This is a genomic window from Streptomyces sp. NBC_00490 (assembly GCF_036013645.1).
Taxonomy (GTDB): Bacteria; Actinomycetota; Actinomycetes; order Streptomycetales; family Streptomycetaceae; genus Streptomyces; species Streptomyces canus_F.
Map to the genome: position 1 here is coordinate 7623378 of NZ_CP107869.1, position 57671 is coordinate 7681048.

Sequence of the window (57671 nt, forward strand, 5' to 3'; positions counted from 1 at the left end):
AGGGCGCCCCGGATCGCCGTCAGTTCCCCCTCCAGCTCGCTCGGCTCGGGGAAGTTCTCGTCCCGTTCCAGCAGGACCCCCGGCGGGGAGACGCGGGAGGCGAGGTCGGTGAGGATGTCGAGGACCGGGCGGGGGACGGGGTGGGCGTGGCTGTCGTGCCAGACGCCGTCGCGTTCGAAGCCGCCCGCCACGTGGACGTAGGCGATGGCCTCCAGGGGGAGGTCGGCGAGGGCCTCGGCGGGGTCCTCGCCGCGGTTGACGTGGTTGGTGTGGAGGTTCGCGACGTCGATCAGCAGCCGTACGCCTGTGCGGTCGGCCAGCTCGTACAGGAACTGCCCCTCCGTCATCTCCTCGCCCGGCCAGGAGATCAGCGCGGCGATGTTCTCGACGGCGAGCGGCACCGGCAGCGCTGCCTGAACGATACGGACGTTCTCGCACAGCACGTCGAGCGCGTCGCGGGTGCGGGGCACCGGCAGCAGGTGGCCCGCCTCCAGGCGCGGTGAGGCCGTCAGGGGTCCGCCCGCCCGGACGAACGCGATGTGCTCGGTGACCAGCGGTGAGCCAAGGGCCGTGGCACGCTCGGCGAGGGCCGTCAGCCGGTCCTCGTCGGGCCGGTCCGCGCCGCCGAGCCCGAGGGAGACGCCGTGCGGGACGACGGTCACCCCGCGCTCACGCAGCCGCAGCAGCGATTCGGGGAGGTGCCCGGGGCAGACGTTCTCCGCCACGGCCTCGACCCAGTCGATCCCCGGCATGCGCTCCACGGCGTCCGCGATCTCCGGCCGCCATCCGATTCCCGTACCCAGTCGCTCCATCGTCCCCGTCCCCTCCTCCGGCCGACTCTCCGCTCCACCTGGATCCGCTGTGTCGTCCCCTTCGACGGCTCGTTGTTTCCGGCGTGACGGGGGTATGGCCCCGGTGTCCGGCCCCGAATCCCCTCACCCGGTCGTTCAGAGGAACATTTGAGGTTCCGGCCACCCGTGCCAGGAGGTACGCAACGCGGCGGCGGCCCGTTCAAACGGGCGGCCCGCTCACCCACTCCGGTGACCGCCCCAGCAACCGGAGCGTCTCCTCCAGCGGCCCGGCGCCCGGCGGCACGTCCAGCGTCGCGGCGAACGCGAACCCCGGACCCCGCCCCTCCGGATCGGCCGGGACGAACCGGGCCACGGCCAGGGCCGCCGTCAGGACCTCGTCGGGCAGCTCGAGACCGACACCCAGCGTGGCGGCCACATCCCAGGCGTGCACCACGTAGTCGATGAAGTGGAAGCCGATCGCGAGCCGCCCGGGGAACGTCCCGCCCAGCTCGGGAAGAGTGAACTCCCGCTCCACGGCGCCCGGTTCGGCGAACGCCCCGAGGAGATCCGTCGCGGCAGCCCGGTGCACCTTGGCCGGCTCGCGCATGTCCGCCGGCTCCGTCCAGTACGCCGGATCGCCGCCCGCACCCCGCGCGGCGGCCGCGAACCCGCGGTGCTGCGCGGCCATGTGTGCCACCAGCCGCCGCAGCGTCCACCCGGCGCAGGGACTGTCCCGCTCCCAGTCCCCGTCCTGCGCGAGCTCCACCACCCGCAGGGCCTCGTGCACGGCGATCCGGTCGAGTTCCACGACGTCCATCGATGCTCCTCGGTGGTCAGGTCCGGGGCGTAGGCCCGCAGGGGGCCAACAGTAAAAGTAACCGAACGATCGTGCTACTTGTTTTCGATGGGTCGATGCCGAGTGGCGTGTAACCAACGCCCCCTGCCCTCAGCCCGCTTGGGGTACCCAAGCGACGTCCACCGCCACCGCCCGCAGCCGCGCCGCGATTCCCACCCGCGCCCGTCGGTAGGCGACGTTCTCCCCGTGCAGCACGGACAGCGCGTTCGCCGACTCCATGAGGGCGATCAGCTCGAAGGCGAGCTGCCCGGCATCGGTGTCGGCACGCAGCTCGCCCGCCGCCCGAGCCTCCTCGACGCGGCCCTCCACATGAGCGCCCCAGTCCCGCTGGGCCCGGACCAGGGCATCGTGCACGGCCCCCTCCCGGGCGTCGAACTCGGCCATCACGCCGTAGAAGAAGCAGCCGCCGGGAAAGACCCGCCCCTCCGAGTACTCCAGCCACGCCTCGCACAGCCGCCACACCCGCCCGATCCCCGCCGGGGCCTTCGCAGCGGGCTCCACGACCTCCGCGACGAACACCCGCGAGGCCTCCCGCACCGTGGCCAGCTGCAGCTCCTGCTTGGAGCCGAACAGGGCGAACACCCCGCTCTTGCTCAACTGCAGATCGGTCGCGAGCCGTCCCACCGACAGCGCCTCGAGACCCTCCACGGAGGCGATGTCGACGGTGCGGCGCAGCACCGACTGCCGGGTGCGGTTGCCCCGTTCGACCCTGCCGTCGAGCCGCGTCACCGCAGCGCCGGATGGTCGGCGACGACCGTGCACGAGCCCGGGGCGATCTCGGTGAACCCGGCGTCCCGCACCAACGGCAGGCCGCTGTCGACGAGTTCACGCCACCGGTCCCGTCCGGGGGTCCGCACGGCGACCGGGAACCCGGCGTCCCGCCAACCGGCCCGCTCCTCCTCCGACAGCTCCCACCAGGCGAGTTGAGCCCCGTGCCCGGCCTGAGCCATCGCCTTCCCGGCCGACATGTCGACGTCCGGGCTCATCCACAGCACGGGGACACCGGGATCGGCGTCCACCGGCGGCTCGGGGTCGTCGAGGTCGGTGCCGGACACCTGGAGCTTGGCCAACTCCTTGGGCCACCCGTCCAACGGCACCGGCGGAAACACCCGCACCTCCGCGGACTTCCCGGTCACCGTGATCCCGGGCAGCGCCTCGGCCTTCCGCCACTCACCCCCACGGGCCCGCCGCACGACCTTCCGGATACGCGCGTCCTGCCAGTCCCGCATGACTTGGGCCCACTGGCCGTCCCCGAGGGAGCGTTCATCGCTGAGCATGACGAGAACGGCACGTGCGGCGGTCTCGAGGGCGTCGGTACGGGCAGGGGGAGAGGCGCGCTCGATCCGTACCACCAGCGGCAGCACGTACTGCGGCGCCTGATCACGGGCAGTGGCCGAGTGCTGGAAAGGACTATCGCTGGGCGGCGTCGAATCAAGGCTCACACCAGCCAACCTTAAGGGGCGCGGGGCTGTGTCGATTTGCGGCTGCCGCCGCGTGGGCGCGACCAGCCACAAACAACCCTTGGCCGCCACACGACATCATGACCACCATGGAACGCGATCTACAGCTGGACAACGTGGGCCGCCGCTACGGCCTTCGCGGCCCCTGGGTCTTACGAGGCATCCACCTCACCCTCGCCCCCGGCACCCTCACCCGCATAGAAGGCCCGAACGGTACCGGCAAATCCACGCTCCTCCGCGTACTCGCCCGCCTCGACGCCCCCTCGGAGGGCCGCATCACAGGCCGCCCCCGCACCGCCTACGTCCCCGAACGCTTCCCGTCGGCCCTCCCCTTCACCGCCCTCGGCTACCTGACGCACCTGGCCACGATCCACGGCCTCACCCGAGCCTCGGCGGAGCGAGCCGCGGCCGACACCCTGGAGCGTTTCGGCGCCACCCCCTACGCCCGCACTCCCATGGCCCAGCTCTCCAAGGGCAGCAGCCAGAAGGTCGCCGTCGCCCAGGCCCTCCTCGCCGAACCGGAGTTGCTCGTCCTGGACGAGGCATGGACCGGCCTCGACGCGGACGCCCGGGCGGAACTGGAGCGCGCGGTCGCCGAGCGCACCGCGGCGGGCGGGGCGGTGGTGTTCGTCGACCACGACCCGGGCCGGCTGGCGGGGGTGCCCGACGCGACGTACGCCGTGCACGGGGGCGGCCTCCACCGTCGTACGGCACAAGACACCGCACCCACCGGCCCGCAGGTGACCGTCGTGGCCCAGGGCCCGGCCGGCGGCCGGCTGCCCGCGGACGCGCTCCGGACCGTCGCCACCGCCCAGGAGACGGAACCGGGCACCTACCGGCTCGCCGTCCCCGCGTCCCACTCGGACGTGCTGCTCCGCACCCTGCTGGCGGCCCGACCGCCGTGGCACGTGGTGAGCGTGAGCCACGAGACACAGGAAGGCGGCCGATGACCGCTCTGCTCCGCTACCAGGCCGCCCTGCTCGTACGCTCCCAGCGCTGGCTGCCGCCGTTCATCCTGTACGTCGCGTTCCTGGGCATCGGCGTGCAGAGCGGCCAGCCGATCCTCGACTCGCTCGGGTACGCGGCCGCCGCGCTGCTGCCCGTCGCGGCCTGGCTGGTGCGGATCTGCGTGTCCAACGAGCCGCCCGCGGCCCGCGCCTGTGTGTCCGCGGCGGTCGGACCCGCGCGGGCGCACCTCGCCTCCCTGCTGGTGGCACTCGCCGCCGCGGCGGCGCTCGGGGCGGTGGCGACTCTCGTCGTGACGCTGATCAGCGATCCGGTGAGCGCCGACCACCAGATGCCGGTGCCACGATGGGCTGCCGGTGCGGCCGGGCTGATCGCCGCCCTCGCCTGCGCCCTGCTCGGCACGGCCGTCGGCGCGCTCACCACCTGGCCGCTGCTGCGCTCGCCGGGGCGGGCGGTCCCCACGATGCTGCTCGCGGCCCTGCTGACGATGGTGACGACCGGTTCCCCGGCCCAGGCGGCGGTCCAGGGCCTGGTCACCGGCTCCCGTGAGGGCACGGTCCCACTGCCGCTGCTGCCCCTGGCCGCGGCCGCCCTGCTCACCGCGGGCGCGACCGCCGTGGCCTGCGTGCTGACGTCCCGCCGCTCACCCTGAACAGGCGGTCCGCTGGGCTTCCTGCCACTCGCACACCGGGCACATCGTGATCCCCTTGTACGACTCCGGGTGCTCCGTCGGCTTCCGGCACAGCACGCACTCCGCGTACGGCGGACCGTCGGCGACGGGTGGCTTCGGCGCCGCGCTGATCGTGCAGTAGTCCTCGCTCATACCCCCAGCGTAGGACGGTCAGTGCCGACCGCCGCCCGCCCCGATCAACTCGGACACCTTCACGAACCGGTACCCCTTGGCCCGCAGCTCCGGCACGATCGTCCGGACGGCCCGCTCGGTCGTCGGGGCGGCGCTGCGGGTGCAGTGCATGACGACCACGGAACCGGGCCGGACCCCGTCCAGCACCTGCCGGGCCACGGCGTCCGCGTCCGTCGCGAAGGCGTCCCCGCTGACCACGTCCCACTGCACGACGGTGACACCGGCCGGGGTGAGCGCCTTGAGGGCCTCGCGGTCGTAGCAGCCGCCGGGGAAGCGGAAGTAGGGCCGCGCGTCCGGGACGCCCGCCTTCCGGAAGGCGGTGTACGCGTGCTCGACGTCGGCCCGCATGCGGTCCCGCGGGACCGTCGGCAGCCCGTAGCAGTCGCCGGTGAAGGCGTAGTGGCTGTACGAGTGGTTCGCCACCTCGAAGAGCGGGTCCCGTCCGATCGACCGCGCCTGCGTCGGGTACTCCTCGGCCCACCGCCCCGTCATGAACACGGTGGCCGGCACCTTCAGCGCCCGCAGGGCCGCGATGAGCCGCGGATTGTCGAAGTGCTCGCCGGCCGCGGCCCGGGGCCCCTGGTCCGCGGTCATGTCGGCGTCGAAGGTGAGCGCGACCGTCCTGCCGTGCGTGCGGGGGCCGTTCTTGAAAACGGTCGTGAGCCCGGCGGGGCCCGGGGCGAGGGTCGGGGGCCGGGAGGGCGCGGCGGGGGCGGAGGGGGCCGGACGGGTGGCGCGGGGTGCCTCGGGGGCGGCGGTGCAGGCGGTGAGGGCGGCGCCGAGTGCGCAGACGGCAGCTACTTGTCGTACTCGAATGATCACCGTATGAACATAACGGGATGAATCGGGCACATCCCGGATTGCTGACGCTCACGCGCCGGGAGGCGGGGCCCGCCTCCCGGCACGGGGTCCTACCTGCGCCAGGGCCCCGTCACCGCGAACGTCGTCCCGGGCGTGTAGCAGTTGACGTACATCGTGTCGCCGTCGGGGGAGAAGGTGACCCCCGCGAACTCGCCCCACTCCGGTGCCTCGGGCGTCCCGATGTTCTGGGCGTTGCGGGCCATCGCGTACACCTCGCCCCGGCGCGTGACGCCGTACACGTGCTGTGCGCCGTTGCCGTCCTCGCAGACCATCAGGCCGCCGCTGGGGGCGAGGCAGATGTTGTCGGGGGACTCGCCGGGCAGCTGGACGTCGGTGTCCGGGCCGAAGACGATCACCAGGGTCAGACGGCGCGACGACGGGTCGTAGCGCCAGATCTGGCCGAAGTGGTCCGCGGCCGAGCCCTCCGCGCTGTGGGCGAAGGACGACACGAAGTACACGCACCGGCCGCCCCAGTAGCAGCCCTCCAGCTTCTGCGCGTGCGTGATGCCCTTCGGGCCGAAGTCCTGGAGGCGGATGGGGGTCTGGGTGGCCAGCGGGTCCGGTACGTCGACCCACTCGACGCCCTCGAAGCACGCGCCCGTCTCCTGGATCGAGGACAGGTCCGGTACGCCGGGCACGCGCATCGCCTGGAGCTTTCCGCCCGCGCGCAGCGAACCCAGACCGCCCAGCGGCTTGTTCGGCAGGAAGCGGTAGAAGAGGCCGAACGGCTTGAGGAAGGCGTCCTCGGTCTCGTAGACGATGCCGCGCTGGGGGTCGACGGCGATCGCCTCGTGCTGGAAGCGGCCCATCGCGGTCAGCGGGACCGCTCCGGAGCGGCGCGGGTCGGCGCCGTCGACCTCGAAGATGAAGCCGTGGTCCTTGGTGTAGCCGTTGGTGCCGGCCTTGTCCTCGGTCTCCTCGCAGGTCAGCCAGGTGCCCCAAGGGGTGGGCCCGCCCGCGCAGTTGACGGCGGTGCCGGCGATGGCGACCCGCTCGGACAGGACCTTGTTGCGGCCGTCGAGCGTGAGGGCCGTACAGCCGCCCTTGCCCATCGGGTCGTAGGTGAGGCCGTCGATCGTCGGGACGGGGATTCTGCCGGTGACGCGGTTCTCGTGGTTGCGGACCAGATGGACGCGGCCGTGTCTGCCGGCGAAGGCGGACATGCCGTCGTGGTTGGAGGGGACCTGGCCCTCACCGGAGCGGAGCTGGTCGCCCTCACGGGAGAGGACCCGGTAGCGGAAACCTTCCGGCAGATCGAGCAGGCCGTTCGGGTCGGGGACGAGCGGGCCGTAGCCGGTGTGGCCGAGGTTCTGAGCGGCGGCGGTGCCCGTGAAGAGTTCGGAGAGGGCGCCGGTGAAGGCGATTCCCGCCCCCAAGGCGCCGGAGCGGACGAGCACCTGACGTCGTGTTGCGGACATGGAGCAGCAACCTTCCTGCTGGCGGACAGGATGTGACGCCGCTGTGTCTATCACCTGGCGCGGGCTGCGGGAACCACGCGCGTAGAGGTGTCACCTGTCGGTGGGGTGCTCCTGGGCCCTCTCCAGGAAGCGCAGCAGCTCCACCGGGAAGGGGAGGACCAGGGTGGAGTTCTTCTCGGCGGCCACCGCCACCACCGTCTGGAGCAACCGCAGCTGGAGCGCGGCCGGCTGCTCGGACATCTCCTTCGCGGCCTCGGCGAGTTTCTTCGACGCCTGGAGTTCGGCGTCCGCGTTGATGATCCGGGCGCGGCGCTCGCGGTCGGCCTCCGCCTGCCGGGCCATGGAGCGCTTCATCGCGTCCGGCAGCGACACGTCCTTGATCTCCACGCGGTCGACCTGCACACCCCAGCCGACGGCCGGGCTGTCGATCATCAGTTCCAGGCCCTCGTTGAGCTTCTCGCGGTTGGAGAGCAGGTCGTCCAGTTCGCTCTTGCCGATGATCGAGCGCAGGGACGTCTGCGCCATCTGGGAGACCGCGAACTTGTAGTCCTCGACCTTCACGAGCGCGCTCGCCGCGTCGACCACCCGGAAGTAGACGACCGCGTCCACCCGCACCGTCACGTTGTCCCGGGTGATGCCCTCCTGGGCCGGGACCGGCAGCGTGACGATCTGCATGTTGACCTTGTGCATCCGGTCCACGAACGGGACCACCATCGTGAACCCGGGCGCCCGCACGCCGTCCGCCAGCCGCCCGAGCCGGAAGACCACCCCGCGCTCGTACTGCTTGACGACCCGCGCCCCGGCGGCGACATAGACCACGCCGGCGGAACCGGCTGCCACGGCCACGGTCAGGAGCTCCTGGAGCATGGCGACCCCCTCACTGAGAGGCCTGTTTGTCCGCTCCTGCAACGATATGCCCGGTGCCTGGTCCGAGGCTACGGACCAGGCACCGGGGTGGATCGCGTGCCGCGTCCTACTGCGCGGTGACCCGCACCGGCTCCGTGCCGACCGCGCTGTGCCGCTCGGCCCAGTTCTCCAGGGCCGTACGGCAGGCGTGATCCAGGTGGTGCAGACCGGACAGGTCCAGCTCCACCGGGCGGTCCTGCGGCAGGGACTCCAGGCTGTCGAGGATCTTCGGCAGCCGCAGGAAGGTCGCGTTGCCCGACAGATACGCCTGGACGGGGCCGGCGCCCTTGTCCACGACCTCCAGCTTCAGGTGCGAGGCCTCCCAGGCGGTCTTGGCGACGGCCAGCGCGAGGCCGATGAGGACGCCCTCGAACATGCTGACCGCGACGATCGACACGGCCGTGACCACCAGGATCAGCGCCTCACCGCGGTGCTCGCGCCACAGCGACACGATCTCCCGTACGGGGATCAGCTTGGCTCCGGAGTAGACCAGGATGCCCGCGAGCGCCGGGATCGGGATGTAGGCGAGGGCACCCGGCAACAGCGCCGCGAACAGCAGCAGCCAGACGCCGTGCATCACCCGGGACGCCTTGGTCTTCGCGCCCGCCTGGACGTTCGCCGCACTGCGCACGATCACCGCGGTCATCGGCAGCGCGCCGAGGACACCGCAGAGCGCGTTGCCCGCGCCCTGCGCGACCAGTTCCTTGTCGTACGCGGTGCGCGGCCCGTCGTGCATCCGGTCCACGGCCGCCGCGCTGAACAGCGACTCGGCGGACGCGATCAAGGTGAACGCGACGATCGTGGCGAGCACACCGATGTTCGCGAGCTCACCGAAGGCGGTGAAGGACGGCGGCTGGATGGAGCCCAGCAGCCCCTGCACCTCGACCGTCGCCACCGGCATGGAGAACGCCAGAGCGGCGAGCGTGGCCAGACCGACCGCGGCGAGCGGGCCGGGCACGGTGCGCACCTTCCCCGGCATGCGCTTCCACAGCACGAGCACGGCGATGGTGCCGACACCGAGTCCGAGCGAGGCCAGCGCCCCGGTGTTCCCGACGGCGTCCACGAGCGCGCCGGGCAGCCCGGCTATCTTCCCGAGGCCCGAGGCGGGTGCCTTGGCGTCGGCCATCGCGTACAGCTGTCCGGCGATCAGTACGAGGCCGATGCCGGCGAGCATGCCCTCGACGACGGAGACCGAGATGGCCCGGAACCAGCGGCCCAGCTTCAGGGTGCCCATGAGGATCTGGAGCACGCCCGTGGCCAGCACGATCACGCCGAGCACGGGCAGCCCGAACTCCTGGACCGCCTCGAAGACCAGCACGGTCAGGCCCGCCGCCGGTCCGGAGACCTGGAGGCTGCTGCCGCGCATGAGACCGGTGACGATGCCGCCCACGATGCCGGTGACAAGTCCGAGCTCCGCCGGCACGCCGGAGGCGACGGCGACGCCCACGCACAGCGGGAGCGCGACCAGGAAGACGACCAGGGAGGCGGCGAAGTCCCGCCGCAGGTGGGGGTATTTGGTCATCATCGCGATCACAGCGCTTCGAAGGTGTCGGTGTCCGCGCGGTGTTCCCGCACGGCGCCGGTGTGGACCTCGTAGTACCAGGCACGGAGCGTGAGTTGACGATCCGTCAACTTCTTCTCGATGAACGGGTAGGAGCGCAGCCGCAGCAGCTGCGTCAGGACGTGGCTCTGCACGCCCTCGGCGACGCACGGGTCCTCGGACGCTCCCGAGGGGCGCGGCGCGGCGTGCGCGAGCCAGTCGCGCACGGCGGGTACGGCGGTCAGGTCGTCGCCGCGCACCAGGGCGCCGACGGCGCCGCAGTGCGAGTGGCCGCAGACCACGATGTCGCTGACGCCGAGCACTTCCACGGCGTACTCGATGGTGGCCGCCTCACTGGTGGGGAGCTCGGAGGTGTACGGCGGGACGATGTTGCCGGCGGTGCGCAGCTCGAAGAGCTCGCCGGGGCCGGCGCCCGTGATCAGGGCCGGGACGACCCTGGAGTCGGAGCAGGTGATGAACAGGACCTGAGGGGACTGGCCTTCTGCGAGTCTGGCGAACTCCTCAGGGCGCTGTCCGAACAGACGGGCGTTGTCGATGAGGGGCTGCATGTGGTGACTCCTCCTGGCGCGCCTGCAGCGGCGCGTCGGACGTACATGACAGGTGGGGGGTACTGCCGTTATCTGTGAGGCAGAGCTCTGGTCGAAGCCTCACTGGCTGTGTGCGCGGTCGCGAACGGTGCCGTGATAGCGAAGAGGGTGAGCGGGAGTGGACTCACGGCAGGGGTGGAGATCCCGGTTCGTATCGGTTTGTCCCGCAACATGCGTCCCCCTCCCGGTAATTCACGGCTCACGTGCTTGCCAAGACATGGTCAATGCCTGGTCAAGAAACACGTTAACCCTGCAAAGTTGTTTGCAGGGTTAACTTAACGTTTCGAGCTGAAGAGAGCCTGAAAAGCGTAGGTCCGTGGCGGGAACCTGCCCTTGACCTGCGAGAGTTCGCCGGTTAGGCGGGCGTGACGAGCGCTTTGCCGTCGCGGGCCAGCGCGGTGAGCCGGGAGATGGCCCGGAAGTACTTCTTGCGGTACCCGCCGTTGAGCATCTCCTCGCTGAACAGCTGATCGAACGGCTGTCCGGATGCGAGGACCGGAACCTCACGGTCGTACAGCCGGTCCGCGAGGACGACGAGCCGTAGCGCGGTGGACTGGTCCGGAATCGGCTGTACGTCGGTGAGACACACCGCCTTCAGGCCATCGGTCAGCGCGCCGTACCGGCTGGGGTGGACGCGGGCGAGGTGCTCGAGGAGTTGCGGGAAACTGTCGAGCGAGGAGCCCTCGGTGGCGTACGCCGCCTTGGTGACCTGTTCCTCGGAGTACGGGGCCGGTGCCGCGGGCAGACCGCGGTGGCGGTAGTCCTCGCCGTCGATGCGCAGTGGCCGGAAGTGGGCGCTGAGCCCCTGGATCTCGCGCAGGAAGTCGGCCGCGGCGAAGCGGCCCTCGCCGAGCTTGCCGGGGAGGGTGTTGGAGGTGGCGGCGAGGGCGACACCCGCGTCGACGAGCTTGCCGAGCAGCGTGGAGACGAGGACGGTGTCGCCCGGGTCGTCGAGCTCGAACTCGTCGATGCACAGGAGACGGTGGCCGGAGAGCGTCTGGACCGTCTTCTGGAAGCCCAGGGCGCCCACGAGGTTGGTCAGCTCGACGAAGGTGCCGAACGCCTTGAGCGAGGGCTCCGCCGGGGTGGCGTGCCAGAGGGAGGCGAGCAGATGGGTCTTGCCGACGCCGTAGCCGCCGTCGAGGTAGACGCCGCGGGGGCCGGCCGGCACCTTGGGCGCCTTGGCCTTCCCGAACCCGAAGAGCCCGCGTTTCCCGCCGCCGACGGCATGCGCCCCGCCGAGTCCGCCGGCGAAGCCTTCCAGCACCCGGACGGCCTCGAACTGGCTGGGCTGGTTCGGGTCGGGGATGTACGTGCCGAACCGCACCGAGTCGAACCGCGGCGGCGGCACCATCTCGGCGACGAGCCGGTCCGCGGGGACATGCGGCTCACGGGAGCACAGGGACATCGGGGCCGCGTCTGCTATCGGGCTGATCCCGGAGGCGGCGGTGGAGGACGACACGGTTCCCCATGCTAAGCGCCGTGCCACACTGCACGACATGCGACGCCTGTTCCCTGTGACCGACCAGACAGCGACGAGGGCCTCCGGCGGTGGGCCCGGGGACGTGGGGGCGGGGGGTGCGGTCGAGAGCTCCGGGAGTGATGGAGCCGGTGGGACTGCCGGGACCGACGGTGCTGTGACGGAAGGCTCCGGTGGGGTACCCGGGACAGACGGGTCCGGTGCTGTCGGAGAGGGGGGCGAAGCGGTGCGTGCTCTGGGTGGGACCGGTGCCGGTCTCGTCGACCGGGAATGGAGTCTCGACGAACTGGCCGAGGCCTACGCCTATCCCGAGGCCGTGACCGGCGGGGCGCCGGTGGCCTGGTTGCGGGCGAACATGGTGTCGACGCTCGACGGTGCCGCTCAGCACGACGGGAAGTCGCAGCCCATCTCCACCGCGGCCGACATGCGGATCTTCGGGACGCTCAGGGCGCTGGCGGACGTGGTCGTCGTCGGCGCGGAAACGGTACGCCAGGAAGGTTACCGGCCCGCACGCGCGCGTGCCGAGTTCGCCGAGCGCCGGGAGGCGGCCGGACAGGGACCCGCGCCGGCGATCGCGGTCGTCAGCGCCAGTCTGGAGCTGGACTTCTCCCTTCCGCTGTTCACCTCCCCCCTCGTCCCCACCCTGATCCTGACCGGCGCGGCGGCCGCACCCGACCGGGTCGCGACCGCGGAGAAGGCGGGCGCCCGGGTCGTGATCGCCGGTGACGGCGTCGGCGTGGAGCCCGCCCGTGCCGTACGGGCTCTCGCGGACCTCGGGTTCACCCGGCTGCTGACCGAGGGCGGCCCGCGGCTGCTCGGTCAGTTCGTGGCCGCCGAAGTACTCGACGAGCTCTGTCTGACCGTCTCCCCGATGCTCACCGCCGGTGACGCCCAGCGCATCGCCGGAGGGCCGTCGGTCGCGGTTCCGCATCGGTTCGCACTGGTGTCCCTCCTGGAGGAGGAGGGGTTTCTCTTCGGCCGCTACCAGCGCACTTGATATTCGTTCAGCGGTACCGCCGGTCCCGAAATCGGCGGAATCTACCGTTCCGTTTAGCTTCCGACAGGCACACTGAATCTCGCAGCCCCGTGAGATCACGGGGCAGGATGGTTTCCGCAGAAGGGGCGCTCGGTGTTCACAAGCGTACTGATGATCGAAAAGGCCCTGACCTCCGCCGACGTGGAGTTCGTCACCACCTTGCACGGCGACGAGCAGGTCTCCTTCCACGTACTGCTCCAGCCGCGCGGCGACCAGGCGGACCGCCTGCTGCGGGCCATCGACGACGTCGCGCTCGGCGAACTGGACGACGCGGCGAAGGAACACGAGGTACCCGAGGGCGATGCCGCGAGGCCCTTCGGGGAGCGGGCGCTGGAGGTGTCCCTGCAGGCGCTGCGGGGCTCCGGGAACGCGGCGGAGGGGCGGTTGATCGAGGATCATCCGCTGGACGCGCTGAAGGGGCTGGTGGAGGAGGTCGGGGCGGACGAGGTGATCGTGCTGACCGATCCGCACTACGTGGAGGAGTTCTTCCACCGGGACTGGGCCTCTCGGGCTCGGCACAAGGTGGGGGTGCCGGTGTTGAAGCTGTTCTCGCACAGCAAGGCGTAGTCGTTCTTCGGGTAGCGGGCGAGTGGGGGCTGGTCGCGCAGTTCCCCGCGCCCCTCAGGTGGGACCTGTCGCCGTAGGCAATAGGCTGGGGCGCCTGTACGTCCGCCGTATCTGTATGCACAGGGAGACATCACGTGGCACCCGGCACCCTTCCCACCGCCATGGACCGACCGCACTTCATCGGCATCGGCGGCGCCGGGATGTCGGGGATCGCGAAGATCCTCGCGCAGCGCGGGGCGAAGGTGGCGGGCAGCGATGCCAAGGAGTCGGCGACCGCCGAGGCGCTGCGGGAGCTGGGTGTCACCGTGCACATCGGGCACGCGGCGGAGCATCTCGCGGACGACGCGAGCTGTGTGGTCGTGTCGTCCGCGATCCGCCGGGACAACCCGGAGCTGGCCCGCGCGGCCGAGCTGGGCATCCCGGTGGTGCACCGCTCCGACGCGCTGGCCGCCCTGATGGAGGGCCTGCGCCCGATCGCGGTGGCGGGCACCCACGGCAAGACCACGACCACCTCGATGCTGGCGGTCTCCCTGTCGGAGCTCGGCCTGCGGCCCTCGTACGCGATCGGCGGCGACCTGGACGCCCCCGGCTCCAACGCGCTGCACGGCGACGGCGAGATCTTCGTCGCCGAGGCGGACGAATCGGACCGCAGCTTCCACAAGTACGCCCCCGAGGTCGCGATCGTCCTCAACGTCGAGCTCGACCACCACGCGAACTACGCCTCCATGGACGAGATCTACGAGTCCTTCGAGACGTTCACCGGCAAGATCGTCCCCGGCGGCACGCTGGTGATCTCCTCCGACCACGAGGGCGCGCGCGAGCTGACGCGACGGGTGGCTCCCTCGGTGCGGACGGTGACGTACGGAGAGGCGGAGGACGCCGACGTACGGGTGCTGTCGGTGGTGGCCCAGGGTCTGAAGAGCGAGGTCACGGTCGAACTGGACGGCACGCCGCTCACCTTCACCGTCTCCGTCCCCGGCCGCCACTACGCCCACAACGCGGTCGCCGCCCTCGCGGCGGGCGTCGCGCTCGGCATCCCCGCGACGGACCTCGCCCCCGCCCTGGCCGCGTACACGGGTGTCAAGCGGCGCCTCCAGCTCAAGGGCGAGGTGGCCGGTGTCCAGGTCATCGACTCCTACGCCCACCACCCGACCGAGATGACGGCCGACCTGGAGGCGATGCGCGGGGCCGCCGGCGACGCCCGCATCCTGGTGGTCTTCCAGCCCCACCTCTTCTCCCGCACCCAGGAGCTGGGCAAGGAGATGGGCCAGTCGCTGTCCCTGGCGGACGCCTCGCTGGTCCTGGACATCTACCCGGCCCGCGAGGACCCGATCCCCGGCGTCACCAGCGACCTGATCATCGACGCGGCGCGCGCCGCGGGCGCGGACGTGACCCCGGTCCACGACAAGGCGGACGTCCCCGCGCTGGTCGCGGGAATGGCGAAGCCCGGCGATCTCGTTCTCACCATGGGAGCGGGCGACGTCACGGACCTCGGCCCGCGCATCCTGGACCGTCTCGCGTAGTGGATAGGGGCTGAGCAACATGTCGTACGACGTCGAAAAGCCGGACGAGCAGTGGCGCGCGGAGCTGAACCCGGCCGAGTACGCCGTGCTGCGCCAGGCCGCCACGGAGCCCGCGTTCACCGGTGAGTACACCGACACCAAGACGACGGGCGTCTACTCCTGCCGCGCCTGCGGCGCCGAACTCTTCACCTCCACCACGAAGTTCGAGTCCCACTGCGGCTGGCCCTCCTTCTACGACCCGAAGGACACCGACGCCGTGGAGCTGGTGTCCGACCGGTCGCACGGGATGGTGCGGACCGAGGTGCGGTGTGCTCGGTGCGGGTCGCATCTTGGGCATGTGTTCGAGGGCGAGGGGTATGCCACCCCGACGGATCAGCGGTACTGCATCAACAGCATCTCGTTGCGGTTGACGCCGGACGAGGGCTGAGACGGGGGTCGGCCTTCGGCATCCGCACGAGGCTCAGCTTGACCACGTCAACCGTGGTCGAGCTTGCTGACACTCATGATCTTTGGTCTTTCGGGCTTGACCATGCCGAACCCGGAGCGGTTCATGGTCATGCCTGCCTCAGGTGTTCAGTGAGGCGCTGAAACGCTGTCCAGGCGTGGGGGTCGGTTCCGTCGCCCAGGCGGTAGTGGAGGGCGGGTTCGACAGCGGAGCCGAGCCGGACGGGCGTAGGGCCCTGGGCCGGGTGCTCGGTGCGAGCAGCGCCGATGCGCCCGGCCGCACCGTGGCCGAGCGTGAATGTCACGGGGATCGGCGGACGTTCGAGCGACGCCGGCACGGTGAGGTCGCGGCGGGCCGCGCGGAGGGCCGTGAGCAGAGTGACGAGGCCGTGTTCGGCGGCGAGTTCGGCCGCGGCGTTCTCGATGGCGTCCAGGGGTGGTGCCTCGTCGCGGCTATAGCCCAGGGCAAGGGTGATGTCCTCCTCTACTCCCGCGGGTGTGCGGAGCACGCGCATCGTGGCGAGGGCGGGTCGGCGGGGGTGTCCGACGGCGACCAGCCAGGTGGGGCGGGGGGCGCGGGCCAGGGCGAGGTCGGTCAACTGGCGGGTGCTCCAGGGGAGGTTGACCGGTTCAGCAGTGCTCCAGCCCGCTGGAGCGGCGCCGGTGAGGTGGCGGAAGGCGGATTCGAGGGCGCTGCCGAGGACGAGGCCGGCGTCGGCGGGGTGGCGGGTCCTCAGGGTGAGGATCAGCTGACGGTCCCCGGTGTCGATCGTGGGGGTGAAAGCCTCGGCCACCCGGGTGGCGCCTGTCTCATCCCGCACGGGGGTGAAGGTGCCGTTCTTCCAGTGGAGTACGGCACCGGACAGGCCGTCGTAGTAGCCATGATCGGCATCCTGGACGACCCAGCGGTTGGGCAGCCCGCGCAATGCCGTACGGGTGGGCAGGGTGAGGCGTGTCGTCGGCGGGGTGACGATCTGCAGGGCGCGGTCGGCGGCGGTCGCGGTGCGCAGGGCATCGGACAGCCAGCTGGTCAGGGCGACCACCGGGCGGTCCTGGATGACTACCGCCGTGGCAGGTGTGAGGACGTCAACGGCCGGAGCGCCGGTGGCTGGGACGGGTGTCGCCGAGACATCGGTGGTGAGGGAGACGACGTCGGTAGTGGCGGCCTCCGGCGGCCAGACCGTGCCTCCCAGCACGGCTGCCAGGCGCCCTGCGAAGGAGCCCGCGAGTCGGCCGGCCTCGGGGACGGCGGTGGAGGCGCGGGCCTCGGTCCACCACACCGGCACGTCGGCCGGGTGTTGCAGCAGGCGGGCGGTCTCGCCGGGTACCTGGACGAGGACAGGCGCCTCCACAGAGACCAGAGGACGACCGTCAGGGGCGCAGAGCTGCACGACGGCACCGTCGGCCGTCGTGTTCAGGCCGAGGTCGGGACCGCCGGCGTAGAGCCCCGCCAGCAGGGTGCGCAGGTCCGGCATCTTGGGGGTGAGGGCGATGACGTCCTTGGTCACGGGGTCCCTTGGTCGTTCAGGGCGGTCTGGATCAGCAGGTGCGGGCGGCCGCGGCGGACGAGCGTGCCGCGTCCCGGGGGCTGCTGTGAGGCGTACAGGCCGGGGAAGAGCTGGCCCTCGGTGCGGTCGCCGGTCATGACCAGGGCGGCGGTGCCGGTCTCCCGCAGTGTTGTCAGCACGGGCTCGTAGAGGGCGCGGGAGGCGCCGGCGGTGCGGCGGGCGAGAACGAAGTGCAGGCCGATGTCCCGGGCGGAGGAGAGGTAGGGCAGGAAGGGTGTCAGGGGCTGCTGACCGGCGGTGGTGAGGATGTCGTAGTCGTCGACGAGGATGACGATGCGCGGGCCCTGGAAGGCGGGCCCGGTCTCGGGTGCGTCGGGGTCGGCCGCCTTGGGCAGGCGCTTGTCCAGCTCGGCGGCGATGCCGGTGGCGAGGGCGTTCGCGAGCTTGGGGTTGTGGGCGTAGCCGCCGCGGTAAGGCTCGGGGACGACGCCGCGCAGGCCGCGGCGCGGGTCGAAGACGCCGAAGACAAGCTCCTTGTCGGAGTGCCGCTGGACCAGCTGGGTGGCGATCAGCTTCAGCAGGTTGGTCTTGCCGCTCTCGTTGTCGCCGAGGATCAGCAGGTGCTGGTCGGTGTCGAACAGGTCGAGCAGGACCGGGGCGAGGGTGTCCTGGTCGACGCCGAGGGGGACCTTCGCGGGCTCGGCGGCGGGGGAGGGCAGTCGGTCGGAGGTCAGGCGGGTGGGCAGGACCCGTACGGGCGGGGCGAGTTCACCGTGCCAGGTGGCGCGGACGGTGCGGGTGGCTTCCTCCAGGGCGTCGGCCAGATCGCCCGCCACCGGCCGGTGGTCGATACGGGGCAGTGCGACCTGCGCGAACAGCTTGTCGTCGGTCAGCACCCGGCCGGGGGTGTCGGGGGCCAGGGTCTCGGACAGTTTGCGGTCGATGGAGGAGTCCGCCGGGTCGTTCAGGCGCAGCTCGACGCGGCTGCCGAACATCGACTGAGTGGCGATGCGGACGTCGTTCCAGCGCAGCATGCCCGCCACGACGTGGATGCCGTAGCCGCCACCGCGCTTGAGGAGGTCGGCCACCGGGTCGTCGAGATCGGCGAACTCGTCGCGCAGGGCGCCGAATCCGTCGACGAGCAGTACGACGTCGGTGGCGCCCAGCTCGGGCAGCCGTCCTTGCCCGCGCAAGCGTCGCAACTGCTCGACGGAGTCGATGCCACGCTCGCGGAACAGTTCCTCGCGCTGCGCCAGCATGGCCCGTACCTCGGCGACCGTCCGCGCGGCCCGGTCGCGGTCGGCGCGGCCCGCGATGCCGCCGACGTGCGGCAGCCCGGCCAGCGCCGACAGGCCGCCGCCGGACAGGTCGAGGCCGTAGACGGCGACGTCGTACGGGGTATGGGTGAGGGCCAGGGAGAGCGTGAGTGTCCGGAGCAGTGTCGTCTTGCCGGACTGCGGTCCACCGATGATCGCCGCGTGACCGCCGGCGGTGGTGAGGTCGAGCAGCCAGGGCTGCTGCCACTGCCGGGCGGGGTCGTCGAGGATGCCCAGCGGGACGTGCATGGGGCCGCCCACGGTGGTGAGGCGCAGACCGTCCGGGCCGGCTTGGACGGGTCCGGCGGCCATGTCCAAGCTGGTGGAGTCCGGGAGCGGGGGGAGCCAGATCCGGCGTACCGGCGGGGCCGCCGTGGCGAGTTGGCCGACCATGACGGACAGCACCGTCGGACCGGTCTCCCGTTGCGTGGCAGTCGGAGCCTCCGCGATCACCTCGGTGTGCTGCGGGGTGTTGTACGCCGGGTAGGGCCGGGCGAGCGGCTCGGCGTCGCGTTCCTCGCCTCGTGGGGCCGGGCCGCGGTGGGCGCCGGAGACGTAACCGGCCTTGAAGCGCTCGTAGGTGGAGGTGTCGACCTTGAGGTAGCCGAAGCCCGGCAGCGGCGGCAGATGGAAGGCGTCGGTGGTGTCGAGGACTGTGCGGGACTCGTCGGCTGAGAAGGTGCGCAGGCCCAGCCGGTACGACAGGTAGGTGTCCAGGCCCTTGAGCCTGCCGCTTTCGATGCGCTGGCTGGACAGCAGCAGATGGACACCGATGGAGCGGCCGATGCGGCCGATGGACAGGAACAGGTCGATGAAGTCCGGTTTGGCGGTGATGAGTTCGCCGAACTCGTCGATGACGACGAACAGGTGCGGGAGGGGTTCGAGGTCGGGGCGGGTGGTCGCCCGCAGGGTGGCGTAGTGGCCGATGTCGGCGATGTTCCCGGCGTCTTTCAGTACCTGCTGACGGCGTTTGACCTCGCCGGTCAGGCTGGTGTGGACGCGCTCGACGAGTCCGGCCTGGTTCTCGAGATTGGTGATCACCCCGGCAACGTGCGGGAGTTCGGCGAAGGGGGCGAAGGTGGCGCCGCCCTTGTAGTCGACCAGGACGAGCGCCAGATCCTCGGGGGAGTGGGTGGCGGCGAGCGCGAGCACGAGGGTGCGCAGCAGCTCGCTCTTGCCGGAGCCGGTGGCGCCCACGCACAGTCCGTGCGGGCCCATGCCGAGTTGCGAGGACTCCTTCAGGTCCAGCAGCACCGGTTCATGACGGTCGGTCAGGCCGATGGGGACGCGTAGGAAGTCGCGCTCACCGCGTGGTGCCCACAGCCGGTGCAGGTCGAGGGCGGCCGGGTCGTCGATGTCCACAAGGGCGGGGAAGTCGACGGGCCCGGACACGGGCATGCCCTCGGCGGCCGATTCCGCCGACAGGCGCAGCGGGGCGAGCATACGGGCGATGCCCTCGGCTCCGGCGGTGCTCACCGCATCGACCGTGCCGTGCGCGACGTTCCCGCGTAGGTCGTCCACGACGATTCGGTCGCCGTCGACACTGATGCGCACGCTCACCTGGTCGGGCTCGTGGATCTGCTGCTGCAACAGGTGCAGCACGGTGACGCCCATGTCCGGCAGCCCGATCGCCGAGTCCGGGCGGGGGAGTTCGGCCGCCGGACGGCCGTAGGAGTCGCTGACCATGAGCATGCGGGGCGCCAGGCGCAAGGCGTCCGCGCTCCTGCCGGACAGTCCGCGGCGCACCTCGGCCGCGTATGCGGCGCGCCGGCGCAGGTCGGGCGCGCACAGTCGGGTGAGCTCGGCCAGGTCGGGGGCGATACGGCGGGCGGCGACCGGGCCGTCGTACGTCTGGGAATCGAGGACGTGCGGCAGCCACTTGGCCCAGGCCCATGCCGGCTCGTCGCTGGTGGCGACGGCTACGGCGACGTCGTCCGGCGCGTGCGTCACCGCCGTCTGCACCAGAAGGGCCCGCGCGATCCGGAGGACTCCATCCCGGTCGCCGACGATGCTGATGTTCCCGGCGCGGTCCAGGGGCACGCTGAGCGGGATGTCGGTGGTGGTGCCGAAGCGGGCCTGCAGGGCGCGGGCCTCGTTCAGCATGAAGGGGTCCGGTGGGGTGAGGACCCCGCCAGTGCTGTTGTGCGCGATGGCCGGCTGCGGGGCCGGGACGTCACCGGTGCCGGCCCGCACCGAGAGGAAGTCGGCGTCCGGGCGGCGGCGCTCCCACAACCGGGCCGGATCCCGGACGAGGTCGTACAGGGCCTCGGGCGGCGGATTCAACTCGCGTGCCGCCCGCCGCCGTTCCCGCTCAGCCGCACCGAGTTCCTCGCGCAGCTCCTCCAGGTACTCCAGATACCGCTCCCGCTGCACCCGCCGGGTGCGCTGCGCCTTGCCGCGCTGCGACAGGAACAGCGCCACCGCCCCGAGCAGGGCGACGACCAGCACGAGCGCGCCGATCGCGGCGAACTGGCTGTTGCGGATGACTGTCATGAGCACGACCGAGCTGACCACACCGGCCATGGGCAGCAGCGCGGTGGCCGCGTTGCCGACCTTGCCCTCGGGGAGGTTCGGCGGCGCCTCGATGGTCCGGGGCTCGGTCGCCGGGATGGGACGAGTGGAGCGGGCGGGTCGGTGGACGACGCGCTGCGTCATCGCACCCTCACCGCCCGCTGCATCACCTCGGCGGCCAGGTGGACGGCCGCGTCACGGGTGTTCCGGCCCAGCATGGCGGTGTGGATGGGGCCTCCTTGGGCGAGATGACGGTCGTAGGGGAGCAGAACGACGGGTATGCCGGGCTCGCGCAGGTGAGCGAGGGCGGCCTTCTCGTCGATGGTGGCGTCAGGGGTGTTGGCGCTGAGCGCGACCACCGTGGTGGCCAGGGCGGAGTGCGGCAGCTGCGCCAGCCAGTCGAGGACCTGGCGGGTGCCGTGGATGCCCTCGGCGGTCATCGGGGCGACGACCACCCGGGCATGTGCGGTGTCCATCGCGGTACGGGCCACCTCGCCGGGCAGCGTCTCGCAGTCCACCACCGTGACCGCGAAGTAGCGGCGCAGGGCCAGCGTCACCGTCCGGTAGGTGGCCACGTCCAGCGGGGCGCCGACCCGCCCCTGCCCGGCGGGCAGCAGCCAGCCGCCGTCGGCCACCGGCACCAGGTAGCCGGTGACGTCGGTGAGTTGCATGGATGGGGTCAGGATCCGGCCGAGGTCGGCACAGGACCAGCGCACCGTGTCGGCGCCCATGCGCACCGGGAGGGTGCCCAGGGCCCCGTCGGCCTCCAGGGTGAGCACCGGGTCGTGCCGGTAGTGGTTGAAGGTACGGCCGAGCAGCGCGGAGACGGTGGACTTGCCGACCCCGCCGCGGATCGAGGTGACGGCGATGACCCGGCCGGTGGTGACGGGCTGCTGCAACTCCTGCGCGAAGCGGGTCTGTTGGGCGACCTCCTGCGTGGCGGAGGCGGTGAGCCGGCGAAGGGACGCTCCGGCGCGGTGCGCGATCGAGTCGCCGTGCTGCGGGCTGCCCAGGGCGACGGCGAGCCGGGGGTCGATGGTGGGGAGGGACTCGGGGACGGGCGCGGGGACACGGGGATCACGGATGGGTCGGGGCGTCGGGGCCTGAGGCGGTTCGGCAGAGGCCTGGGCCGGAGGGACGGGCGCGGCAGGGACAACGGGGGCCGGGGTGCTGTCGGCCAGATCCCGCAGCACGTCGCGCTGCCAGTCGGCTCCTTCTGTCATGTCGGCCACCCGGCCCTACGCGAAGGTGTCGAGCAGCCGCCCGTACACCCCGAACACGCCGATCACCAAAGGGAACAGGGCGATCACGGCCACGGACTCCAGCAGGTCACCAGTGCGCCGCAGCCGCACGCGCACATGCTCGGCAGGTTCCACCGCCAGCACCACCAGCGGTACGACGGCGAGCAGGCCCAGCGCGGCGACGGGACCGGCGGCCGTGGTGTGCTCGGCCCACACCGTGACGAGCCGAACCGCAACGGCAGCAGCGGCGACGAGCAGGACGACGACCTCGGCGGCGAGCGGAAACGCCCGTGCCCGCAGCGCGAGCACTACCATCACCACAACGCCCAGCGACATGGTCCACACCGACATGGCCTGTAGGACGAGGACTCCGGCCGTGCCCGCGGAGACAGCGAGGGCCACGGTCGCCTGCACCAGCCCGCGATGCGTGGCCGCCAATGCGGTGCCCACCTGATACCGGCTCACCGACACCCCGCCCGTACGCCGGTCATCCAGCCCGGTCAGCCCCGACGCCATCAAGGCGAGCCGCGGCAGCACACCGAGGGCCACCACCGACACCACGGCGAGCAACGCACCGGCACGGGTCTGCTGGGCAGCGGTCGCGGCACCGTCCTGCAGCCCGAGGGCCGCCTCCCACAGCACCAGACAGCCGGCGATACTCCCGGCACCGATCAGTGCCCCGCGCCCCGACGGTGTGAACCATCCGGCGAGCAACAACGCGAGCGCCACGGCCCCGGCGACGCCTGCCAGGCGCGCAGAACCGTTCCAGCCGTACGCGTCGGCGCAGGTCCAGACGCCAAGGACGGCCAGCACGGCGGCCGTGACGAGCAGGGTGGCGGCAAGGGCGTGCCGCCGGGCCCGCCCGCACAGGACGCCGACGGCGGCACAGGCGACAGCCACCGCGAGCAGCCCCGCACCGACCGCGGCGAGGTCGAACTGGGTCCGGGCCAGCGCTCCGGCGGCCAGCGCCCACAGGACGGTGGCGATCCCGGCCACCACGCGCCGCACCGCAGGCCGCCACCGCCAGGCCCGCACGTCGAGATCGTCGGCCACCTCGTCGGTGACGTCATGGACGACCGGGGCCGAGGGCGCGTCCTCGACCCGCACCAGACGCAGTACGGCCCCGTCGGCCACACCGGCCGACTCCAGGGTGCCGTCGTGCGCGAGCGCCGACCCGTCGGGGGTGATCAGATGCCGCAACTCGGGCCGGTCCCCGACCCGGTCGTCCAACAGCCGCATGATCTCGGGCAGCAGTACTCCGACGGGCTCCCGTGACGGCAGTACGAGGTCCACCCGACGCCGCTCACCGACCAGGGTGACCCGGCTGAGCGCCGTACGACTGCCGGTCGCGGAACGACTCAAGGACCCCGTGGATATCACGCGTTCGAACCTATCACCGAGAAGAAACAGCAGATGGGGAGGGAGTTGTGGGGGAGGGCTGCGCTGAGGGCGTCGTCACGGAGGGCCCGTACGGACTCTTCCCGATGACCCGGTGCGACACGAACGACCACCCCACACACCCGGCACACAGCACCGCCGCGATCACCACCCCGGCGAACACCTTCCCCACCCGCTCGTCCAGCGACCGGCGTTGGCGCTGGGCGCCGAAGAGCAGGGCGTCGCGGAGGCGCCGACGGCGTACGGACACCGACTCCAGGAGTTGACTGTCGTAATCCTGCGCTGTCACGGTTGCCTGCCGTCCGCCCTTCGTTTCTCGGCTGTCAAGACCCGTGCTTTCTGGGCCGACTATGTGTTGTGTCCCGTGACCTCTTCAATGAATGCGACCGCTTCCGCTTCACTGATCTCCGCGTGGTCGACTTCGTTGTGCCCCAACTCGTAGAGCCGCAGGTACTCGGTCGGCTCCCAACGCAGGTTCCTGGTGAACGCCTCGTCATGGGCTGTGCCGTTCACCATGCGACGCCTGACGATGCCTTGAGGGTTGCTGCGCGAGTAGCCCTCACTGAACTTGGCGTAGTAAGTAATGTCACCGGATCGCGGATTGAGAACACGCACCTCCGCGCCGCGGCTGTTCAGCCACCGTTCCAGTTCCAGCCCGCCGATCTCTCGCCGCACGCCGGCCTGGTCGATGACTGCAGGGCCGAAGAGGGTACCGGAGAGCCCTTCTACGACCGTGTGCTCGTCAAGAACCGCCTTCAAAGACGTCTCTCGCACCGACGCGTCGGTGAGATCGGCCCCCTCCAGCCTGACGTCGATCAGGGAAGCGCCGTCGAGCTTCGCCCCCCGGAAGCGAGCCGACCGGGCGTCGACCGCCCAGAGGCTGGAACTTCCCAGGTCTGCAGCGTCCAGAATGGCGCCGCGCAAGGACGCCTCGTCGAGTTCAGCCTTGACCAGTGATGCGTGGGAAAGGTCGGCCTCGTCGAGCACGGCGCCTTCCAGATGGGCCCGATAGAGGTCGGTGCCGATGAGTTTGGCGCTGCGAAGGACTGTCTGTGTCAGGAGTGCCATGGCGAGGTCCGCACCTGACAGGTCGGCCAGGGACAGGTCGAGTGCCGAGACGTCCAGCAGCGAGTCCGCTTGCTCGACCCACTCATGTAGAGCGGCAGCGGCCTCATCATTAGGCGGCATCATCCGGACGATTCGGTTCACGTCACGGATACCAGACAACTCGATCACTCCACCCGTGCTGCTCGACGATCGACCTGACGTCGTCGATCGCCGCTTGGTCGGCATTGCGCATGTCGAGGATAACCATGCGCCCCTTGGTGACGATTTGATCCTCCAGCTTGCGCACCCATCCCTGGTTGTTCGCCGGGTTGTAAGCCCCCTTGAACGGCAGCGACTTGTCGCGGACGTTGTTCAGGGGAGGCCAGTCCGAGTGCACTCCCTTGATGTCGTAGAACTCTCCAGTGCTCGGCGAATAAAGATCGCCCTGGTTGGCGCCGGGGGGTCGTTGGATGTCGGTGGGGACTTTCCCGTTTTCGCGGAGATCCAGCGCGACGCGGGCTTCGTCCATTTCCGACGGCTTCACCTTGCCCTTGTGATCAGGGTCTTGCTTCAGCTGGTCGAAGTCGTCGCTGTACCGCTCTGCAAGAGCATTCAGATGTGTGTCGTGAGCTGTGCGCTGCTCCGGGGTGAGCTCCGGCGGCGGTCCGTTCCCATGCACAGACTCGTCACTGTGCCGTCCCAGGCCAACGTCGGGGCCATCAGCGGGCCCTGCGCCGTGCAGATCATGGTGGAGTCGAATCGAGTCGGCTCCGTGGGGAACTGGAACCCTGTCGAACAGGTCGTTCTGTGCAGCCTGAATGGCGTCGAAATCCTCCCGGGAGATGCCGGGAAGGCGGCCCTTCTCGTAGAGGACATGGGTGTCCATCTTGGCGGCGAAGCTTTCGGGAGTGTGGAACTGCACCTCGAATATCTGACCAGTCGAAGGGTCCCGCCAAGTGGAATTGATGCCCTTGTATCCAGAGCCCTCCCAGGTGTTCTTGAACGTGACATTCTCGAACCCCCGGGCACGCAGTTCGTCGACGGCCTGCTGCACGCCGTGTGAGTAGTCCCTGGTGGGAACCTCGACCGTGTATCGAAGCGAATCCCTGATGTTGGCCAGAGCGCGGTCCGGTGTCAGCCGGGCGTCCTCGAGCAGGGCCGTAGCAACCTTACGCTTGAGGGAATCCTCACCCTTCGTGCGGTACTCAAGCCCGTTGAGCTTCCCGTGCTCGACGTGGCCAGCAGCCGCTTGCATCGCTGCTGTGATACGCGGCTCGGTCGCCAGGGCGCGGTCTATGAACCGGCCCGTGGCGGCGTTCTCTTCCGGAGTGAGCCTCAGACCCTGCGGCCCCTCCCAGGAGCCGTCCGGGAGGTTGCCGCGAGGCTCCATGGGGCCCTCGGGCAGGTGCGAACCTCCGCCGACCGACGAGCCGCCCGCGTCACTGCCACCACCGCCTGCCCCGGAAGTGTGGGAGCGCGCGGTTCCCGTCCCGTCAGGGATATCCCGGCTGTGCCCCGATGGGGTCTCGCCAGCCGCCGACGTCCCGTCGCCTGAATGCGGCGATGCGCCATCGCCGACGTGAGCCGTGGCTTCAGACGTACGGGCCCCTGCACCGACACCTGCGAGTTCTCTCTCTGATGGTGTCTGGCGCTGAGGGGCGCGTACGTCGGCAGGCAGCTCCCGGTGAGGAGTGTCACCGACGGCGTTGCCATTGCGGTCGAGGGGGATGAACTCGCCGTTCTCGATACGGACCTTGGAGCCGTCGGAGAGTTCCAAAACGCTGTGCGGCGCGGTCAGGTCGGGGATGTCGTTGACCCCGCGCAGGTTCGCCGTGATCTCGGCGATTTTCGGTACGGCGTGTCCCGTCACCTTGACCGCGGCGCCGATCGGGTCGATGGCGTCGCCGACCTTCGCGACCGTGCTTGCGACCTTGGCGCCGGTGCCCACTCTGCCCGCTGAGGCGATCTTGAGAGGGCCGGCGCCCAGGGTGAGGCCGTTGAAGAGGACGGTGGCGGCGGCGCGGGCCGGGTTCTCCTTCCACATGTCCCAGGCGACGAAGGACTTGCCGAACTCCTTGGCGTACGCCTTGCTGTCCTGGGCGAAGTCGGTCGCGAAGACCCCGGTGGGTTCCTGGCCGCCGGCTTCCATGAGGTAGGTCTCGGAGCCGACGACCACGCGGAGCAGGCCTTCCCAGGACTGCCCGGCTTCTTCCGAGCCGTGGAGGCCGGTCAGGGTCGCGAGGCCGTCGATGGTGCCCCAGACGTTGTCGACGATGAACCCGTCCCAGAAGAAGCTCTTGGCGTAGTAGCCGAGATCGTCCGTATCCCACCAGTCGTGGGACTGGGTCTCCGGCGTGCCCCAGGGCAGTTCCTGGGCGTGGTCCAGCACCTCGGCGCTGTAGCCGTAGAGTTCCGCGCCGCGCGGGATGAACTGCTTGGCGCCGGTGTTCATGACGTACTGGGTGCCGCCGACCAAGGCTGTGATCTTGTTGTTGCAGGCGATCTCCGCGGCCGTGAACGCGGCCTGCGCGACGGCCACGTCATGCATGAGGGCCTGGTGCTCGGAGACCTTGTCCGCGTCGTCGGTCCAGTTCTCGTCGAACGCGCCGCTGTCGGTCTTCAGCCCCGCCACGAAGGCGGTCGCCTGGCCCTTCAGGTGCTCCAATCGCCGTGCGATCGGGGCGACTTCGGCCGCGTAGGTGCGCAGCGCGTCGGCCACCGTGGCGACCTTCTCGCCGAAACCGTCGGCGGCGTCGCGGGCCGGCGCGGTGGAGGCGAACAGATCCTCCGCCTCCGGGGCCTGGTAGAAGGCCGACAGTCCCTGGAACTGCCGATGAGCTTCGCCGCCGGCCTGGCGGATGCCGTCCGCTTCGAGCCCGAGAGCGTCGATGTGGTGCTCCAGCAGGCCGAGGTCGCCGGTGAACAGAGGGATGGACTCCGGCTGGATCACAGGCGTCCCGCCTTCCAGCCGTCCGGCATGTCGGGCATCACCAGTCCGGCGGCCCGCTGTTGCATCTCGGCCGCCATCTCCAGGTCGCCGTCCCGGTAGGCGACGGTGGCGTCCACCGCGCCGTTCACCGACTTGCCGACGCGCGTGCCGATGAACCTCAGCTCGTCCGCCGTGCCCTCGATGAACTCCGCGAGTGCCGCGGCCACCAGCCCGGTCTGCCCCTTGTGCCCCCCGCTCGCCCCTCCCGGAGCGATCGTCCCGGCCGCGGTGGCCGCGCCTTCCACGTCACCTGCGTACGCCTGGACGATGTCGTCCAGGACCTTCATGACGTCCCCCACTCGCGAGACCACCACTCCGACCCCGGACGGAGAAATGTCCCACCCCGGCATGCGTCAGCCCCCGTTTCCCTCTCCCCGTTCGCTGCTGCTGTGTGTTCGCGGTCAGCCGATGTTGTCGACAGCGGCCCGGGCTCTGGCCAGGGTCGACTGCGCGGTGCCGTCGTTCTGCTCCATCGTGGTGCGGACCAGCCGGATGATCTCGCGGACCTCGTCGGCGGCGCGGTGCCAACGCAGTTCCTTGCCGTGGTACTCCTCGGCGACGCCGTCGGCGGCGAAGTCGGCCATCGCGGCCTTCACCGCGCCGTCACGGTCGGTCAGCACGCTCTCCAACTGGCCGATGATGCCGTGCAGGCTGATCTGCACCTCACTCGAGGCGCCGGTGTCGTACGAGCGGCGGTCCAGGTTCTGACCCATGGTCGAGTTCCCCCTTGAAAACGGTGACGGTGACGTGGACGTCGGCGGAGCAGCGCGTGCGTGCTGCCGCGGTTACCGGGCTCCGAAGCGTGCCGCGTCGAAGTTGGCAGCGCCCATGTTCTGGTGGGCGTTGTCCTCCAGCTCCAGGTCACCCGTGCCGAACGCGGTGTCCATGCCGGACTGACCGCCCAGAATCGCGCTGAGCGAGCCGTTCAGCGCGTCCGTGATCTCGTCGGCATGCAGCTTGAACCTGTCGAACGCGGCTTTGCCCGCCCCGTTGAACTTTCCCTCCAACGGCTCCGCCGCCTGGATCAGCCAGGAGATCAGCGTGCCCAGGTCCACGCTGGACCCGGCGGTTCTCTTGCCGAGCTCCGACAGCGTCGTCGATCCCATGTCGAACTTCATCAACCCACCCCCGTAAGCGTGTTGTGCACTGCGGTTTCCCGCTCGCCACTGCGTCATCGTGCGTCACGCACGGCTCACAGAACGTCGAACATCCTCTCGCATCATGCGTTGCAGGCGCAACGCGAATCGAGTTGAGGTGGCGTGATCTAGTTCATGAGAAGCGGAGAAGGCCGCTCAGTCGTCGTCTCACGTCTTCTCTTCCGGACCGCCTTCGGCCGCAGGCCAACTTCGACGAGCGCTGACGCCCGGCGGGGTGCTGGGTGACCGGCGACGAGCTCGCCTTGGCCACGATGCCCCAGGTGCGGCTGGAAGAGATCTGTCGCGATCGGCTCTCAACGTCCCTAAGTCGACGGATCGTTGACGCCCACTACCCGCACCAACCCGACTGCCGCGGCACCCATCGGCCCCAGCCGGATCCACGCACCCCCGGAGAAGATCGCGTTTCTCAACCTGGGGGAGGGCGCCCGCCGTTGGCTCGCCCTTCTTCTGCGACCCGAAGGACACCGACGCCGTGGAGTTGGTGTCCGACCGGCCGCAACGGGATGGTGGTGCGGACCGAGATGCGGTGTGCTCGGTGCGGGTCGCATCTTGGGCATGTGTTCGAGGGCGAGGGGTATGCCACCCCGACGGATCAGCGGTACTGCATCAACAGCATCTCGTTGCGGTTGACGCCGGACGAGGGCTGATCCGGTCGGGCCTGCGCGGCATCGTGCGCAGCGAGTCGACCACGTCCTGGGCGGCCGGGCGCACCCGTCCACCGCGGCCCTGAGCCTGCCTTGTGACGAGGAGCCGGATACGTCCCCTCGATCAACGAGCCGCGCACGGTGGGGAGTCGGTGATGTCGTGGATGCCGAGGAGTCGACCGTGGGGGACGGGTACGTCGTCGGGCGCACGGTCTCTGCGCACGGGCCCCTGAACGAGCCCGATTCGGGGCGTAGTTGCCGAAGCCGATGTGTTCACGCGGTCGGGACTCTGGTAGGGCGGGACTGCGGAGGTGCCCAGGTTCACTATCGGGGGAGGGCGCGATGACCGCTTTCGTACGGCCACTGATTCTGGTGCGAGGGTTCGGCGGGCCGGATGTCGGTGGCGTTCGGCGCAACGCCTACCAGGGCTTCAACGAAGGGACCGTGTATCCCAGCCGTCGCGGGGAGAACTTCATCTACGAGGGCTTCGTGCTGCGGGCGTTGAAGTACCCGGAGCATCCCTACCGGGACGCCACCAACGTCGTCGGCTACTACACCCGCCCGCTGCCCGTACCGCCGGGCGCGGGGGACTGGGACGAGGATCTCCTGGCCGGGAGCGTGGTCCTCGATCCGGGCATGGCGGATCGTGTGCTGCGCGACGGTGTGGACGGGACGCTGTGGATCTACCGCTACTACGACCTCGAACCGAGGACGATCGACGGGTACGGGGCGGGGCTGGTACGCCTGATCGACATCATTCGGCGCGCCGCCCTCCGAAACGGCGGTGGCGGGGAGCCGTTCCCGGGCGTCGACATCGTGGCGCACAGCATGGGAGGGCTCGTCGTACGGGCCGCGCTCCGGCGGATGAGTGACGCCCCCGCGGGGGAGCCGGGCCCGGGGGAACTGGTCCACCGGATCGTGACGCTCGGTACCCCGCACCGGGGTATCGCCTTTCAGGTGCTGCCGCGTGTACTCGTGGAACACGTGCCGGGGGTCGCCGAGGCGGCGGACGAACTCGCGGCGTTCGATCCGGGGAGCACGGAGTTCAGGCGCTGGAACGATTGGTTCCCCGTCAAGCGTGTCCTCACCGTGGTGGGGACGGACCACCGCAGTTTCGGGGTCGCGATCGCCTCCGTGGCGAACCGGATCGTGAGTCTGACCGACGAAGGCAGCCTGGTCCACAACCGCAGTGACGGACTGGTGAAGCAGGCGTCGGCCCAACTGCCGGGCGCGCCGCGGACGTTCGTGCACAAGTGCCACGGCGGGCCGGACTCCCTCATCACCTCGCGCGAGGCGTTCGAGATCGCCATGCGGTTCTTCCACGGCACCCACCATGTGCGGCTGCACCTCGAAGCGGCGGAAGTGCTGCGCGGCAAGGACTTCTTCGGCCGCAGCGAGTTCTATTTCGGGGTCTCGGTGAAACCGAGGGGAGTCGACTTCGATCTGTTCCATCAGAGTCCCGAGGCGGAGAACTGCTACGGCCCGTTCCACTCGGACCGCCTCACCGATGGACCGCCGCCTCTGGAAGAGGAGTTGAACGAGCCGCTGTCGGCGGCGGGAGACCGGACCACCGGCTGGGCCGGGCCCGGCCGGCTGATCTGGGAGGGCTGGGTCGACCGGACCGTACGGCCCGCGACCCCGGACGGGGCACCGGGTCTGGTGTTCCGCCTCGATGTGTACCTCGGTGAACGGGACTCGTTCGGGATCGGCTTCTCGGACAACGTGGTCTTCCGCAAGCAGTACTACCTGCAGCTGCTGACGGACGACGGCGACGAGCCCGCGCTGTATCTGCACACGGGCGAAGGACACCTCACGGACACCCGGGAGGAGTTGGAGGCCGCCACCCGCGTCGAATCGGCGGGCGTGGTCCAGGCCGTGGGATCAGGGCGGGACGGCGCGTGGCACTTCCCGGTCAAGGGCACCGGCTTCGAGGCCACCCTGGCGGTGTCGTTCACGGAGGAGCCCGAGCCCGCGAAGGACTAGGGGAGGAGCGGGGAGAACAGGGAGACACGGAAACACGGAGATTCGGGAGACCAGGGGATGTCAGCCGTTGACGCCCAGGTCGCGCAGCGCCTCGTCGATGCGTGCCCGGTGGTTCGCCTCCCAGGTGTCCAGGGTCTCCTCCGCTTCCTTGGCGAGCTTCGCCCGCGCCGCCGTGAGGATCTCCTCCCGGCGGGCCGCGGGTGTGACGACGATGCCCTCCTCGTCGGCGACCACGATGTCGCCGGGGCGGATCAGGACGCCGCCGACGTGGACCGGTTCGCCGAGGGTGCCGAGTTTCTTCTTCGTGCCGGGGATCGGGACGACTCCGCGGGCGAAGACGGGGAAGGCAGCCTCGCGGACCTCGGAGAGGTCGCGGATGAGGCCGTCGAGCACGAAGGCGACGATGCCCCGCCGCCGGGCCACGGCACAGACGTTGCCACCGGCCAGCGCGTAGTCCAGGTCGCCCGACTCGACGACGACGATCGAACCGGGCTCGGCGCGATGGATGGCGGCGTGCAGCATCAGGTTGTCGCCGGGCTCGCAGCGCACCGTGTACGCGGGGCCCGCGACGCGCGGCGCGTCCCACAGCGGGCGGATGCCGATATCCATGACCTGGGCACGGCCCAGCAGGTCGGCGAGGGTGGTGGGGGGAATGTCCTGGAAGGCGTGGGTGCCTGCGGTGTCCATGGGTCCATTCGATCCGGATTCCGTCGTGGCGCTCAAGATCGAGCGGGGTAAAGAGCTCTTCCGAAAAGTCGCCCGGCCTTGCCTGGCGCAACCTCGTGGCGGCCACCGTCGGACTCACGCTCACCGACCGCTACGGGGCGCGGGCAACAGGGCCGCCGGGTTCGCCCTGGTCGTGGAGGTGTTCCGGGCGATCGGCGGGTGGCTGCCGGACCGGATCCACCCGGTCGTGGTCACCGCCTGGGCGCTGGGCGCTGCGCGGTGGCGGTCCTCGGCGTCGTCCAGGCCTTCGATCCGGCCCTCATGCCGGGCGCCACGATCTGTCTACTGGCGGTGGCGGCCGCCCTCGGCGCCACCGGCGCGCGGTGTTCACCCTGGTCGCCCGGGGCCCCCCGCAGCCCTAGGCCGGCAGCGCCGGCTGCATCTACGCCTACGGCCGGATGCGCGATCCCGGCCGCACGGCACCGGCGCGGTCGGTGCCGGAGAAGGAGCGGATCCTCGGCTGAGGCGGGGCCGGGCGGGTGGTACAGCCTCGCGGCCGCACGATGTGTGGTGAATCAAACTATCCATCACGATGTTGACTTCCGGCTGAGTCAGCCAGAAGAATCCGGATGTGACCCTTTCAGCGCAACCGGCCGCCGGCCCCGTCCTCCCGTCCGACCTGGACGAGGCGGCGCACCGCTGTCTCGTCGCCGGGTTCGACGGTACGACCACGTTCCCCGACACCCTGAAACGGCTGGTCGACCGGGGCCTGGGCGGGGTCATCCTGTTCACCCGCAACGTGCGGGACGCGGAGCAGGTCCGTGAGCTCACCGACGCGCTGCGGGCGATCCGGCCGGATCTGCTGGTGGCCATCGACAACGAGGGCGGCGGCATCGGGCACCTGGTCGGCGCGGGCGCACCCGAGGTGCCCGGCTCCTACGCCCTCGGCGTCGCCGACGACCCCAACCTCACCGCACGCTGCGCCGACGCACTCGCCGGGCATCTGGCCACCCTCGGCATCACCGTCTCGTACGCCCCCGTCGCCGACCTCCAGCACCTGCCGAGCAACCCGATCGTGCGCACCCGCTCCTTCGGCGCCGACCCCGAGGTGGCCGCCCGGCATCTGCGGGCCTGGATCGCCGCCACCGAGGCACGTTCCATCGCCTCCTGCGCCAAGCACTTCCCGGGCCACGGCGGTACCGACACCGACAGCCACCACGGCATCGCGGTCGACCCACGGCCGTACGACGCGCTCCGTGCCGACCTGGAACCGTTCCGTGCCGCCGTCGCCGCGGGGGTGCCGATGCTGATGAGCGCCCACGTCGTCTTCCCGGCCCTGGACGCCAACCGGCCCGCCACCCTCAGCCGCCGCATCCTCGGCGACCTGCTCCGCCACGACCTCGGCTTCGACGGCGTCCTGGTCAGCGACGCCCTGGAGATGAAGGCGATCGCCGACGAGTACGGGGAGGCGGCCGGGGCGCGTATCGCCCTCGCGGCCGGGGCCGACCAGGTCATCGTCGCCGTACCGGACCTGGAGGTCACGCTCGCCTGCCGGGACGAGGTCCTCGACGCGCTGGGCTCCGGCGTGCTGCCGGAGGAGCGGGTGTGGGAGGCCGCGGAACGGGTGCGGCGGCTCGCCGAGCGGTACGCGACGCCGACCGAGAGGGTCGTCGCGTGGGACACCGACGCCGGACTGGAGGCGGCGCGCCGGGCCGTGCGCGGCCAGGGGGCGCCGTCCGCGGTGCGCGGCGCCCATGTCGTCGACCTGTTCCCGCACCCGCACCCCGCTCTCAACTGGGGTGGCGAGGACCTGCTCACCGAGGTCCGTGCCCTCGACCCCACGGCCGTGGGCACGGCGGTCGCCGGTGCGCCGCAGGATCCGACCGCCCTCGCCGACGGGATACTCGCCCGCGAACGGCCCCTCGTCGTCGCCACCTGCGACGCCGGGCTCCACCCCTGGCAGGCCCGGCTGCGCGACGCCCTCCTGGCCCGGCGGCCCGACGCGGTACGGGTGGACACCGGGCTGCCGGAGGGCGGTGCGCTGTGCTCCTACGGGCGGGGGCGGGTGAACCTGCGGGCGGTGGCGGAGGTGCTCACCGGAAGCTGATCAGGACGGCCGTACGACCTCCGTACGACCTCCTGGGAACCCGATTTCGGAACCTGATCTCGGAACCTGATCAGGAAAGTCGTACGACTTCCTTGATTCCGCGCGCGGCCAAGTACCCCTCGTCCTCGGCCCGTTCGGCCAGGACGACCGCCGGGCGCACCCCGTCCGTGCGCCACCGCATCCACTCCTCGAAGTACTCCCCGCCCGGGCCCGACACGGACCGGGTGCCCGGCGTGCAGTCCAACACCAGGGCGGTGTCCCGGGGTCGGGGCGCGTGCGGCTCGGTGATCGCCTCCGCCAGCGCCTCGGCGATCGGCTTGGGACGGCCGGCCGAGTCGAACAGGCCCAGGGTGTACTCGAGTTCGGGGAAGTCGGCGAGGGAGCGGTCCACGTCGTGGGAGCACCACCAGGTCACGCCCCACAGTCCCTCGCAGTCGGCGGAGTTGCGGACCGTCGCGCGGGCGAACTCCGGGGCGTCGGCGGCCGGGATGTGCGGTTCGGGCGCGCCCGTCTCCTGGACCCACACCGGGCGCGCCGGGTTCTCGGCGTAGGCCTTCGCCAACTCTGTTCCGTACTCGGCGAGATGGCGTACCTGCGGGGAGCGGGGGCCGTAGCGGCGGGCGCAGTCGCCGGAGAACACCCAGGGGTGGACCGTGGTCAGATCGCCCTTGCGGGCCGAGGCCTCGGGGGTGAAGGGGTGGTCGTCGCCGTACCAGGCGGCGTCGTACGCGGAGTGGGTGACCATGCCCTGCTCGCCGAGACCGTCGCGGGCGGCGGCCAGGAGGGTGTCGAGGTAGTGGTCCACCTCGGCGGGGGTCACCGGGTTGTGTTCGACCAGGTTGTTGAGCTCGTTGCCGAGCTGGAGGCCGAGCAGATGGGGGCGGCCGGTCAGGGCGCGGCCGAGGGTGCGGAGCAGCTCCGCCTGAGCCTCGATGGCGTCCGGGTCGGTGAAGACGTTGCGGTGGTGCCAGCTGCGGGTCCACTCCGGGTAGAAGTCGAAGCTCGACAGATGGCCCTGTACGCCGTCGACCAGGACGTCCAGGCCGGCCTCGCCCGCCAGGTCGACGAGCCGCACCAGCTGGTCGACGGCGGTGGTGCGGATGAGGTTCCGGTTGGGCTGGAGCAGGGGCCAGAGGTGGAAGACACGGACGTGGTCGAGCCCCAGGCCGGCTATCTGCTCCAGGTCCTCGCGGGCGTGCGCCGGGTCGAAGTCCTGCCAGGCGTGGAACCAGCCGCGGCGGGGCGTGTAGTTGACGCCGAAGCGGAGCTTACGGATGGGATCCTCCTCGGGTTCGGTGCACGTCGGCTCTTGTTCTGCGCGAATGTATCAACCACCATAGTCAGTGATGGGCAATGATTTGAACCAGAACTTGGCAGACTCGGGCGACGCGCGGCACGACCTCGTCGTCGGACTCGACGCGGGCGGCACCCGCACCCGGGCGATGTGCGCGTCCGCCGCGGACGGTCGCTTGCTGGGCGAGGGCTCGGGAGGTCCGGGCAACGCCCTGACGGTCCCGGAGCCGCAGCTCACCGACCATCTGGCCGAGGCGATCGCCGCGGCGGTGCCGGAGCCGGCGCGGGGCCGGGTCGTCGCCGTGGCCGGCGGGTTCGCGGGCGCGACGGGGACGTCGGCGGACGACCCCGGGTACGTCCACGCCCGGTCCGCGCTCACCGGGGCCCTGCGACGGCTCGGCATCCCGCCCGGGCCGGTCGCCCTGTGCAGCGACATCGAGGCCGCCTTCGCCTCCGCACCCGGCACCCCGGCCGACGGCCTCGCCCTGGTCGCCGGCACGGGTGCCGTCGCGATGCGTATCGCCGGGCGCCGGGCCACGACGACGGTGGACGGCGACGGCTGGCTGCTGGGTGACGACGGCAGCGGGTTCTGGATCGGGCGGAGCGCGGTGCGGGCGGCGTTGCGGATGGCGGACGGACGGGGGCCGGGAACGGGCCTGGCGGTGCTGGTGGGGAGGGCTTTCGCAGTGCCGGACGGGGTGCTGCCGGGTGGTGGGGGCGTGGTGCCGGGTGGTGGCGTGGTGCTGAGTGGGGGTGGGGCGCCGGGGGGTGGGGGGTTGCCCGGCGGTGGCGCGGTGCCGGACGGTGGCGTGGCCCGGGACGGGCTCGGTGACCCCCCGGGGCAGGGTGGCCCCGGGGCGTCGCGTGGCAGGGGCGGCCCCTCGGCGGGCGGCGGAGTGGTCTCGTACGACGGTGGCGGCCCCGCCGTACCGGACTGGCCGCTCGCCCATCGCGAGGCCTACCGCGCGTACCTCCTCCCCGCCGTCATGACCGACCCCCCGATCCGGCTGGCCCGCCTGGCCCCGCTGGTCGTCGAGGCGGCCCGGGAGCAGGACGCGGTGGCGGTGGGCATCCTCGACGAGGCCGCCGACCAACTGGCGGAGACCGTACGGGCATTGGCACCCCGCCCGGGAGAACCGCTCGTCGCCACCGGCGGTCTGCTCGGCCCGGACGGCCCCCTCACCGAACCCCTGACCATCCGCCTGCACCCCCTCGGCCTGACCCTCGACTGGGTGGCCGACGGCTGCCGGGGCGCCGTGGCCCTGGCCCGGCTCGCACACGGGGGTGGTGGGCGATGAGGGCCCCTCGGCCAGCGATGTTCCGCCGGCCCTGCGGTTTGGGCGGGCGTTGGATCGGCCTCAGTCCCCTGGTGTCTTCGTCCGCTCCGTGGAAGGTGGAGGTGGACGATGATCCAGCTTCAGCTCTCCGTCCCCTCGCCCGCCCGATGCACAGCGGGGGTGGGCGTTGGTTCGGCTTCAGCGCGCTGGTGTCTTCGTCCGCTCCGTGGAAGGTGGAGGTGGACGTTGAACCGGCTTCAGCTCTCCGTCCCCTCGCCCGCCCGATGCACAGCGGGGGTGGGCGTTGGTTCGGCTTCAGCCCGCTGGTGTCTTCGTCCGCTCCGCGCAAAGTGGACGTGGGCGTTGAACCGGCCTCAGCGCCCTGGTGTCCTTGCCTGCCTCGCGCAAGGCGAGGGTGGACGATGAGCCAGCTTCAGCCCCCGGCCCCCTCGCCCGCCTTGCGCAAGGCGGAGGTGGACGATGAACCAGCCTCAGCCCCCGACCCCCTCGCCACCCCACGCACGGCGGAGGCAGTCGATGAGTGAGTCCCTCTACCGCGACCCCACCGCCCCTCTCGACGCCCGCGTTCATGACCTCCTCGCCCGGATGACCCTCCCCGAGAAGGTCGGTCAGCTCAATCAGCGCATGTACGGCTGGGATGCCTATCGCCGTACTGCCGACGGGAGTTACGAACTCACCGACGCCCTGTACGCCGAGACCGAGCGGTTCGGGGGGCTCGGTGCGCTCTACGGGCTCCAGCGTGCCGATGCCTGGTCCGGTGTGGACCATGGGAACGGGCCCGGCGCCGAGGATGCCGCGGCTCTTGCCGAGTTGGTGCAGCGGCATGTCGTCGAGCGGAGCCGGCTCGGTATCCCCGTGTTGTTCGTCGAGGAGGTGCCGCACGGGCTCATGGCCCTCGACGGCACGGTCCTGCCCGTCAACCTGGCCGTCGGCGGCACGTGGGACCCGGAGCTGTACGAGCGGGCCGCCGCGCACGCCGCAGCCGAACTGCGGGCCCGCGGTGGCCATGTGGCCCTCGTCTCGGCCCTCGACATCGCCCGCGACCCCCGCTGGGGCCGCACCGAGGAGTGCTTCGGCGAGGATCCCCACCTCGCGGGGAGGCTCACCGAGGCGCTTGTGCGGGGCATGCAGGGCGACGCGCACGAGTACTTCGCCGTCGACAAGGCCCCCGTCGTCCTCAAGCACTTCGCCGGACAGGGCGCCACCGTCGGCGGCCGCAACTCCGCGGAGTCCGAACTCGGCCTGCGGGAACTGCACGAGATCCATCTCCCCGCCGCCCGTGCCGGAGTCCGGGCCGGAGCGGCCGCGGTCATGGCCGCGTACAACGAGGTCGACGGCATGCCGTGCTCGGGGAATCGCGCTCTGCTGACCGAACTCCTCCGGTACAGCTGGGAGTTCGACGGACTGGTCATGGCGGACGGCCTCGCCGTCGACCGACTGGCCCGCATCACCGGGGACAAGGTCTCCGCGGGCGCCCTCGCCCTCAACTCGGGGGTCGATCTGAGCCTCTGGGACGAGGGCTTCACGCATCTGGAGGAGGCGGTCGAGCGGGGGCTGGTCGAGGAATCGGTGCTCGACGCCGCCGTCGCCCGCGTTCTGCGGCTCAAGTTCCGGCTGGGGCTGTTCGACGCACAGCGCGCCACGCCCCCTCCGCCGACCGGGGGCAGCGAGATCAGCAAGGAGCTCGCACGGGCAGCCGTCACACTCCTCGACAACAAGGGTGTGCTGCCGATTCCGGCCACCGTCTCTCGTATCGCCGTGATCGGGCCCCAATCCGCCACCACCGCCCACCAGTCGGGCGACTACACCGCTCCACAGCGCCCCGGCACCGGCAGCAGCGTCCTCGACGGGCTCCGCCGGCTCGCCCCGCCCGGCGTGGACATCCGCCACGCCCGCGGCTGTGCCCTCACCGGCGACGACCTCTCCGGCATCCCCGACGCCGTCGCCGCGGCCGCCGCCTCCGATGTGGCCGTGCTGGTGCTGGGCGGCAGCAGCGCACGTACCCCCGACACCGAGTTCGACGCCAACGGGGCCGCGCTGAAGGCGGTTTCGGAGATGACCTGCGGCGAGGGCGTCGACCTGGCCGGTCTGCGGCTGGGTCCCGCCCAGTACCGGCTTCTGGAGGCGGTGGTCGCAACGGGCACGCCCACGGCGGTCGTTCTGATCCAGGGCCGGCCGCATGTCGTCCCCGACACGGCCGGTGCGCTGCTCACGGCCTGGTATCCGGGCCCATGGGGCGGCGAGGTGATCGCCGAGGTGCTGCTCGGACTCGCGGAACCCACCGGCAGACTCCCCGTCTCCGTCCCGCGCTCGGCCGCCCAGCTCCCCGTCTACTACAACCACAAGGACACCGAGTACGGCGGCTACGTCGACGAGAGCGCGGAGCCGCGCCACTCCTTCGGGCACGGACTGTCGTACACGAGCTTCGCGTACGGCACACCCCGGATCACCGACGGAGCTGTGACGCTTGACGTCACCAACACGGGGAAGCGGTACGGGCGTTCGGTCGTGCAGGTCTATCTGCGGCGCCTGATCACGTCCACCTGGCCGCGCACCCTCGAACTGTGCGCGTTCCAGGGAGTCGGCCTGGAGCCGGGCGAGCGCCGTACGGTCGTTCTCCCGCTGTCGATGAGAGAAGCCCGGACCGACTCCGCCGAGATCCGTGTCGCGGAGTCGGCCCGGGCGGCTTTGCGTGCCGTGCCGATCGTGCTGGACATGCGGGGCGTCAGAGCTTGACGGCCCCGGACGAGACGCCCTTGTAGAACCACCGCTGGGTGATCACGAACAGCACCAGCACCGGGATCACCGAGATGACGGACCCGGCCATCACCATCCGCTGGTCGTAGCCGAACGACGAGCTCTGCAGCCGCGAAAGACCCAGCGTCAGCGTCATGTTGCTTTCCGAGCGCAGCACGATCAGTGGCCACAGGAAGTCGTCCCAGGCGCTGATGAAGGTGTTGATGACCACCACCAGGATCGCGCCCCACGCGGACGGCAGATACAGGTACCGGAAGCGCTGCCACTCGTTCGCGCCGTCGAGCATCGCCGAGTCCTCGATCTCGCGCGGAACGGCGAGGAACGCGGCGCGCATCAGCAGGACGTTGATGGCGCCGACGAAGCCGGGCAGCCAGACGCCGGCCAGGCTGTCGACCAGGCCGAGGTCGCGGATGCTCAGGAACAGCGACACCATGATCGACTCGAAGGGGAACATCATGGAGGCGATCAGCACCACCCAGACCGCCTTGCGGCCCTTCCAGCCCGGCTTGGAGAGCATGTAACCGGCCGTGGTGGAGAAGACCAGCTGGCTGGTGACCGACAGGGCGACCACGATCAGGCTGTTCTTGATGTACGAGGCCACCGGGACCTGGTCGAAGACCGTGCGGTAGGCGCGCAGGGTCGGGTCGTGCGGCAGGAGGGTGGCGTCGGCGCCGAAGACGTCCTCGCTCGTGCTCTTCAGGGAGGCCAGCAGCTGCCAGACCAGCGGGCCCACGGTGAGGCCGAGCACGAGGAACAACAGCAGGTAACGGACGACCAGTTCGCGCGGACGGCCGTAGTCCCGCCAGCGGGGCAGCAGGCGTCGGCGCGTGGCCGGAACAGCGGTCGTCACGACTCGTCCTCCTTCGTCAGCCGCTGCGCCAGCAGGGTCAGCCCCAGCGTCAGCAGGAACAGGGCCACGCTGACGGCGGAGCCGTAACCGGCGTTGCCGGTGATGGGGTCCAGGCCGACGTCCCGGATGTAGAACGGCAGGGTGCGGTCGGCGCCGCCGGGGCCGCCGGTGGAGCTGCCGAGCATGTAGATCTCGGTGAACACCCGGAGCGAGCCGATACCGGTGAGCGTGCCGACGAGCATCATGGCCTGCCGTACGCCGGGCACGGTGATGTGCCAGAAGCGGCGGACCGAGCCCGCGCCGTCCATGGCCGCCGCCTCGTGCAGTTCCTTCGGTACGTTCCCGAGCGCGGCCAGGTAGAAGACCATGTACCAGCCGAGGCCCTTCCACAGCGTCAGGCCCATCGCGGACAGCAGGATCAGCCACGGGTCGGACAGGAACGGGATCGCCGACCTGATCAAGTGGGCTTTCTCGAGCCAGGTGTTGACCAGACCGTCGTCGGCGAGCAGCCACTGCCAGCTCAGACCGACGACCACGCTGGAGGCCAGCACCGGTGTGTAGAAGGCCGAGCGGAAGAAGCCGATGCCGGGGAGGTTCTTCTCCACCAGGACCGCCAGCAGCAGCGGCAGCAGGACCATCAGCGGGACGACGATCACCGCGTACAGGATGCTGTTGCGCGTCGCCAGCCAGAAGTCGGAGTCGTCCAGCATCCGCGTGTAGTTGTCGAGCCCGACGAAGCTCGCGGCGCCGCCCAGCGGCTTGGCGTCGGTGAACGACAGCAGGAGCGTGTTGAGGAACGGGAACACGCCGAACACCACCGCGCAGCCGATCGCGGGGGCCGTCCACAACCAGGGCAGCCACCAACGGCGGTACATCGCGGCCCCGTTGGCACCGGCCGCCGGGCCCGGTAGCAGGGCCCGGAGTCGGGAGGGCTTCGCGCCCGGCGCGGCGGGGGTGCGCTCCGCGCCGGACACGGCCACCGGCTTCGTGATCTGAGCCGTCACGGTCAGCCCGCCTGCTTCAGCAGCTCGTCGGCCTTCTGCTGGGCGTCCTTCACCGCGTCCGCCGCGCTCTTCTTGCCCTGCATGGCCAGCTGCACCTGGGACACGATCGCGTTCTGCACGGCCGGGGAGAGGTTGGTCTGGTTGGTGCTGGCCGTCTTCAGCTGGTCGGCGACGAGCTTGCGGGCCTGGGAGAACGGGTCGCTGCCGGTGGCGTTCTGGAAGAACGGGTCACTCAGCGACTCCGTGGTGGTCGGGAAGATCACCACGGCCGGGTCCTTGCACCAGGCCGTCTGGTTCTCGGCGTTGGTGAGGAACTCCGCGAACGACAGCGCCGTGGACGCGTGCTTGCTGGTCGCGGCGACCGAGATGTACTGCGGGGCGCCGGCGGAGGCGCGGCCGAGCGCGTCGTAGGGCTGCTGGCCGACGGCCGTCTTGTCGTAGACCGACGGGCTGTTCTGCTTCACGAACCGCACGAAACTCGGGTTCGTCGAACCGTAGGCCACCTTGCCCTGGCTGTAGAGCGTGGACGGGTCGTTGCTGGAGGACAGCGAGTCCTTCGGCATCGCGCCCGCCTTGTAGAGCTTCGCCATCCACGCGACCCACTGGGTGGTGCGCGGGTCGTCGGCGAAGACGGCGGACTTGCCGTCGGCGGAGAGAATTTTGATGCCCATCTGGTCGAAGTCGGCGGGGATGCGCCAGATGGGGTTGGCCATCGTCGCGAAGTACTTGCCGTCGGAGGCCTTGGCTATCTTCTCGTAGTCGGCGAAGAGCCCGAAGATGCTCGTCGGCGGCTTCGCCGGGTCGATGCCCGCCTTCGCCAGCAGATCCTTGTTGTACGTCAGCAGGACACCGCCGGTGTACCAGGGCAGCGTGGTGTGGATCGCCTTGCCGTCGGCGTCGTTGAAGGTGCCGGACTTCCAGAACGACGGGACGAACGGCTTGGACGCGTCGGGGTCCTTGGTGCCGACGTCGAGCAGGTAGCCGGCCTTGGTGAGGGCCGTGGCCGTCGGCGCGTTGACGTTGATGACGTCCGCCAGCGTGCACGCCTGGGCGTCGGCGACCGTGCGGCTGGTGAAGGTGTTGTCGCCGGGGTCGTCGATCCACTTGACCTCGGCGCCGGGGTGGGCCTTCTCGAAGTCGGCGATCACTCCGTTGAAGAAGTCCCCGAAGTCTTTCTTCAGATTCGTCGTCTGGAAGGTGATCGTGCCCTTGACGTCCCCGGTCAGCTTGCCCGGCCCGACGTTGCCCTTGTCGACCTTGCACCCGCCGGCCGTGGCGTCCCCGTCGCCCGAACCGCCGCCCGACAGGCCGCAGCCGGCGGCGGTCAGCGACAGAACGGCGAGACAGGTCAAGGTGCGGGTCAGTCTCTGTGCACGCATGTGATGGGCCCTCCTGCGACCGGGCGAGTCAGGGATGTGGCTGGTTCAATCAACCAACTTCGACTCCGATTGATGAAAAGGTGGACCAGAATTCATCGGAGGTCAATGCCTTGCCGTGTTGCTTTTCGGTTCCGTGGTGGTTCCGTGAGAGGTCAACGACCCGATCAGTGCCGGTGCTCGTGGTCCGGGTGCGAGGGGTCGCCGGGGTGCTCGTAGCCCGGTGCGTACACGACGTCGGCCCGTGCCCGGTCCAGCCAGTCGAAGAAGGCGCGACGGCCTGCGGCGCGGCGCAGTTCGAGGATGATGCCCTCGCGGACCTGGGCGTACGGGAGGAGGTCCGACGTCTCGTGGAAGGGGTCCGCGCCGCGGGCCAGCTCCTCGGGGGTGAGGAAGCGGTCGCGGTTGCGGTCGTAGTAGTCGTACGCCGCCTCCTCGGGGATCTGTTGCTCGCGTTCCAGGTGTTCGAGGAGGGTGCGGGCGGCTGAGGAGTGGGCGAGGGCGACTGCCACGATGCTGCCGAGGTCAGCCACGTCGCGCTCCGCGGGGAGAGTGGCCGTGATGGGTCGTGTTTCGGCTGCGGCGCCGTCGTGGCTTGTCGCGCAGTTCCCCGCGCCCCTAGGGCTGCGCTCCGCGCAGGCCCTTTGGGCGAGTTCGTCGATCACTACGACTTGCGCGGCCCACCGGCGGCGTTGTCGCTCGGCCCTAGCCAACGCTTCTGGTCGGGTTTCGCGGTCTCGGGCCGGGACTGCTTCCAGGAGGGCGTTCACACGGTCCCTCGACACGGGTTCCCCGTCCACGAAGGCGGCATGCTCCGTCACGGCTTCACCTCCAGTTCCACGGCCTCCGTGTACGCCACGCAGCCGTGCCAGCCCACCTTTGCCATCAGCCAGTACGACCCCGGTGGCACCGCCGAGCCGTCCACCTCGATCACGCAGTCGGCCTCCGCCCCGCCGGGCACGGTGAAGCCCTGGACGCCCGGACCGACTCCGGGCCATGTGCCCCAGGAGGACACCGCCCAGAGGGTGCCGCTGACGGGGCCCCGGGTGGTGTTGCGCAGGGTCACGGGCACGCGGACGCGTTCGTCTCGTCGTACGACGACCCTGTCAACTCCTAGATGTGACACCAGCGTTGGCCCCGTGTGCCCGTCCGGCACGTCCAGCGCCACCACGTCCTCGAACGTCTGCCTGCCGTACGACAGCCGCGCGGCCAGCCAGTGTCGGCCGGGTTCGGGCTCGGGCGGCGGTGTCACCGTGACCTCGGTGAGGCTGAAGCCGCCGGGGCCGAGGGTGTACGGCAGTTCGGTGGGCTCGGTGGACCAGCCGGGAGGCGCCTCGAAGGTCACCGTGCCCGACACCGGGGCGTCGGCGAGCTCCGAGGAGATCCGGACGGTCGCCGTGACGGGGCCGGAGACGGTGAGCGTGGTGGGGGAGACGTATACGGCGACCGGCATGTTGCCGCGCGGGGCGGGGCCGGAGTTGTGGAGCCAGTAGCGGGTGTGGACGGGCTGGGCGGGCTCGGCGGCGGCGATACCGGGGCCCGGCGGTGTCTCCAGGGCACCTGCGGGCGTGGCGAGGACGGTGGTCACCTCGAAGCCGGCCAGGTCGACCTCCACCGTCCCGTCCGTGCCCGGCGTCAGCGGCTCCCCGGGCGTCTCCAGTACGTTCGCCCGGGCGCCCTCCGTCCACCCGCGAGGCCGCGACAGACGCGCGCGCACCGGACGGCCGTTGACCTCGTGCACACGGACGACGACACCGGTGCCCGGGTCCGGCTGTGCCGTGCCGCCCCGGGCGAGCGGGGAGCCGGCCGGCTTGAGGGCGTCCAGCAACACCTCGCCCGCGGGCTCCAGTTGGAGCAGCGAGCTGTTCCGGGGCAGGAGCGCGTCCTCGGGTCGGGTCCGCAGCCGGGCGGTGAGCGGGCGGTTGAACTCGTGCCCGCGCTTGGGCAGTTGACCCTCCCGCCAGTCGCCCTCGCCGGCGACGACGGCGTAGTCGAAGGTGTGCGACCAGCGCTGGAGCTGGAAGGCGGACCCGTCCGGGGCCGTGCGGCGCGGCGGGTCGACCCAGATGCCGGAGGGCCAGCCGGTGCAGGAGCGCATGAGGGACATGTGGAGGTCGCCGGACGAGGTGACCACACAGCCGGGCGTGCCCCGGTTCAGGACCGAGAAGCTGCGGCCGTCCCAGGCGTCGCCGGGCGGCAGGGCCTCGCCGCCGCCCGCCGCGGTGGCCGTGACGGTGAAGTCGTCCAGGTCGGCGACGAGGGCGTCGACCGCCTTGGCGTCGTCCTCACCGCCCGCCACGACGAGCAGCGGCAGCCGCTCCAGGTCCCGCAGATCGGCTCCCGGCACCCACTCCTCCCGCAGCGAGGCGCGCGGCGCGACCCACACGGCCGCCACGTCCCCCTCGGCCAGCTGCCGCCGCAGTTCGCGCCCGGCGGCCGGGTCCCAGCCGAGGGCCTCGGCGACCACGGAGTTGCGGTCCGGGCCGCCGACGGCGATCCGGATGTCGGGAAGGTTGGAGTCGACCTCCAGGTCGCCGTAACGGGGCCCGCCCGCGATGGTCGAGGTCGCCGTGACCCCGGCGCGGACGAGGGCGGCGGCGAGCCCGGCGCCCAGCTCCCCGGCCATGTCCCAGTCGGAGTAGATCAGTTCGGCGACCCCGATCGAGCGGTGCCCGAGGAGCGCGCCGGTGTCGTCGTGCACGGCGACCCGCGTGGTGGACCCCAGCCCGAACCAGGTGTTGGCCGGGTTGTCCAGCGTCCACGGGAACTGCTCGCTGTCCACCTCCACGAACCCGAAACCGCGCCCGATCACCGCGTCCGCCACCTCGTGCACCGGCAGCCCGCCGCGCACGTCGGACGGCCAGCGCACCCGGATGAGCCGGTCGGCACCGTCGTACCCGTCGACGGTCGTGGAGACGTCCACACGGTCGACGCCCTTCCACAGGGTCAGCCGCTGTGTGTAGGTGAAGAGGCCGAGGTCGGCGCGGACCGTGACGCGCTGTCCGGCGGGGGAGTGCTCGACCTCGATGTCCGCCCCGACATCCCTGCTGCGCGCGGCGGTTGTGCCGGTCGGCGTGAGGTGCCAGGGGCCCTCGCCGAAGCGCGGGTGCCTCGGGTACTCCTCCTGCACGACGAGTTCGTTGCCGATGTCACCGGCACGCAGCAGTTCCCGGGCCCCTTCCCGCAGGGCCCGCAGGCTGCTGACTCCGCCGCCGCGCGCGGGGTCGACGGTCAGCTCGTAGAACTCGTTGCGGATCGTGGCCCCTTCGGCCGGTGTCCACCTGGAGGCGGCACCTTCGGCGAGCGGGACGGCCTTGAGGCCCAGTCCGGGCACGTTCGGCACGACGACGCTCAGCCGGCCGTCCTCCTCACGCACCGCGGGCAGGGGAAGCCCGGTGCTCTCCTCGACCGGCAGGAGCCCCTCGTCCCGGACGCTCAGCACGTCCTTGCGTGTCCAGGTCGCGGAGTTGAAGACCACCAGGTCGGTGCCGTCGCCCGGCAGCGGGGCGACCCGGTCCGCGAGGGCCTGCGTCGCGTCGGCGTGGACGGTCTCGGCGAGGTCGTACAACTCCCGCCAGCCGGTGAGGAGATCGATGTAGACCTGGTCCGACTCCGAACCGGTGATGGCGTCGTGATGGGCGCCGTAGACGAGTTGGCGCCACGCCTTGTCGAGCGCCGCGTCCGGGTAGGGGTGCCCGGTGGTGAGGGAGGCGAGGGTCGCCCAGGCCTCCGCGTCGGCGAGGAGACTCTCGCCGTACCGCTGGGCCTGCTTGGTGTCGATGTAGGAGACGTCCTTGCCGGTGTAGACCGGGTTCATGTCCCGGGTCTGCGGGGAGGCCTTGCGGCCCTCCGCCGCCAACTCGGCCCGTACGGCGGCGAAGAAGTCCCGGGGTATCGCGCTGATGAACCGCGGCCAGACGTAACGGGTGTTCCAGTCACGGTGGATGCCCATCACCCAGCGGCAGGGCGGCGCGTAGTCCCCGCCGACGGGGAGCAGGACGTTGCGCGTGAGCGCGACCTTCTTCAGGCCCTTGAACAGCTTGAGCGCGGCCTGTTCGGCCGCCGGCAGGGTGGGCGCGTTGTCGATCGCCCAGCCCGCGCCGTAGTGGTTGACCATGTACGCGGTGAGGATGCCGCGCCCCGAGGGGGCGATCCAGTCGAACTCGGCCGGGAACTGCATCCGTCGGGGATCCCTGGGCTCCTCGCCGAACACGGAGAGCGTCGGCCCCCACTGGTGGAACGGCCCGCGCGCCCAGGAGCTGGAGGTGACCCCGGCGTCCGCCATCAGCCCGGGGAACTGCGGATCGTGCCCGAACGCGTCCAGCTGCCAGGCGGTCTCGGGCGACGCACCCATGATCCCGCGCTGGTATCCGTCGCCGTACAGCGCGTTCCGTACGGTGGCCTCGGCGCCGGTGAGGTTGGTGTTCGGCTCGTTGTACGTACCGCCCATGATCTCGACGCGGCCGGAGCGGATCAGCTGGCGCAGGAAGGCGCGCTCCTCGGGGAAGGCGTCCCAGTACGGCTTGAGATAGTCGACCTCCGCGAGCACGAAGGTGTACGCCGGGTCGCGCCGCGCGAGGTCGCAGTGGGCGCGCACCAGGCTCATCCCGGACTGGCCGCGCGAGTCGAAGGTGCGGGCCGGCAGGCCCGAGGTGGCCGGGTCGTCGGCGACGTCCCAGGTCTCGGTGTAGGCGGCCTGGGTGTTCCACCAGACGGGGTCGTAGTGGAAGTGGCTGACCATGAACATGGTCCAGCCGGGCTCGGCGGCCGTGAACGGGGCGGTGTGCCGGTCGCCGAACTCACCGTCGACGGCGACGACCGTGATCTCGTCGCCCTCGCCGGTCACGGGTATCTCGGCGCGTGCGGTGCCGTCGTCGGCGGTGGTGACCAGCGTCTCCCCGACACTGCGGAGACCGCCCGGGCCCTCGGCCGTGAGGCGGACCGTGCGGCCGGGGACGTGGCTGATCTCGGCGACCACCACCTGGTACGGCTGCTCGACGGTTCCGACGAAAAGCTCGGTCGACTCGACAGAGGTGACGCGCATGGGTCTCCTACGAGGATGCTCGGCGGAGCACCATCCTGGCACCGCAGGGATGGTTCAAACAACCATCTACGCGTGTTCTCGGTGAATCATCTATGCAATATCACTGCCGTCAGCGGGTGCGCCGACCCTTCGCCGAGTGCTGCGGCACGATGTGGTCGGTCAGCGCCAGGGACGCGCTCGCACGCTGGTAGGAGAGCTGCGCGACCCGGACGTAGAGGCAGTCGAGCAGCACCAGGACGGAGTGCCGGCCGCCGATGCCGGTGAGGAAGTTGGTCTCCGAGGCGGAGGAGACGAGCCGGATGTCGGCGGCCTTGGCCAGCGGTGAACGCGGGTCGGAGGTGAGCGCCACGGTGGTCGCGCCGCGCTCCTTGGCCAGCTCGAACGGCTCGATGGTCTCCCGGGTGGCCCCCGAGTGCGAGATGCCCACGGCGACGTCCGCCGGGGTGAGCAGGGCCGCGGACGTGACCGCGCCGTGCACCTCGGTCCAGCCCCGCACCGAGCAGCCGATCCGGAACAGCCGGGTCTCCGTCTCCACCGCCACCGCCCCGCTGCCACCGGTGCCGTAGAGGTCGATACGGCGGGCCCGCGCCATGGCCTGGGCCGCGCGCTCGATCGCGTCGAGGTCGATCCGCTCGATGGTCTGCTGGACGGCCCGCAGGTCGGCGTTGCCCACGACCTGCACGACCCGCTCCAGGCTGTCGTCCGGGGAGATGTCCGGGCCGATCTCGGCGGTGCCCCAGTCGGAGACCTCGCCCCGGCCGTGCTCCTTGGCCAGCTCGATCAGCAGATGCTGGTAGGAGTCCAGGCCGATGGCCCGGCAGAAGCGGGTCACCGTGGCCTGCGAGGTGCCGGTGCGGCGGCCCAGCTCGGCGGCCGAGCAGTGGGTGACGGCGGCCGGATCCTCCAGGATCAGCTCGCCGACCTTGCGCAGGGAGCCCGCCAGCCGGGGCAGCTCGGTGCGGATCAGTGTCGTGACGTCCGTCGGAGGCATGAGAAGAAGGTATCAGCCACCGTTCAGGCCACTCGGTGAATACCAGGACCGGATTCACGGTCGGACACGGGTGAGATCGGGAGCGATGGGGAGGCGATTGAATGCAGCAGCCATCTCATGGTTTATTGATTCACCGATGGAGATGTATAGGGTGGTTCAATCCATCAGTGGGGAGTGAGTGCCACGTGTCCGTCGAGTCCGTCAGCGCCCAGGGCTTCGCGCAGCAGAGCCTGGCCGTCCTTCAGCAGATCACCGAGTCCGCCCGCGCCGACGTGGCCCGCGCCGCGGAACTGATCGCCGACTGCGTACGCGCCGACGGCGTCATCCAGGCCTTCGGCACCGGCCACTCCCAGGCCATGGTCCTGGAAGTCGCGGGCCGAGCGGGCGGGTTGGTGCCCACGAACCGGCTGAGCATCGCCGACCTCGTCCTGTACGGCGGTGACGCCCCCTCCGTCCTCGACGATCCGCTCCTGGAGCGGCAGCCGGGCGTGGCCGAGCGGCTCTACGACCTCGCGGCCCCCCGCCCCCAGGATCTCTTCGTGATCATCTCCAACTCCGGCGTGAACAACGTCATCGTCGAGATGGCCCTCCACGCCAAGCGGCAGGGTCACAAGCTGCTCGCCATCACCTCCCTCGCCCACACCCACGCCGTCCCGGCCGGCCACTCCAGCGGCAAGAAGCTTGTCGACCTCGCCGACGTGGTCCTCGACAACGCGGCTCCGCGCGGGGACGCGCTGCTGGAGTTGCCGGGTGGGGGTGCGGTGTGTGCGTTGTCGACGCTGACGGGGGTGATGCTGGTGCAGATGGCGGTGGCGGAGGCGTCGGCTGTGCTGCTTGCCGCGGGGGAGCGGCCGCCGGTGTATGTCTCGGCCAATGTGCCGGGGGGCTTCGAGGGGAATCTGGAGCTGGAGAAGCGGTATGCGGGGCGGATCCGGCGTACGGCGAGTTAGCGAGGGTCGCGGGGAAGCTGCGGGCCGGTGGGGGCTGGTCGCGCAGTTCCCCGCGCCCCTGGGTGGGGAAGCCGGCCGTTACTTCATCGGTACTGCTGTCAGGGGTATTGCCAGCGGAAATGTTGCCGTGTTGACCGGGATCGGCTGTTTTCGTGGCTGTGCTGGTAGGGAGGGTCGCGGGGAAGCTGCGGGCCGGTGGGGGCTGGTCGCGCAGTTCCCCGCGCCCCTGGGTGGGGAAGCCGGCCGCTACTTGATCGGTACCGGTGTCAGGGCTACCGCCAATGGATAGGCGCCGGTTGTCAGCGGGGTCCCCGGGGTTCCGGTTGTTGTGTCGACCGGGATCAGTTTGTTTCCGTCGGCCGTCGTGACGTACGCCGTGCCGCCGCTCCAGTCCAGGCCCACGTCGAAGGCCGACCTGCCTACCGTGACCTTGGTGCCCGGGGCGCCGGTCACCGTGTCGACGGGCGTGACGTAGTCGCCGGTGCTGGGGCTGACCCACAGGGTCCGGCCGTCCGGTGACAGGCCGAGTCCGTATGCCTGGCCGGTGACCAGGAGCGTCGGTTCGGTGTCGTTCGTGGCCGTGTCGATCGGGGTCACCGTCGAGCCGCCGGAGTTGGACACGTAGACCGTCCTGCCGTCGGGTGCGGCGACGACGTTGAAGGGCCTCGGGCCGACGGGGATCGCGGTACCCGCCTTCGCGGTGGCGAGGTCGACCGGGCTGACCGTGTTGTCGTGGATGTTGGCCACGTACAGGGTCGTGCCGTCCGGGGTGATCGCCATGTTCTCGGGGCCGTCGCCCACCGTGACCGGCGTGCCCGCCACCAGGGTCGAGGTGTTCACCGGCTGGACCGTCCCGTCCGTGTAGTTGGCCACCCACAGCGTCCCGCCGTCCGGCGTGAGCGCGAGCCCGGCGGGAACGCGGCCCACGGCGACCGTGCCGCTGGCCGTGCCGTTCGCCACGTCGATGACGCTGACGGTGTTCGAGCCCTGGTTGGCGGCGTAGGCGGTACGGCCGTCGGCGCTGACCACGACCTCGCCGGGGTTGGCGCCGACCGCGATGTTCTTGGACGTGCCGGTGGCCAGATCGATCGAACTGACGGACGCGCCACTGAAGTTGGCGGTCACGGCCTTCAATGAGCCGGTGTTCTCGGTGACTTGGACGGGGATCGCCCGATCGAGGATGCCCGTGCCCGACACCACGACCGAGTGGACGCCCTCGGTGACCCCGGTCACCGTGACGGTGGCCGAGGCGCTGCCCCCGGCCGGGACCGTCACGGTGCCCTGGTCCGGCGAGGCGGTGACGCCGTCCGGAACGGCCAGTTTCCAGGTGACCGTGCGGGCCTCCTTGTCCGAGAAGTCGAGCGTCACCGTCTCGGAGGCGCCCGGCTTCAGGGAGAGTGAGCGCGGGGAGAAGGCGGCGTCGACGCCCGGGTCGGGGGCGGTCTCCAGCATCGTCGTATAGAGGAACTGGTCCATCACGCCCGGCGAGACCTGCTCGGGTACGGCGTCCAATTCCTTGCGCGCGTCCCGGAGTCGGGACCAGTACGTCGACACCGCCTCCGCGTCGCCCCGCTTGTTGGCGAGCAGCAGATCCACGGCCGTCCGCCCCGCGCTCCCGTACTGGCCGAGCTTGCCCAGCCAGGCGGACGTCTCGTCGAGGAACCCCGGGTTGTCGAGCCGGGCCCGCAACTCGGCAGGGGTGGCGGCCATGTCGGTGAAGTACGAGCGCAGCGCGGAGGCGGCCCGGTCGAGCCCGCGGTCCTGCTCGTACGCCGTGCGGAAGTCGGCGATGAGTTCGGTCAGGGTGGGGGACTCGGTCGGGTCGAGCTGGGAGGAGTAGTTGTTCTCGGCGAAGATCCGCAGCCATCTGGCGGCGCCGGGTCCGGCGAGGTCGCGGACCGAGGCGAGGAAGGCGGCCCGGGGGTCGTAGGAGTCCGGGTTCCAGAGGTAGGCGGCGGAGGTGAACAGCGCGAGCCTGCTCGCCTCGCCCTGGACCATCGGGTTGGCGGTGACGCCGGTCGCCGCCTTGGCCGCGCCGGCCTCCCGTCCCGTGTAGGGGCCGAGGAGGAGTCGGCTGGTGACGTAGTCGTTGACCGGGTAGTTGTCCCAGATCAGGATCGGGTGGCCGAACACCTCGCGGGCCTGGGCCACCTGCGCGGCGGTGATGGTCGGCGCGATCACTCCCGTGCCGGTCCACTCGACGACCACGGAGGGGTCCAGCTTCTCGCGCAGGGCCGTCTTGTAGGGGGAGTCGGCGAGGTCGGAGTACTCGGTGGGGACCATCTCCAGGGGGGCGAGGCCGGTGTGGCCGGCCGAGAACGCCGTCCACGCCTCGTTGAGGAGATGGGCCTGGGCCGTGCCCGCCGCTCCTCCGCCCGTGCCGAACTCCCGCTCGTCGGCGGCGCAGTTCCACTTGGTGTAGCTGATGTCGTCCAGCGGGAGCGCGAAGGACCGCACGCCGATCGCGTACAGCGAGTCGAACTTGCGGGTGAGGGCCGCGATGTCGGAACCGGACGAGTAGCAGACCGACAGGCCGGGGGAGAGGGCGTAGGTGAAGCGGACGTGGTTGGCGGCGGCGCGGACGACCAGTTCCTCGAGCCGGGCCAGTTCCGCGGACGGGTACTCGTCGCGCCATCGGTCGCGCAGATACGGGTCGTCCTTGGGGGAGTAGACGTACACGTTCTGCTTGGTGCGGCCGTAGAAGTCGAGCTGGCTCAGGCGCTCGGCATGCGTCCAGGGAGTGCCGTAGAAGCCCTCGACGACTCCGCGCAGCGCGGCGGTGGGCCAGTCGCGGACCCTGGTCTCGGGCAACGTGCCCGAGGTGCCGAGGAGTTGGCGCAGGGTCTGGGCCGCGTAGAAGGTGCCGGTGGCGTCGGATCCGGAGAGGGCGAGAAGGGTACGGCCGTCCCGGCGCCCGGACGCCAGGGTGTAACCGCCGGAAGGGAGTCCGGCGGGGGACCGGGCCCCCAGGCGCTTCAGTGCGGCGGTGGTGCCGGGGCCGTCGAGGTAGACCGTGAAGGCGGCCGACGCGGGCGGCTTGTCGACCGTCACGATCCGGTCCGCGCCGGCCTCGCGCAGCGCGGCCTCGACGACCTCGCGGGCGGAGGCGTCCGTGTCCGGGCCGACGACCTCCACGACCCGGTCGGGGACCGTGAACCGGCCGGGGCCGCTCTGCGTGCTCTGGGGTTTCGGCCAGACCTCGGGGGTGGGCTGCCGGGGTGCGGCCGATGCCGGTGACAGGGACGGGGTGGTGAGACCGGCGGCCATCAGCAGCACGGCGGCCACCCCCGCCGATCTCCTGGAGAGTCTCGAACGCAAGGTGAATTCATCCACCGGCGGAGTCTATTGATGCTGATTCAATCATTCAATAGTGCCTCTGTCGGCAATCTTGACGGGCCGGATGTTACCGGTAACATTTCCTGTCGTGCTCCGAGAAACCCGTGCAGTCGAAGCTCCGGTGTTCAGCCCGGCCGCCGTCGTCGCCTCGTGCGTCGGCTTCGTTCTGATCGGTGCGCTCCAGGCCCTCTACGGGCCCGCCATCCCCGCCTTCCGTGAGGAGTTCGGGCTGTCCCCGTCGGCCGCCGGACTGGGGCTGAGTGCCCACTTCGTCGGTGGGGTGGCCGGGGTATTGCTGTTCGACCGGTGGTTCGGGCGGATCGGCAACCGGCGGATCCTCGGCGCCTCGTACCTCCTGATGGCCGTCGGCGCGGCGGGCTTCGCGCTCGCTCCCACCTGGCCGCTCGCGCTCGCCGCCGCCCTGCTGGCCGGGCTCGGCTTCGGCGGTATCGACTACGGGCTCAACCAGCTGTTCGCCGTCGGCTTCGGACATCGCTCGACGGCGATGCTGAACATCCTCAACGCCCACTTCGGCATCGGCGCGATCCTCGGACCGGCCGTGATCGGCGCGGTCGGCGCCGAGCACTACCCGGCCGTCTTCCTCACCTTCGCGCTGGTCGACCTGCCGCTGCTGTGGTGTCTGAAGGGCGTACGGGACAAGGCGCCGCAGCAGTCCGGCACGGTCCCCGGCTCCGGTGCCGTCCTCGGCCGCAGCCTCGGCTCGGTGCTCGCCGTGTTCGTCGCGCTGTACGTCCTGCACGTCGGCATCGAGGCCGGCGTCGGCGGCTGGGAGCCCACCCATCTGGAGACCGTCGGCTACGGCGCCGGGGTCGCCGCCACCGCCACCTCCGTGTACTGGCTGATGATGACCGTGGGCCGGTTCCTGGTCGCGCCTGTCGCGCTGCGCTTCTCGGCGCAGACGATCATCACGGTCTCGTGCGCCGGAATGACGGTCTGTCTCCTGCTCGCGTCCGTCAGCGAGTTGGCGCCCTACGCCTATGCCGGCGTCGGGCTGTTCATCGCACCGAACTTTCCCACCGGACTGCCCTGGCTCCACCGGGCCGCCCCGCAGGCCCGGCGCGCCGGAGCCCTGGTCATCGCGGCCTCGATGGCCGGCGGTGTGGTGGCCGGACCGGCCCTCGGCAAGGTCATCGAGTGGTCCGGCATCAAGGCCGTACCACTGCTGCTCGGAGGGGTCTCGGCGCTGTGCCTGGCCGCGACCCTGTGGCTGATCCGCAGTACTTCATCCCGCTCGCACCGAAGGGGAACACCCGCATGCCCGCACTGACGACGACGTCCGACGGTTTCCTGCTGCACGGCAGGCCGTTCCGCATCCTGTCCGGCGCCATGCACTACTTCCGCGTCCACCCCGACCAGTGGGCCGACCGGCTGCGCAAGGCCCGCCTGATGGGCCTCAACACCGTCGAGACCTATGTGCCGTGGAACGTCCACCAGCCCGATCCGGAGGGCGAGCTGGTCCTGGACGGCCTCCTCGACCTGCCCCGCTATCTGAGCCTCGCCAAGGACGAGGGGCTGCACGTCCTGCTCCGGCCCGGCCCGTTCATCTGCGCCGAGTGGGACGGCGGCGGTCTGCCCGGCTGGCTCACCTCGGACCCGGACATCCGGCTGCGCAGCTCCGACCCCCGCTTCACCGGCGCCGTCGACCGCTACCTCGACCTGCTGCTGCCCCCGCTGCTGCCCCACATGGCCGAGGCGGGCGGTCCCGTCATCGCCGTCCAGGTGGAGAACGAGTACGGCGCCTACGGCGACGACAGCGCCTACCTGAAACACCTCGAACAGGCCTTCCGTAACAGGGGAGTCGGGGAGTTCCTCTTCACCTGCGACCAGGCCGACCCCGAGCACCTGGCCGCCGGCAGCCTCCCCGGGGTGCTGGCCGCCGGCACCTTCGGCGGACGGATCGACGCCGCGCTGGACCAGTACCGCGCGCACCGGCCCGAAGACCCGCTGATGTGCGCGGAGTTCTGGATCGGCTGGTTCGACCACTGGGGCGGCCCGCACCACACCCGGGACGCCGCCGACGCCGCCGCCGACCTGGACCGACTGCTCTCCGCGGGCGCCTCCGTCAACATCTACATGTTCCACGGCGGCACCAACTTCGGCTTCAGCAACGGCGCCAACCACAAGCACGCCTACGAACCCACCGTCACGTCCTACGACTACGACGCCCCGCTCACCGAGTCCGGCGACCCCGGCCCGAAGTACCACGCCTTCCGCGAGGTCATCGCCCGCCACGCGTCCGTCCCCGACGAACCGGTCCCGGCTCCGGCCCCCAAACTCCCGGCCATCGCCGTGGAGTTGAACCGTCGCGCGGCCCTGCTCCCGCACGCCGACGCCCTCGCCGCCCCGCTGCGTACCGAAGACCCCGCGATGATGGACGAGTTGGGCCTCAGCTCCGGATACGCGCTCTACCGGACCACCGTCCCCACGTCCGGCCAGGGCCTGCTGTACTTCGCGGGCGGCGTCGGCGACCGCGCCCAGGTCTTCCTGGACGGCGCCCCCGTCGGCGTACTCGAACGGCGCCACCACGACGAGGCCCTGCCCGTGCTCGTGCCCCGCCCCGGCGCCACGCTGGACGTGCTCGTGGAGAACATGGGCGGCGTCAACTACGGCCCCCGCATCGGCGCCCCCAAGGGCCTGCTCGGCCCGGTCTCCTTCAACGGCACCGTCCTGCGCGCCTGGGACAACCACCCGCTGCCCCTGACCGACCTCACGGCCGTGCCCTTCACCCCGTCGGACGCCACCACGGACGCCGTACCCGCCTTCCACCGGGGCACCTTCGAGGTGGCGGAGCCGGCCGACGCCTTCCTCGCCCTGCCCGGCTGGACCAAGGGCCAGGCCTGGGTCAACGGCTTCCACCTCGGCCGCTACTGGAACCGCGGCCCCCAGCACACCCTCTACGTGCCCGCACCGGTCCTGCGCCCCGGCACCAACGAACTGGTCCTGTTCGAACTGCACGCCACCACCGGCACGACCGCCCGGCTCACGGACACCCCCGACCTCGGACCGGAGATCTCCTGATGCCGCACCATCTGCGCGTACCCGCGCCCTCCGGCCCACCCCTCACCGGCCACCTCCCCTTCACCGACGCGCCGGGCGTGCCCGACCCGATCGAGGTCACCAGCCGCTGTCTCACCCGTGGCGGACGTCCCTGGTTCCCGGTCTCCGGAGAGTTCCACTACACCCGCTACCCGGCCGGGGAGTGGGAGGAGGAGCTCCTCAAGATGAAGGCCGGCGGTGTCACCGTCGTCGCCAGTTACGTCATCTGGATCCACCACGAGGAGATCGAGGGCCGCGTCCGCTTCGACGGCGACCGCGACCTGCGCCGCTTCGCCGAACTCTGCGCCCGCCACGGCCTCGACTTCATCCCCCGCATCGGCCCCTGGGTGCACGCGGAGGTCCGCAACGGCGGCCTGCCGGACTGGGTGGCGGCCCGCGACTGCGTGCCGCGCACCGACGACCCGGTCTATCTGGAGGCGGTGGGGGCGTGGTTCGAGGCCGTCGCCGAGCAACTGCGCGGTCTCGACCGGGCACACGGCGGCCCCATCGTCGCCGTCCAGATCGAGAACGAGCTCTACGACCAGCCCGGCCACCTGCTCACGCTCAAACGTATGGCCCAACAGGCCGGACTGAGCGCTCCCCTGTGGACCTCGACCGCCTGGGGAGGTGTCCAACTCCCGCCCGACGAACTGCTTCCGCTGTACGGCGGCTACACCGAGACCTTCTGGACCGAGGCCGACGGCGGCTGGCCCGACACCTGCCGCAAGCACTTCTTCTTCACCCACCAGCGCGACGACGAGGGCATCGGATCCGACCTGCGCCCGGTGCACGTCCGCGGCAGCGCCCCGGACGCCAGCGCGGACCGATTCCCTTGGGCCACCTGCGAGTTGGGCGGCGGCATGGCCGTCTCCTACCACCGGCGCCCGCGCGTGGACGCCGCCGACATCGCCGCGCTCGGGCTCACCAAGATCGGGTGCGGCTCGGCGTGGCAGGGGTACTACATGTTCCACGGCGGCACGAATCCCGCGGGCGAACTGACCTCGCTCCAGGAGTCCCACGCCACCGGCTACCCGAACGACCTGCCCGTCCTGACGTACGACTTCCAGGCACCGCTCGGCGAGTACGGGCAGTACCGGGCCACGTACGACGAACTCCGGCTCCAGCACCTGCTGTTGGCCGACTTCGGGCATCTGATCGCGCCGATGGAGTCGGTGCTGCCCTCTACGCGGCCGCTCGGGCAGGACGACCGGGACACACTGCGCTGGGCCGTACGCGGTGACAGCGGTTCGGGATTCCTGTTCGTCAACAACCACCAGCCCCACGAGCCGTTGCCGGATCACCCGGGGACGTCGTTCACCGTGGAGTTCCCCGAGGGCGGCCCGGTGAGCCTCCCGAGCGCTCCCGTGACCGTCCCGTCGGGGGCCACCTTCTGCTGGCCGCTGCGGCTCGACGTGGCCGGGCTGCGCGTGGAGTGGGCGACGGCGCAGCCGGTGTGCACGGTCCAGGACAGCGGTCGTACCGTGCTGGTGCTCGCCGCGGTGGCGGGCATCACTCCCGAACTCGCCCTGGACGAGGGCACGGTGGGCTCACTGAGCACGCCGTCCGGGCAGGTCACGCACACCGGCGGCCGGGTCCTGGTCACCGGGCTGCGGCCCGGTACCGACGCCCTGGTCGAGGTCGAGACGGCGGCGGGCGGCCGCGTCGGGCTGCTGGTGCTGGACGCGGCCACGGCACGGACCGCCTACCAGGGGGAGATCCGGGGCGCCGAGCGGCTGGTGCTGTCCGACGCCGGTGTGGTCTTCGACCGGGGTGAGGTACGGCTGCACAGCACCGTGGAGCGGCCCTCGTTCGCCGTGTTCCCCGCGCTGC

Annotated in this window: 43 protein-coding genes and 2 pseudogenes (2 of these 45 cut by a window edge); 15 read left to right on the forward strand and 30 right to left on the reverse strand. The window is 71.0% G+C overall.

Features of this window, described 5'->3' with window-relative positions:
- The 4 genes from OG381_RS34895 to OG381_RS34910 all read right to left on the reverse strand — a co-directional run.
- Positions 1-812, reverse strand: the 5' portion of a protein-coding gene (locus OG381_RS34895) for a DUF692 domain-containing protein (protein WP_327719975.1). 562 nt of this gene lie to the left of the window's left edge; only the first 812 of its 1374 coding nucleotides appear in the window; its start codon is at positions 810-812; its stop codon lies off the left edge, out of view.
- Positions 813-1011: 199 nt separating this feature from the next.
- Entirely contained in the window at positions 1012-1608 is a 597-nt protein-coding gene (locus OG381_RS34900; protein ID WP_327719976.1) for a TIGR03086 family metal-binding protein, read from the reverse strand.
- Between the two features lie 129 nt (positions 1609-1737).
- Positions 1738-2376 carry a TetR/AcrR family transcriptional regulator gene (locus tag OG381_RS34905; RefSeq protein ID WP_327719977.1) on the reverse strand — a complete coding sequence of 213 codons (639 nt, stop codon included), beginning with the start codon at positions 2374-2376 and terminating at the stop codon, positions 1738-1740.
- Positions 2373-3089 (reverse strand): aminoacyl-tRNA hydrolase, encoded by a 717-nt coding sequence (locus OG381_RS34910; protein WP_327719978.1) that lies wholly within the window; start codon positions 3087-3089, stop codon positions 2373-2375. Before OG381_RS34910 ends, OG381_RS34905 begins: the two co-directional genes overlap by 4 nt.
- 107 nt (positions 3090-3196) lie before the next feature.
- Here OG381_RS34910 and OG381_RS34915 point away from each other — a divergent pair, with 107 nt between their 5' ends.
- Both OG381_RS34915 and OG381_RS34920 read left to right on the forward strand, forming a co-directional pair.
- Positions 3197-4057, forward strand: a complete 861-nt coding sequence (locus OG381_RS34915; protein ID WP_327719979.1) for an ABC transporter ATP-binding protein — start codon at positions 3197-3199, stop codon at positions 4055-4057.
- The gene (locus tag OG381_RS34920; protein WP_327719980.1) at positions 4054-4725 is read left to right on the forward strand and encodes an ABC transporter; all 672 of its coding nucleotides are present in this window, start codon (positions 4054-4056) and stop codon (positions 4723-4725) included. The genes OG381_RS34915 and OG381_RS34920 overlap by 4 nt, the downstream gene beginning before the upstream one ends.
- Here the strand turns inward: OG381_RS34920 and OG381_RS34925 are convergent.
- The 7 genes from OG381_RS34925 to zapE form a co-directional block, all read right to left on the reverse strand.
- Complete coding sequence (locus tag OG381_RS34925) at positions 4717-4896, reverse strand: hypothetical protein (RefSeq protein ID WP_327719981.1); 180 nt, start codon at positions 4894-4896, stop codon at positions 4717-4719. The two genes, OG381_RS34920 and OG381_RS34925, sit on opposite strands and share 9 nt — an antisense overlap.
- Before the next feature lie 18 nt (positions 4897-4914).
- Positions 4915-5757: a polysaccharide deacetylase family protein gene (locus OG381_RS34930; protein WP_327719982.1), complete on the reverse strand. Its 843-nt coding sequence runs from the start codon at positions 5755-5757 to the stop codon at positions 4915-4917.
- 89 nt (positions 5758-5846) lie between these two features.
- Positions 5847-7214 (reverse strand): PhoX family protein, encoded by a 1368-nt coding sequence (locus OG381_RS34935; protein WP_327719983.1) that lies wholly within the window; start codon positions 7212-7214, stop codon positions 5847-5849.
- Between the two features lie 90 nt (positions 7215-7304).
- Positions 7305-8081 (reverse strand): slipin family protein, encoded by a 777-nt coding sequence (locus OG381_RS34940; protein ID WP_327719984.1) that lies wholly within the window; start codon positions 8079-8081, stop codon positions 7305-7307.
- Between the two features lie 106 nt (positions 8082-8187).
- On the reverse strand, positions 8188-9645 hold the full coding sequence (locus OG381_RS34945; protein ID WP_327719985.1) for a SulP family inorganic anion transporter: 1458 nt from the start codon (positions 9643-9645) through the stop codon (positions 8188-8190).
- Positions 9646-9650: 5 nt separating this feature from the next.
- Positions 9651-10229, reverse strand: a complete 579-nt coding sequence (locus OG381_RS34950) for a carbonic anhydrase (protein WP_327719986.1) — start codon at positions 10227-10229, stop codon at positions 9651-9653.
- A gap of 394 nt (positions 10230-10623) precedes the next feature.
- Positions 10624-11730 (reverse strand): cell division protein ZapE, encoded by a 1107-nt coding sequence (gene zapE / locus OG381_RS34955; RefSeq protein WP_327719987.1) that lies wholly within the window; start codon positions 11728-11730, stop codon positions 10624-10626.
- A gap of 244 nt (positions 11731-11974) precedes the next feature.
- Here zapE and OG381_RS34960 point away from each other — a divergent pair, with 244 nt between their 5' ends.
- The 4 genes from OG381_RS34960 to msrB all read left to right on the forward strand — a co-directional run bounded on the left by OG381_RS34960 (position 11975) and on the right by msrB (position 15301).
- Positions 11975-12745, forward strand: a complete 771-nt coding sequence (locus OG381_RS34960) for a pyrimidine reductase family protein (RefSeq protein ID WP_327719988.1) — start codon at positions 11975-11977, stop codon at positions 12743-12745.
- 132 nt (positions 12746-12877) lie between these two features.
- The gene (locus OG381_RS34965; RefSeq protein ID WP_327719989.1) at positions 12878-13351 is read left to right on the forward strand and encodes an indole-3-glycerol phosphate synthase; all 474 of its coding nucleotides are present in this window, start codon (positions 12878-12880) and stop codon (positions 13349-13351) included.
- Positions 13352-13485: 134 nt separating this feature from the next.
- Positions 13486-14874: a UDP-N-acetylmuramate--L-alanine ligase gene (murC, locus tag OG381_RS34970; RefSeq protein ID WP_327719990.1), complete on the forward strand. Its 1389-nt coding sequence runs from the start codon at positions 13486-13488 to the stop codon at positions 14872-14874.
- 19 nt (positions 14875-14893) lie between these two features.
- Positions 14894-15301, forward strand: coding sequence for a peptide-methionine (R)-S-oxide reductase MsrB (msrB, locus tag OG381_RS34975; protein ID WP_307024659.1), 408 nt, complete (start codon positions 14894-14896; stop codon positions 15299-15301).
- A gap of 127 nt (positions 15302-15428) precedes the next feature.
- Here msrB and OG381_RS34980 read toward each other — a convergent pair whose 3' ends face one another.
- The 10 genes from OG381_RS34980 to OG381_RS35025 form a co-directional block, all read right to left on the reverse strand.
- Positions 15429-16826, reverse strand: coding sequence for a DUF6177 family protein (locus OG381_RS34980; RefSeq protein WP_327719991.1), 1398 nt, complete (start codon positions 16824-16826; stop codon positions 15429-15431).
- Complete coding sequence (eccCa, locus tag OG381_RS34985) at positions 16823-20797, reverse strand: type VII secretion protein EccCa (protein WP_327719992.1); 3975 nt, start codon at positions 20795-20797, stop codon at positions 16823-16825. Before eccCa ends, OG381_RS34980 begins: the two co-directional genes overlap by 4 nt.
- Complete coding sequence (locus OG381_RS34990) at positions 20794-21876, reverse strand: hypothetical protein (RefSeq protein ID WP_327719993.1); 1083 nt, start codon at positions 21874-21876, stop codon at positions 20794-20796. The genes eccCa and OG381_RS34990 overlap by 4 nt, the downstream gene beginning before the upstream one ends.
- 15 nt (positions 21877-21891) lie before the next feature.
- Positions 21892-23256, reverse strand: coding sequence for a type VII secretion integral membrane protein EccD (gene eccD, locus OG381_RS34995; RefSeq protein WP_327719994.1), 1365 nt, complete (start codon positions 23254-23256; stop codon positions 21892-21894).
- 31 nt (positions 23257-23287) lie between these two features.
- Positions 23288-23581 carry a hypothetical protein gene (locus tag OG381_RS35000; protein WP_327719995.1) on the reverse strand — a complete coding sequence of 98 codons (294 nt, stop codon included), beginning with the start codon at positions 23579-23581 and terminating at the stop codon, positions 23288-23290.
- A gap of 59 nt (positions 23582-23640) precedes the next feature.
- Entirely contained in the window at positions 23641-24501 is an 861-nt protein-coding gene (locus tag OG381_RS35005) for a pentapeptide repeat-containing protein (protein ID WP_327719996.1), read from the reverse strand.
- Between the two features lies 1 nt (position 24502).
- The gene (locus OG381_RS35010) at positions 24503-27289 is read right to left on the reverse strand and encodes a hypothetical protein (protein ID WP_327719997.1); all 2787 of its coding nucleotides are present in this window, start codon (positions 27287-27289) and stop codon (positions 24503-24505) included.
- A complete protein-coding gene (locus OG381_RS35015) occupies positions 27286-27678 on the reverse strand; it encodes a DUF6507 family protein (protein WP_327719998.1) in 393 nt (130 codons plus the stop codon). Before OG381_RS35015 ends, OG381_RS35010 begins: the two co-directional genes overlap by 4 nt.
- Positions 27679-27729: 51 nt before the next feature.
- Positions 27730-28041 carry a pore-forming ESAT-6 family protein gene (locus tag OG381_RS35020; RefSeq protein WP_327719999.1) on the reverse strand — a complete coding sequence of 104 codons (312 nt, stop codon included), beginning with the start codon at positions 28039-28041 and terminating at the stop codon, positions 27730-27732.
- A 72-nt stretch (positions 28042-28113) separates the two neighbouring features.
- Positions 28114-28446, reverse strand: a complete 333-nt coding sequence (locus OG381_RS35025) for a hypothetical protein (RefSeq protein ID WP_327720000.1) — start codon at positions 28444-28446, stop codon at positions 28114-28116.
- 472 nt (positions 28447-28918) lie between these two features.
- On the opposite strand from OG381_RS35025, the pseudogene OG381_RS35030 reads away from it, so the two are divergent.
- Both OG381_RS35030 and OG381_RS35035 read left to right on the forward strand, forming a co-directional pair.
- Positions 28919-29132 (forward strand): annotated as a pseudogene (locus tag OG381_RS35030) (peptide-methionine (R)-S-oxide reductase); the annotation flags it as partial.
- A 339-nt stretch (positions 29133-29471) separates the two neighbouring features.
- Positions 29472-31112, forward strand: coding sequence for an esterase/lipase family protein (locus tag OG381_RS35035; protein WP_327720001.1), 1641 nt, complete (start codon positions 29472-29474; stop codon positions 31110-31112).
- Between the two features lie 60 nt (positions 31113-31172).
- Here the strand turns inward: OG381_RS35035 and OG381_RS35040 are convergent, their stop codons facing one another.
- A complete protein-coding gene (locus OG381_RS35040; protein ID WP_327720002.1) occupies positions 31173-31799 on the reverse strand; it encodes an RraA family protein in 627 nt (208 codons plus the stop codon).
- A 610-nt stretch (positions 31800-32409) separates the two neighbouring features.
- Between OG381_RS35040 and OG381_RS35045 the strand changes: the two genes are divergently transcribed.
- The gene (locus OG381_RS35045; protein WP_327720003.1) at positions 32410-33885 is read left to right on the forward strand and encodes a glycoside hydrolase family 3 N-terminal domain-containing protein; all 1476 of its coding nucleotides are present in this window, start codon (positions 32410-32412) and stop codon (positions 33883-33885) included.
- A 70-nt stretch (positions 33886-33955) separates the two neighbouring features.
- On the opposite strand, the pseudogene OG381_RS35050 reads toward OG381_RS35045, so the two are convergent.
- A pseudogene (locus tag OG381_RS35050) lies at positions 33956-35223 on the reverse strand (glycoside hydrolase 5 family protein).
- A gap of 8 nt (positions 35224-35231) precedes the next feature.
- On the opposite strand from OG381_RS35050, the gene OG381_RS35055 reads away from it, so the two are divergent.
- Together OG381_RS35055 and OG381_RS35060 are read left to right on the forward strand one after the other, a co-directional pair.
- The gene (locus tag OG381_RS35055; protein WP_327720004.1) at positions 35232-36476 is read left to right on the forward strand and encodes an N-acetylglucosamine kinase; all 1245 of its coding nucleotides are present in this window, start codon (positions 35232-35234) and stop codon (positions 36474-36476) included.
- A 516-nt stretch (positions 36477-36992) separates the two neighbouring features.
- The gene (locus tag OG381_RS35060; RefSeq protein ID WP_327720005.1) at positions 36993-39212 is read left to right on the forward strand and encodes a glycoside hydrolase family 3 N-terminal domain-containing protein; all 2220 of its coding nucleotides are present in this window, start codon (positions 36993-36995) and stop codon (positions 39210-39212) included.
- On the opposite strand, the gene OG381_RS35065 is transcribed toward OG381_RS35060, so the two are convergent.
- From OG381_RS35065 to OG381_RS35090, 6 genes are all read right to left on the reverse strand, one after another.
- Positions 39202-40083: a carbohydrate ABC transporter permease gene (locus OG381_RS35065; protein ID WP_307024645.1), complete on the reverse strand. Its 882-nt coding sequence runs from the start codon at positions 40081-40083 to the stop codon at positions 39202-39204. The two genes, OG381_RS35060 and OG381_RS35065, sit on opposite strands and share 11 nt — an antisense overlap.
- Positions 40080-41087 carry a carbohydrate ABC transporter permease gene (locus OG381_RS35070; RefSeq protein WP_327720006.1) on the reverse strand — a complete coding sequence of 336 codons (1008 nt, stop codon included), beginning with the start codon at positions 41085-41087 and terminating at the stop codon, positions 40080-40082. The genes OG381_RS35065 and OG381_RS35070 overlap by 4 nt, the downstream gene beginning before the upstream one ends.
- Before the next feature lie 2 nt (positions 41088-41089).
- Complete coding sequence (locus OG381_RS35075; protein ID WP_327720007.1) at positions 41090-42466, reverse strand: extracellular solute-binding protein; 1377 nt, start codon at positions 42464-42466, stop codon at positions 41090-41092.
- Positions 42467-42630: 164 nt separating this feature from the next.
- Positions 42631-43284 (reverse strand): peptidyl-prolyl cis-trans isomerase, encoded by a 654-nt coding sequence (locus OG381_RS35080; protein WP_327720008.1) that lies wholly within the window; start codon positions 43282-43284, stop codon positions 42631-42633.
- Positions 43281-47507, reverse strand: a complete 4227-nt coding sequence (locus tag OG381_RS35085) for an NEW3 domain-containing protein (RefSeq protein ID WP_327720009.1) — start codon at positions 47505-47507, stop codon at positions 43281-43283. Before OG381_RS35085 ends, OG381_RS35080 begins: the two co-directional genes overlap by 4 nt.
- A gap of 109 nt (positions 47508-47616) precedes the next feature.
- Positions 47617-48498, reverse strand: coding sequence for a MurR/RpiR family transcriptional regulator (locus OG381_RS35090; RefSeq protein WP_327720010.1), 882 nt, complete (start codon positions 48496-48498; stop codon positions 47617-47619).
- Positions 48499-48683: 185 nt separating this feature from the next.
- Here OG381_RS35090 and OG381_RS35095 point away from each other — a divergent pair, with 185 nt between their 5' ends.
- The gene (locus OG381_RS35095; RefSeq protein WP_327720011.1) at positions 48684-49448 is read left to right on the forward strand and encodes an SIS domain-containing protein; all 765 of its coding nucleotides are present in this window, start codon (positions 48684-48686) and stop codon (positions 49446-49448) included.
- A 246-nt stretch (positions 49449-49694) separates the two neighbouring features.
- Here OG381_RS35095 and OG381_RS35100 read toward each other — a convergent pair whose 3' ends face one another.
- Entirely contained in the window at positions 49695-52781 is a 3087-nt protein-coding gene (locus OG381_RS35100; RefSeq protein WP_443061958.1) for a beta-N-acetylglucosaminidase domain-containing protein, read from the reverse strand.
- A gap of 67 nt (positions 52782-52848) precedes the next feature.
- Between OG381_RS35100 and OG381_RS35105 the strand changes: the two genes are divergently transcribed.
- The 3 genes in view from OG381_RS35105 to OG381_RS35115 are tightly spaced (each overlapping or abutting the next) and all read left to right on the forward strand, a layout consistent with a single transcriptional unit that may run on beyond the window.
- On the forward strand, positions 52849-54072 hold the full coding sequence (locus tag OG381_RS35105) for an MFS transporter (RefSeq protein ID WP_443061959.1): 1224 nt from the start codon (positions 52849-52851) through the stop codon (positions 54070-54072).
- The gene (locus OG381_RS35110; protein ID WP_327720013.1) at positions 54060-55823 is read left to right on the forward strand and encodes a glycoside hydrolase family 35 protein; all 1764 of its coding nucleotides are present in this window, start codon (positions 54060-54062) and stop codon (positions 55821-55823) included. Before OG381_RS35105 ends, OG381_RS35110 begins: the two co-directional genes overlap by 13 nt.
- A protein-coding gene (locus tag OG381_RS35115; protein ID WP_327720014.1) for a beta-galactosidase crosses the window boundary here: on the forward strand, positions 55823-57671 show its 5' portion. It continues 479 nt past the right edge of the window; the window shows 1849 of its 2328 coding nt (coding positions 1-1849); the start codon lies at positions 55823-55825; its stop codon lies off the right edge, out of view. The genes OG381_RS35110 and OG381_RS35115 overlap by 1 nt, the downstream gene beginning before the upstream one ends.

Excerpts from the sequence above, each read along its gene's own strand:
- OG381_RS34900 (WP_327719976.1), bottom strand. The coding sequence starts at position 1,608 with ATGGACGTCGTGGAACTCGACCGGATCGCCGTGCACGAGGCCCTGCGG.
- OG381_RS34920 (WP_327719980.1), top strand. The coding sequence starts at position 4,054 with ATGACCGCTCTGCTCCGCTACCAGGCCGCCCTGCTCGTACGCTCCCAG.
- OG381_RS34940 (WP_327719984.1), bottom strand. The coding sequence starts at position 8,081 with ATGCTCCAGGAGCTCCTGACCGTGGCCGTGGCAGCCGGTTCCGCCGGC.
- OG381_RS35090 (WP_327720010.1), bottom strand. The coding sequence starts at position 48,498 with ATGCCTCCGACGGACGTCACGACACTGATCCGCACCGAGCTGCCCCGG.
- OG381_RS35035 (WP_327720001.1), top strand. The coding sequence starts at position 29,472 with ATGACCGCTTTCGTACGGCCACTGATTCTGGTGCGAGGGTTCGGCGGG.
- OG381_RS35055 (WP_327720004.1), top strand. The coding sequence starts at position 35,232 with ATGGGCAATGATTTGAACCAGAACTTGGCAGACTCGGGCGACGCGCGG.
- eccCa (WP_327719992.1), bottom strand. The coding sequence starts at position 20,797 with ATGACGCAGCGCGTCGTCCACCGACCCGCCCGCTCCACTCGTCCCATC.
- OG381_RS35020 (WP_327719999.1), bottom strand. The coding sequence starts at position 28,041 with ATGGGTCAGAACCTGGACCGCCGCTCGTACGACACCGGCGCCTCGAGT.
- OG381_RS35075 (WP_327720007.1), bottom strand. The coding sequence starts at position 42,466 with ATGCGTGCACAGAGACTGACCCGCACCTTGACCTGTCTCGCCGTTCTG.
- OG381_RS35025 (WP_327720000.1), bottom strand. The coding sequence starts at position 28,446 with ATGAAGTTCGACATGGGATCGACGACGCTGTCGGAGCTCGGCAAGAGA.
- OG381_RS34935 (WP_327719983.1), bottom strand. The coding sequence starts at position 7,214 with ATGTCCGCAACACGACGTCAGGTGCTCGTCCGCTCCGGCGCCTTGGGG.
- OG381_RS35060 (WP_327720005.1), top strand. The coding sequence starts at position 36,993 with ATGAGTGAGTCCCTCTACCGCGACCCCACCGCCCCTCTCGACGCCCGC.
- OG381_RS34925 (WP_327719981.1), bottom strand. The coding sequence starts at position 4,896 with ATGAGCGAGGACTACTGCACGATCAGCGCGGCGCCGAAGCCACCCGTC.
- OG381_RS34990 (WP_327719993.1), bottom strand. The coding sequence starts at position 21,876 with ATGACAGAAGGAGCCGACTGGCAGCGCGACGTGCTGCGGGATCTGGCC.
- OG381_RS34950 (WP_327719986.1), bottom strand. The coding sequence starts at position 10,229 with ATGCAGCCCCTCATCGACAACGCCCGTCTGTTCGGACAGCGCCCTGAG.
- msrB (WP_307024659.1), top strand. The coding sequence starts at position 14,894 with ATGTCGTACGACGTCGAAAAGCCGGACGAGCAGTGGCGCGCGGAGCTG.
- OG381_RS35105 (WP_443061959.1), top strand. The coding sequence starts at position 52,849 with ATGTTACCGGTAACATTTCCTGTCGTGCTCCGAGAAACCCGTGCAGTC.
- OG381_RS34945 (WP_327719985.1), bottom strand. The coding sequence starts at position 9,645 with ATGATGACCAAATACCCCCACCTGCGGCGGGACTTCGCCGCCTCCCTG.
- OG381_RS35110 (WP_327720013.1), top strand. The coding sequence starts at position 54,060 with ATGCCCGCACTGACGACGACGTCCGACGGTTTCCTGCTGCACGGCAGG.
- OG381_RS35015 (WP_327719998.1), bottom strand. The coding sequence starts at position 27,678 with ATGCCGGGGTGGGACATTTCTCCGTCCGGGGTCGGAGTGGTGGTCTCG.
- OG381_RS35040 (WP_327720002.1), bottom strand. The coding sequence starts at position 31,799 with ATGGACACCGCAGGCACCCACGCCTTCCAGGACATTCCCCCCACCACC.
- OG381_RS34915 (WP_327719979.1), top strand. The coding sequence starts at position 3,197 with ATGGAACGCGATCTACAGCTGGACAACGTGGGCCGCCGCTACGGCCTT.
- OG381_RS35085 (WP_327720009.1), bottom strand. The coding sequence starts at position 47,507 with ATGCGCGTCACCTCTGTCGAGTCGACCGAGCTTTTCGTCGGAACCGTC.